The sequence below is a fragment of the Kitasatospora sp. NPDC127067 genome (genome assembly GCF_042724755.1).
Taxonomy (GTDB): domain Bacteria; phylum Actinomycetota; class Actinomycetes; order Streptomycetales; family Streptomycetaceae; genus Kitasatospora; species Kitasatospora lactacystinica.
In genome coordinates this window covers 1-57009 of record NZ_JBHXEM010000015.1, presented here as the reverse complement: position 1 = coordinate 57009, position 57009 = coordinate 1, and the positions used below count along the sequence as shown (strand labels likewise).

45 protein-coding genes (1 of these 45 only partly in view) are annotated in these 57009 nt (G+C 74.8%); 16 read left to right on the top strand and 29 right to left on the bottom strand.

Annotated elements, in window-relative coordinates:
* From ACFWJ4_RS09120 to ACFWJ4_RS09010, 23 genes are all read right to left on the bottom strand, one after another.
* Positions 1-1043, bottom strand: the start of a protein-coding gene (locus tag ACFWJ4_RS09120) for a putative baseplate assembly protein (RefSeq protein ID WP_380541109.1). The gene continues 2737 nt to the left of window position 1, outside the view; only the first 1043 of its 3780 coding nucleotides appear in the window; the start codon lies at positions 1041-1043; the stop codon falls past the left edge of the window.
* Positions 1040-4249, bottom strand: a complete 3210-nt coding sequence (locus ACFWJ4_RS09115) for a putative baseplate assembly protein (protein WP_380541106.1) — start codon at positions 4247-4249, stop codon at positions 1040-1042. The genes ACFWJ4_RS09120 and ACFWJ4_RS09115 overlap by 4 nt, the downstream gene beginning before the upstream one ends.
* Positions 4246-4602, bottom strand: a complete 357-nt coding sequence (locus ACFWJ4_RS09110) for a GPW/gp25 family protein (RefSeq protein WP_380541231.1) — start codon at positions 4600-4602, stop codon at positions 4246-4248. The genes ACFWJ4_RS09115 and ACFWJ4_RS09110 overlap by 4 nt, the downstream gene beginning before the upstream one ends.
* Before the next feature lie 80 nt (positions 4603-4682).
* Entirely contained in the window at positions 4683-5015 is a 333-nt protein-coding gene (locus ACFWJ4_RS09105; RefSeq protein ID WP_359900772.1) for a hypothetical protein, read from the bottom strand.
* A gap of 14 nt (positions 5016-5029) precedes the next feature.
* Entirely contained in the window at positions 5030-5539 is a 510-nt protein-coding gene (locus ACFWJ4_RS09100) for a phage baseplate assembly protein V (RefSeq protein ID WP_380541103.1), read from the bottom strand.
* Between the two features lie 22 nt (positions 5540-5561).
* Entirely contained in the window at positions 5562-6719 is a 1158-nt protein-coding gene (locus tag ACFWJ4_RS09095; protein ID WP_380541100.1) for a hypothetical protein, read from the bottom strand.
* Positions 6712-7071, bottom strand: a complete 360-nt coding sequence (locus ACFWJ4_RS09090) for a hypothetical protein (protein WP_380541097.1) — start codon at positions 7069-7071, stop codon at positions 6712-6714. Before ACFWJ4_RS09090 ends, ACFWJ4_RS09095 begins: the two co-directional genes overlap by 8 nt.
* On the bottom strand, positions 7071-7703 hold the full coding sequence (locus tag ACFWJ4_RS09085; RefSeq protein WP_380541228.1) for a hypothetical protein: 633 nt from the start codon (positions 7701-7703) through the stop codon (positions 7071-7073). The genes ACFWJ4_RS09090 and ACFWJ4_RS09085 overlap by 1 nt, the downstream gene beginning before the upstream one ends.
* 5 nt (positions 7704-7708) lie before the next feature.
* On the bottom strand, positions 7709-8293 hold the full coding sequence (locus ACFWJ4_RS09080) for a hypothetical protein (RefSeq protein ID WP_380541094.1): 585 nt from the start codon (positions 8291-8293) through the stop codon (positions 7709-7711).
* A gap of 20 nt (positions 8294-8313) precedes the next feature.
* Positions 8314-14550, bottom strand: a complete 6237-nt coding sequence (locus tag ACFWJ4_RS09075; protein ID WP_380541091.1) for a DUF4157 domain-containing protein — start codon at positions 14548-14550, stop codon at positions 8314-8316.
* Positions 14547-14927, bottom strand: a complete 381-nt coding sequence (locus ACFWJ4_RS09070) for a hypothetical protein (protein WP_380541089.1) — start codon at positions 14925-14927, stop codon at positions 14547-14549. The genes ACFWJ4_RS09075 and ACFWJ4_RS09070 overlap by 4 nt, the downstream gene beginning before the upstream one ends.
* The gene (locus tag ACFWJ4_RS09065; RefSeq protein ID WP_380541086.1) at positions 14918-16897 is read right to left on the bottom strand and encodes an ATP-binding protein; all 1980 of its coding nucleotides are present in this window, start codon (positions 16895-16897) and stop codon (positions 14918-14920) included. The genes ACFWJ4_RS09070 and ACFWJ4_RS09065 overlap by 10 nt, the downstream gene beginning before the upstream one ends.
* Before the next feature lie 20 nt (positions 16898-16917).
* Positions 16918-18186 (bottom strand): DUF4255 domain-containing protein, encoded by a 1269-nt coding sequence (locus ACFWJ4_RS09060; protein WP_380541083.1) that lies wholly within the window; start codon positions 18184-18186, stop codon positions 16918-16920.
* A 37-nt stretch (positions 18187-18223) separates the two neighbouring features.
* A complete protein-coding gene (locus tag ACFWJ4_RS09055; RefSeq protein WP_380541080.1) occupies positions 18224-18922 on the bottom strand; it encodes a hypothetical protein in 699 nt (232 codons plus the stop codon).
* A complete protein-coding gene (locus ACFWJ4_RS09050; protein ID WP_380541077.1) occupies positions 18915-19646 on the bottom strand; it encodes a hypothetical protein in 732 nt (243 codons plus the stop codon). The genes ACFWJ4_RS09055 and ACFWJ4_RS09050 overlap by 8 nt, the downstream gene beginning before the upstream one ends.
* Positions 19647-19657: 11 nt before the next feature.
* Positions 19658-20182, bottom strand: coding sequence for a phage tail protein (locus tag ACFWJ4_RS09045; protein WP_049649365.1), 525 nt, complete (start codon positions 20180-20182; stop codon positions 19658-19660).
* A gap of 7 nt (positions 20183-20189) precedes the next feature.
* Complete coding sequence (locus ACFWJ4_RS09040; protein ID WP_380541074.1) at positions 20190-22037, bottom strand: phage tail sheath family protein; 1848 nt, start codon at positions 22035-22037, stop codon at positions 20190-20192.
* Between the two features lie 186 nt (positions 22038-22223).
* Positions 22224-22700, bottom strand: a complete 477-nt coding sequence (locus ACFWJ4_RS09035; protein ID WP_380541071.1) for a hypothetical protein — start codon at positions 22698-22700, stop codon at positions 22224-22226.
* Between the two features lie 19 nt (positions 22701-22719).
* Positions 22720-24453, bottom strand: coding sequence for a peptidoglycan-binding protein (locus ACFWJ4_RS09030; protein ID WP_380541068.1), 1734 nt, complete (start codon positions 24451-24453; stop codon positions 22720-22722).
* Positions 24454-25075: 622 nt separating this feature from the next.
* Positions 25076-25471: a hypothetical protein gene (locus ACFWJ4_RS09025; RefSeq protein ID WP_380541065.1), complete on the bottom strand. Its 396-nt coding sequence runs from the start codon at positions 25469-25471 to the stop codon at positions 25076-25078.
* Between the two features lie 182 nt (positions 25472-25653).
* On the bottom strand, positions 25654-26559 hold the full coding sequence (locus ACFWJ4_RS09020) for a ketopantoate reductase family protein (RefSeq protein ID WP_380541062.1): 906 nt from the start codon (positions 26557-26559) through the stop codon (positions 25654-25656).
* Positions 26560-26624: 65 nt separating this feature from the next.
* Positions 26625-27353 carry a hypothetical protein gene (locus ACFWJ4_RS09015; protein ID WP_380541059.1) on the bottom strand — a complete coding sequence of 243 codons (729 nt, stop codon included), beginning with the start codon at positions 27351-27353 and terminating at the stop codon, positions 26625-26627.
* Positions 27350-27565, bottom strand: coding sequence for a hypothetical protein (locus ACFWJ4_RS09010; protein ID WP_380541056.1), 216 nt, complete (start codon positions 27563-27565; stop codon positions 27350-27352). The genes ACFWJ4_RS09015 and ACFWJ4_RS09010 overlap by 4 nt, the downstream gene beginning before the upstream one ends.
* Positions 27566-27739: 174 nt before the next feature.
* On the opposite strand from ACFWJ4_RS09010, the gene ACFWJ4_RS09005 reads away from it, so the two are divergent.
* The 3 genes from ACFWJ4_RS09005 (at position 27740) to ACFWJ4_RS08995 (ending at position 31353) form a co-directional block, all read left to right on the top strand.
* Positions 27740-28504, top strand: a complete 765-nt coding sequence (locus ACFWJ4_RS09005) for an ABC transporter ATP-binding protein (protein ID WP_380541225.1) — start codon at positions 27740-27742, stop codon at positions 28502-28504.
* Between the two features lie 5 nt (positions 28505-28509).
* Positions 28510-29901 carry an FtsX-like permease family protein gene (locus ACFWJ4_RS09000; RefSeq protein WP_380541053.1) on the top strand — a complete coding sequence of 464 codons (1392 nt, stop codon included), beginning with the start codon at positions 28510-28512 and terminating at the stop codon, positions 29899-29901.
* Positions 29902-30054: 153 nt separating this feature from the next.
* Complete coding sequence (locus ACFWJ4_RS08995) at positions 30055-31353, top strand: sensor histidine kinase (RefSeq protein WP_380541050.1); 1299 nt, start codon at positions 30055-30057, stop codon at positions 31351-31353.
* Between the two features lie 96 nt (positions 31354-31449).
* Here the strand turns inward: ACFWJ4_RS08995 and ACFWJ4_RS08990 are convergent, their stop codons facing one another.
* Positions 31450-32118, bottom strand: coding sequence for a response regulator transcription factor (locus ACFWJ4_RS08990; protein WP_359900828.1), 669 nt, complete (start codon positions 32116-32118; stop codon positions 31450-31452).
* 73 nt (positions 32119-32191) lie between these two features.
* Here ACFWJ4_RS08990 and ACFWJ4_RS08985 point away from each other — a divergent pair, with 73 nt between their 5' ends.
* On the top strand, positions 32192-32485 hold the full coding sequence (locus ACFWJ4_RS08985; protein WP_380541047.1) for a hypothetical protein: 294 nt from the start codon (positions 32192-32194) through the stop codon (positions 32483-32485).
* A gap of 7 nt (positions 32486-32492) precedes the next feature.
* Here the strand turns inward: ACFWJ4_RS08985 and ACFWJ4_RS08980 are convergent, their stop codons facing one another.
* A complete protein-coding gene (locus tag ACFWJ4_RS08980; protein WP_380541044.1) occupies positions 32493-33023 on the bottom strand; it encodes a DUF5959 family protein in 531 nt (176 codons plus the stop codon).
* Between the two features lie 292 nt (positions 33024-33315).
* Positions 33316-34314, bottom strand: coding sequence for a ScbA/BarX family gamma-butyrolactone biosynthesis protein (locus ACFWJ4_RS08975; RefSeq protein WP_380541041.1), 999 nt, complete (start codon positions 34312-34314; stop codon positions 33316-33318).
* A 451-nt stretch (positions 34315-34765) separates the two neighbouring features.
* Between ACFWJ4_RS08975 and ACFWJ4_RS08970 the strand changes: the two genes are divergently transcribed.
* Positions 34766-35494 (top strand): ScbR family autoregulator-binding transcription factor, encoded by a 729-nt coding sequence (locus ACFWJ4_RS08970; RefSeq protein WP_380541038.1) that lies wholly within the window; start codon positions 34766-34768, stop codon positions 35492-35494.
* Positions 35495-35775: 281 nt separating this feature from the next.
* Positions 35776-36630 carry a BTAD domain-containing putative transcriptional regulator gene (locus ACFWJ4_RS08965; protein WP_380541222.1) on the top strand — a complete coding sequence of 285 codons (855 nt, stop codon included), beginning with the start codon at positions 35776-35778 and terminating at the stop codon, positions 36628-36630.
* A 77-nt stretch (positions 36631-36707) separates the two neighbouring features.
* Here ACFWJ4_RS08965 and ACFWJ4_RS08960 read toward each other — a convergent pair whose 3' ends face one another.
* A complete protein-coding gene (locus ACFWJ4_RS08960; RefSeq protein WP_380541035.1) occupies positions 36708-37127 on the bottom strand; it encodes an SgcJ/EcaC family oxidoreductase in 420 nt (139 codons plus the stop codon).
* 34 nt (positions 37128-37161) lie between these two features.
* Positions 37162-37881: a TioE family transcriptional regulator gene (locus tag ACFWJ4_RS08955; protein ID WP_380541032.1), complete on the bottom strand. Its 720-nt coding sequence runs from the start codon at positions 37879-37881 to the stop codon at positions 37162-37164.
* A 178-nt stretch (positions 37882-38059) separates the two neighbouring features.
* Between ACFWJ4_RS08955 and ACFWJ4_RS08950 the strand changes: the two genes are divergently transcribed.
* Complete coding sequence (locus tag ACFWJ4_RS08950; RefSeq protein ID WP_380541029.1) at positions 38060-39214, top strand: erythromycin esterase family protein; 1155 nt, start codon at positions 38060-38062, stop codon at positions 39212-39214.
* Here ACFWJ4_RS08950 and ACFWJ4_RS08945 read toward each other — a convergent pair.
* Positions 39127-40302, bottom strand: a complete 1176-nt coding sequence (locus ACFWJ4_RS08945) for a LysR family transcriptional regulator (protein WP_380541026.1) — start codon at positions 40300-40302, stop codon at positions 39127-39129. The two genes, ACFWJ4_RS08950 and ACFWJ4_RS08945, sit on opposite strands and share 88 nt — an antisense overlap.
* Positions 40303-40373: 71 nt before the next feature.
* Here ACFWJ4_RS08945 and ACFWJ4_RS08940 point away from each other — a divergent pair, with 71 nt between their 5' ends.
* From ACFWJ4_RS08940 to ACFWJ4_RS08900, 9 genes are all read left to right on the top strand, one after another.
* Positions 40374-41039, top strand: a complete 666-nt coding sequence (locus ACFWJ4_RS08940) for a maleylpyruvate isomerase family mycothiol-dependent enzyme (protein ID WP_380541023.1) — start codon at positions 40374-40376, stop codon at positions 41037-41039.
* 208 nt (positions 41040-41247) lie between these two features.
* Complete coding sequence (locus tag ACFWJ4_RS08935) at positions 41248-42378, top strand: PP2C family protein-serine/threonine phosphatase (RefSeq protein WP_380541020.1); 1131 nt, start codon at positions 41248-41250, stop codon at positions 42376-42378.
* Positions 42379-42858: 480 nt separating this feature from the next.
* The gene (locus ACFWJ4_RS08930) at positions 42859-44184 is read left to right on the top strand and encodes an MFS transporter (RefSeq protein ID WP_380541017.1); all 1326 of its coding nucleotides are present in this window, start codon (positions 42859-42861) and stop codon (positions 44182-44184) included.
* A 184-nt stretch (positions 44185-44368) separates the two neighbouring features.
* The gene (locus ACFWJ4_RS08925) at positions 44369-45691 is read left to right on the top strand and encodes a non-ribosomal peptide synthetase (RefSeq protein ID WP_380541015.1); all 1323 of its coding nucleotides are present in this window, start codon (positions 44369-44371) and stop codon (positions 45689-45691) included.
* A 289-nt stretch (positions 45692-45980) separates the two neighbouring features.
* Entirely contained in the window at positions 45981-49067 is a 3087-nt protein-coding gene (locus ACFWJ4_RS08920) for an amino acid adenylation domain-containing protein (RefSeq protein ID WP_380541012.1), read from the top strand.
* Positions 49064-50239, top strand: a complete 1176-nt coding sequence (locus tag ACFWJ4_RS08915; protein ID WP_380541009.1) for an acyl-CoA dehydrogenase family protein — start codon at positions 49064-49066, stop codon at positions 50237-50239. Before ACFWJ4_RS08920 ends, ACFWJ4_RS08915 begins: the two co-directional genes overlap by 4 nt.
* A gap of 39 nt (positions 50240-50278) precedes the next feature.
* Entirely contained in the window at positions 50279-52153 is a 1875-nt protein-coding gene (locus ACFWJ4_RS08910) for an amino acid adenylation domain-containing protein (RefSeq protein WP_380541006.1), read from the top strand.
* 68 nt (positions 52154-52221) lie between these two features.
* On the top strand, positions 52222-54081 hold the full coding sequence (locus tag ACFWJ4_RS08905) for a non-ribosomal peptide synthetase (protein ID WP_380541004.1): 1860 nt from the start codon (positions 52222-52224) through the stop codon (positions 54079-54081).
* Positions 54078-56912, top strand: a complete 2835-nt coding sequence (locus tag ACFWJ4_RS08900; protein ID WP_380541001.1) for a condensation domain-containing protein — start codon at positions 54078-54080, stop codon at positions 56910-56912. Before ACFWJ4_RS08905 ends, ACFWJ4_RS08900 begins: the two co-directional genes overlap by 4 nt.
* The last annotated feature ends 97 nt before the right edge of the window (positions 56913-57009 follow it).

The following is a 57009-nucleotide window of genomic DNA, read 5'->3' as shown; positions in this document are numbered from 1 at the left end:
AGCTCCTCGCCGAGGCGTCCGAACCAGTCGGCCACCGGCTGCTGGGAGTGCGCCAGTTCGGCGGCCTCGGCCGCCCGGGCCATCACCGGGGTGAGCCGCTCGGCGAAGTCGGCCGGGGTGCTCAGCGGGCCGGACGGTCGGTCGAGGTCGGCGCGCAGCGGGGCCAGCACCTGGTCGTCGAAGTCCCGGATGATCCGGCTGTGCCCGGGCCTGGGGTTCGGGGCGCCCTCGGAGACGGTGATCCGGTCCGCCAGTTCGGCGCGCAGGTCCTTGAGGGTGCGCAGGTCCCGGGGCAGCCCGATCACCGTGACGTCGTTCTCGCGGTCGAGCCGCACCTCGGGCACCAGCCGCATCACCCGGTGGACCGGGTCGGCGGCCCTGTCGGCGCTGAAGACGAACAGCAGCCGGTCGCCGGGCTTGATGTTGTTGGCGGTCCCGGCGGCGAACAGCTCGGCCCGCCCGCCGGGGTTCAGCTGTCCGGGTGTCAGCTGGTACGGGCGGCGGCGCAGCACGGCCAACTCGTTCCAGGCCGAGCGGGCGGCGAGGTCCTCGGCGGTCTCGAAGGACTGCGGGTCCTCGCCGGGGCCGGGGACGCTCTGGCTGCGGGCGCCGCGCGGGACGACCACGGTCGGGTCCTCGGCGGCCCGCGGGTCGTGGTCGAGGGTGTAGGCGAGGTAGGTGTCGGCGGCCACGCCGGGCCGGGGCCGGTGCCCGACGAGGCGGCCGAGCAGGGTGAGCGACTCCTCCTCGACGGCGGTGCGCAGGTAGCCCTCGTTGGCGATCCGCTCCGAGTAGAAGGTGAGCACGTCGGCGAGCACGGCCCAGGAGTCCAGCAGCGCGATCGCCGGGTCGTCCGGGGTGCGGACGGTCAGGTCGCGCAGCGCCGGGTAGGCGGGGCCGGACAGCCGAGCGAGCAGGCTGTCGAGGAACTCCCCGTAGCGGCCGACCCGGTAGCCGATGGCGTCCAGCCCGGGCGGGTTGAACAGCGGGGCCGGGGTCGCGGTGGCGGTGCCCGAGCAGCCGCAGGTGCACTGGCCGTTCATCGGCCGCCTCCGATCACGATCGAGAGCCGGCCGTTCTCCGGCCGGTCGGGGTCGTTGTCGCAGCCGGCGATCTCCAGCGCGCCGAGCCGCAGCAGCCCGTCGGCCAGCTCGCCGTCGTCCCGCCCGAACTGCCGCCGCAGCCGGGTGACCCGGGCGCTGACCACGCCCGGCACGGCGGCGGCGACGGCTACCAGCCGGGAGACCCGGACCGGCTCGCCGAAGCCCAGCGCGTCCGGGTGGAAGAAGCCGAGCCGGCCGTCCGGCAGGGCGCGGCTGCCCAGCACCCGGCGCAACTCGGCCAGCACGTGGCCGCGTTGGTAACCGGGGGCGGCGCAGACCTGCAGTTCGAGGTCGAGCGGTACCACCAGGGCGGGGCGGACGACCAGGTCGTGGCCGATCCGGCGGTACGCCTCCAGGCCGTCGCCGACCGCCGCCAGCAGGGCGGTGTCGGCGGTGGCCTGCCCGTACGGCTCGACGGCGACGTGGACCTCCTGGACGCTGCCGGTCCAGCGGAGTTCGGCGGCGGCCCGCCGGACGCCCGGCAGGGCTGCGGCCAGCTCCGCGTAGTCGGCGGCGGTGACGGCGCGCAGCCGGGTTCGGCTCAGCGCGAGCGGGGCCGACTGCCGTACCTGGTCGAGGGGTTCGGGATCGGTGCCGCCGCTCGCGGGCATCGGGTTGCGGACCCGGAGCAGCGCGTCCTGCGGCGGTACGACGGTGCTGCGCCCCCTCGCGCGGGGCGGCTGGTCCCGGCAGACCACCAGGTGGTTGATGGCCTCCGCGCCGAGGTTGCCGGCCGTGCCGTTGCCGATCCGGTAGGCGACCCGCAACTCCGCGCCGGGCCGGGGCGGCTGACCGTGCCGCCCGTCGCCGAAGCGCAGCGCGAGGCGGCCGTCGTCCTCCGGCTCGCCGACGAAGTGCCGGTCGCGCGGGCCGTCCGGGAGCAGGTCCCGGCGGGGCGTCCACTCCTGGCCCCCTGCGGCGGCCAGGACGGCCGGCAGTGCGGCACGAGGGTCCTGGGCGGTGATCCCGGACGCCGGGCCGGCCGACGCGGGGGAGTCGGGGTCGAGCCCGGAGGCGTAGCGGCCGCCCCAGCTCTGGGTCACCTCCCAGACGCCGGGCCGCCGGAGCACCCCGCCGGCGCGGGCACGGGCGGTGAGCACGTCGAGGCGGCGCAGCTTGGCGGCGAGCAGGCGGGTGCGGCGGGCCAGGAGTTCGCGCAGTCCGGCGGCGGGCCGCTCCGCGAGGCGCAGCTCGTGCACCGGCTGGGACCCGAACAGCAGGGTCAGTTCGGCGAGTTCGGCACGGGAGAGGGGGTGGCCGCAGTCCGCCCGGTGCCACATCTCCTCCAGCCGCTGCCGGACCCGTTCGGGGATGCCGGCGAGCAGGACGGCCTGCCGGGCGCAGACGTGTGCCCGGTCCGGGTAGGCGGCCGCCTGGGTGACCGGCGCGTAGCGCAGCACCGGGCGGAAGGGCTGCGGCAGGACGGGGTAGCGGGTCTGGTCGAGCAGCGTCTCCAGCGTCGCCGCCTGGGCGTCGGCGGTGGGCGGTTCGACCGCGGCGCGCTGGCCGTCCTCGCCCTCCGCGCTCGCGCCCGGCGCGAGCTGGATGCTCAGCCCGGCTCGCCGGACCGCCGCCTCGCCGAGCAGCGCGTACAGCTCGCGGACCTGTCGTGGGCCGAGCTGGCGGCCGGTCCTGGTCCGGTCGAGCAGTTCGTGGATCGCCTCCGCCGCGGGGCTGCCCCCGACGCGGTCCGCGCAGCCGGACCCACCCGGACCGCAGGACGCCACCCGGACCGGCTCCGGCGGCACCGTGAAGGTCTCCGGGGCTCCGCCGCAGAAGGTGAGCGAGCGGCCGTGGTCGACCAGCACGACGTTGCCGCGGGCGACGCTCACGTCGGGGATCGGGCCGCAGTCGCTCCCGCCGCGCGCGGACAGGCAGACCGGGAAGGTGAGCGCGTCCTCCGGCGCCCACTCGACCTCGACCACGGGCTGCTCGTACAGCTCGTCGACCAGGTGGGTGACCGAGGTGAGCCGGACGGCCTGGCGGTGTGCGGGGTCGGCGTCGGCGGCGGCGCCGGTGCGCGGGCCGAGCACCTCCTCGACGATCAGCAGGTCGCCGGGGCGCAGCGCCAGGTGCCGGGTGCGGTCCTCCGGCCGGTCGGCCTCGTGCCAGTCGTCGCGCAGGGTGGCGGAGGTCGCGCCCTTCGGCAGGACGCAGTCCTGGTCGCCCCAGGTCCAGAACCGGATGGTGTTGTGCGCGGGGTGCAGCACCAGGTCCGTTCCGCCGAGCGGCTCGAACACCTCGACCGCCGCGGTCCGGGTGAGCGCGTCCAACTGCTCGTCGGGGATCACCGTGGACAGTTCCGGGCGTTCCTGCGGGCCGAGCCGGCTGACGTCGACGGCGGCGAAGCGGAAGGTGCCGGGGTGGAGGGTGAGCGGGCGGTCCGTCGCCAGGGTGACGAACGCCCGGGCGTTGCAGCCGTCGTGCACGGCGTAGTCGATCAGCCGGACGTGCCGGCGCACCGACACCCGGCGCCGGGCCGTGTCGAGGTACGCCTCGGTGGCCACCGCGTCCTGCTGGTAGGAGAGTTGGTCGGCGGTGTAGGCGAGCAGCTCGACCAGGGTGACGCCGAGGTCGGGCAGGTGCCGCTCGGTCCAGCCGGGGGTGGTCAGGCTCATCCGGTCCAGCACGAGCCGCCGCAGGCTCTCGTAGTCGCGGGCGGTGCAGTCGATGACCGGGGCCGGTCGGACGGCGGGCGGGCAGTCCTCCTCGGTGCGGCAGTCGTAGGGGGAGGGGCAGTCGGCGCCGAAGGAGAACCCGGTGCTCGCGTACCTCGGGTCGAAGCCCGGGTACGGGCGGGGGCCCGGCCGGCCGTAGGCGTCCGCCTCGACCACGGTCAGCCGGTAGCGGGAGGTGTCGCCGGCGCGGTCGAGGGTGACGTGCATCCGGTCGTCCAGCTCCGGGTCGTCCGCGCGCTCGATGTCGACCGCGACGGCGCGCAGGCCGGTGATCCGCCGACCGCCGTCGACGCGGATGTTCTCCGGGCCCAGCTCCTGCGGCGCCCGGCCGAGGAAGGTCACGCTCAGCGTGCGCCCGTCGTCCTCCAGCTCGGCGCCGTCCACGCCCAGCAGGTGCGCCGCGCGCACGTCGGCGCGCCGCAGTTCCGTCCCGCACCGCGCCGTCGGACGTTCGGATCGCCCGGTCATGCCGCCACCCCGCCCTCGAAGACGTCCTGCCGCTGGGTACCGGTCCGGCGCACGACGTACGCCAGCTCGACCCGCACCACGTTGTCCTCGCTCTCCACGTCGAGCGCGGCGACCTCGATGACGTCGCCGAGCCACCGCTGCAGCGCCGCCTGGACGGACAGTTGCAGGGTGGCCGCCAGCTCCGGGCTGTTCGGCGCGAAGACCAGGTCGAGCAGCCCGCAGCCGAAGTCCGGGTGCATGACCCGCTCGCCCGGGCTGGTGAACAGCAACTGCTCGATCAGGTCGCGCACGTGGTCGTCGTACGCCGCCTCGGCGGTGCGCCCGCGGCTGTCGATCCGGAACGGGAACGCCATGTCCGTCCGGGCCGGGCCGGGCAGCGGAGCCGTCGGCCGGGCGCCGGTCCCGTCGAGCTGTCCGGTGCTCGTCGGGGTGCTCATACCCCCACCGCCCGCTGCTGGACGACGGTCACGACCGGCGGCCCCTGCGGGACCTGCTCGGCGCTCTGGCACAGCCCGACGGCGGACTGCGGCAGCGCGGGGGAGCCGTTCACCCGGATCCGGGCGGACGGCACCACCCAGCGGATCGTGACGCAGGGCTGGGGCTTGCCGGCCACGGTGAACGGGCAGCCGGTCACGGTGTACAGGTCGGCCGTGCTGGTGACGGCCTGGCCGGCGACCAGCACCCGGGCCTGGGCGGGCAGGGCCGTCGCCTGGGCGCCGTGCGGGCAGGTCACCGTCGCATTGACGTGCAGCAGATTTCCGGGCACGAGTCTCTCCCCCGTCAGGTCACGCTCAGGGCGTCCTGGTTGATGGAAACGGTGGCGCCGACGAGCGAGATCGAGGCGCCCTGGCCGTTGCTGATCCGGATGCCCGAGTCGTTGATCACGATCGAGGCCCCGCTCGGTGTGCGGAGGGTGATCCCCGTGGTCGGGTCGTCGGACAGCACGATCACCCGCCGCCCGGGGGTCTCCAGCACCTGGTTCGGCACGCCCGGCGGGCCGGTCGTCGCCTCCACCGGCACCTCGGAGGCGGAGCCGTACCAGCAGCCCGTCCAGATCGGATAGCTCTGGTCGCCCTGCTCGAACTCCATCCACACGCCCGCCCCCACCGGCGGGACGGCGTAGTGCCCCATTCCCGGGCCGGTCACCGGGAAGCAGGGCATCGCCCAGGTCGACGCGACCTCGCCCAGCACGTCGGGCACCTGGGCCTGGATGCGGCCGATCCCGAGCGGGTCGACGTTGTTCACCACCGTCCCCCGGAACTTGCCGAGGTAGCGGGTCGGTTCGGCCATGTGGGCAACTCCTGCTGCAGCGTCAGGGGATGACGGTCGGCTGGAGGGCGATCAGGCCCTCGCGGGTCAGTGTGAAGTTCTGGGTGTACGAGCCGCGCTTGAGGTTGTGGGTGACGCTCTTGACGAAGTACAGGCCGTCGTAGGTGAGTCCGGCGCCGCGGACGCCGACCAGCTCGCGCGGCCGCAGCACGTGGCCGTACCGGACGACGTCGAGCTGGCCGGAGCCCGAGACGGCGTCCGCCGACTGCATCGCCTTGGCGATGGTCTCGGCGACGGCCTGGGAGCTGTCCTTCTTGGCGGTGTCGGCGATGACCTTCTTCTTCAGCGCCGGCGCGGGCCTGAGCGCGAGCGGCGGACGCAGGATGCTGACCTCCGGCACCGGCAGGACGGCGGACACCTTGGTCGCCGGGAACTGGACGCGGGCCTCCGGCTCCTCGCGGGCGGTCCCGTCGAAGGCGAAGGTGAGCTGGTCGACGTTCGACAGCGCGTCCATGTTCACGTTCAGCGCGTGCTGCGGCACACCGAGCCGGATCTCCGGTCCCCAGTAGCCGCGGCTCATCCCGGGGGCCGGGCCGGGGTCGAGGTAGAACACGTAACCGTTGGCCTTCGCCAGCTCGTTGACGTACCCGAGGTCGGTGCCCTTCTGGAAGTCGATCCGCCGGGTCGGCATCGGCGTCTGCGGCACCAGCTCGGGGATGACCAGCGGCACGATGCCGTACTGCCCGTACTTGGCGATGATCGCGGCCACCCGGGCCGCCGGGGACATCGCGGGGAACGGCACGCCGGCCTGCTCCTCCAGGTCCATCAGCACCGTCAGGTCCTCGCCGGTGACGGTGAGCGTGGACTGGCCGGGCTGGTTGCTGATGCCGACCTCCTGGCGGATGATCACACCGTCCATCAGCACGGTCGGGGTGCCCGTGACGGTCACCATCAGCACGACCCTGATCTTCGGGTCGAAGAAGCCGCCCGGCAGCAGCGCGGTGTTGATCAGACCGTGCTTCGACAGGTCGAAGGCCAGCTGGAACCCGCTGCGCTGCCCGGAGGCCACCGTGACCTGCGCCGACAGCAGCGCGTCGGTCACCGGCTGCGGCACCGGCACCGGGAGCTGCGGGCCCATCAGCAGACTCAGGTGGATCGACCCGATCGGCCCGCCCCCCGTGACGGCCGAGGCGTCAGCCATTCCCCACCCCCGGCCCGGGCACCGCGCCGGGTAGCGCGATGGTGATCCGCCGGCCCGGGGTCGCGGTCAGCTCCCGCGGATCGAGGACCGGATTGGCGTCGGCGATCCGCCACCACTGGTCGGCGCTGCCGAGGTAGCGGTAGGCCAGCAGGTCGGTGCGCTCGCCGGCGCTGACGGTGTGCTCGGCGAGCGGGGTCAGGCCGTCCGCACTGGGCAACAACCGCCGCTTGAGGAAAGGGACTTGCCGCCCGCTCGGCTCGGTGTGCAAGGCGACCGGGACGCCGTGGTACCGGCTGGTCAGCGGGTACGGCGAGGGCGCGGGCAGCGCGTTCAGCGGGTCGTTGACGGTCATCAGAACCCCCCTCCGAGGCCGAGCGCGCCCAGCCGGCCACCGGCCGCCGTGCCGACCAGCCGCTCCTTCTGCGCCAGGTGTGCGAGGTACAGCTCCGCCCCGCGGTGCCCGGTCGGCAGATCACTGACGGTCAGGACGCGCAGGCCGATCGCGACGGCGGCCCTGATCGGATTCAGCTCGATGTCGAACGCCTCCTCGGTGATGGTCAGTTCGGTCAGCCGCACCGGCAGGATCCGCTTCCCACCCCAGGTGAAGAGGGTCAGCGGGGCCTCGATCGGGGTGATCTCCAGCGTCCCGAGCGCGGCCAGCGCCTGATTGCTCCGCAGCTGCGCACTGGCCGGCTGCACCAGCAACTCCAAGGTGGCCAACTGCGGATGGATCCCGTTCGGCGCCGGCACCTCCAACTGGTCGGTGGCGTCCAGCTCCGCCGTGAACTTCCACGTCTCCACGGCCGGACCCTTCAGCCGCAACGCCTCCGTCCGGTCCCCGCTCCCGTCGGCTCCTGCCACCTGCGGGGCGAGCGACCGCTCCAGGCTGTCGGGGTTGAACTGCAGCACGACGATCCGCTGCGGCGTCCCCCGCTGCGGATCGACGATGACCAGCCCGGCCCTGATGGGCTTGGGGGCGTCCATGTACGTCACGTCGCTGCCATCTCCTCAAGCACGGACCGGGCGATGTCGGCCACCTCCTCGTCCTGCTCCTCGTCCAGCAGTTCCTCCAACAACGGCGCGTAGGCGGGCCACGGCTCGTACGTGATCGCCCACACCGCGTTCTTCCGGACCTCCGGCTGATCGCTCCGTAGAGCGCGGCGGACGCTCCGGAAGAATTCCTCGTCGAATTCCACCGGTGCTCCCAGCCCCAGACGCAGGACCTCCGCCGCGTAGGTGTCCGGATCCGCCTCGGGGTCGGCACTTCGGACGAGTTCGGGGAGCCGCCAGGTGTTCAGCGTGGACTCCGCGAGTTCCACCGTGCTCCGGATGACCTTCTCGTCCGAACCGGTGATCATCACATAGAAGAAACCGGAGAGGAGATCCTCGCAGTAGGTGAGGGCGATGGCCGGGCCGACGTACCAGGAGATCTGGCGGGGCGTCCATTCCTCGGGGTCCGCGGGAATGTCGATGCGCCGCGGCCAGCCGATCAGCGCGGCCAGTTCCTCCACGGCGGATTCGTCGGCGTCGTCCCGCAGGACCAGCCGTCGGCTTCGGTCGAAAATCTCAGTCATCGGTCGATCACCTCGGGGAGCTACTTCAGTCCGTACAAGTGGAAAAGCTTTTCGCGGATCCGGCCCTTGAGTTGTTCGAGAGTGGTGATCTCGCTTCCTTTCTCGGTCTTGATGTCAAGGGACTTGATCCACATCTGGATCACCAGGATTTCACGGTTGGCCAGCCCCTGGACATTCTTTCCGTTGAAGGCCTTCTCGCTCGTGTCCGCACCCGATTCACGCTCCTTCGCGCGCTGCCGGTCGAGCGTCCTGGCCTGCTCCATGGCACCTCCCCCCTCCATCGGGAGGTACTTCAGCGCCTCGGCGACGGGCATCGCCTCGCCTCGGTGGACCCGGAGGCCGGGGAGGCTGGTCTTCGGGTCGGCGGTCGGGGCGACCCCGGAGACCCGGCTGCCCTCGGCGGCCATCTGCAGCAGCATCCCCGAGTGGATGATCGACCGCTCGTTACGGTGGACCTCCTTGCCCATGATCAGGCTGCCGAGGAACGCGGCGTCGCGCCCCACCTGGCCGTCGACCCGGCCGCCGGCGGCCATCGTCCGGACCCCCTCGACCACCTCGCGGTTGTGGTCGGGGTCGTTGAGGATCCGTTCGGCGATGCCCTCCTTGAACGTGCCGGCACGGTTCTTGCGGCCCCGGTAGCGCAGATGCTCCTCGGCCTGGCCGTTCTCGTGCTGCCGCTTGATCACGGCTCGCTGGAGGCGCTGGGCGCTCTCGACCGCCCGGAGGCTCTCCTGCTCCTCCTTGTCGGCACCGGCCGCGATCCGCTTCTGCTGGGCGTTGCGCATCTTGTTGGTCTCGCGCAGCACGGTGTGCGTGACGGCGGCCGGGGTCCGGTCGGGCCCGTCCTCGAACTCGAACACGTCGTGTGCGCTCTCGTTCGTGTACTCGAAGCCCGCCATGCTCGGGCCCTGATGGTTCATGAACCGGGCCATCGAGGCGAAGCCGACTCCCTGGGGGACTCCGAACCGCCGTTGGTCCGCCGCCGAATCGTCGTCCTTCCGGTGTATCCGATTCGCACCGCTGACGGTCCGGGAGTGGTTCAGGATCTCGGCGGACAGCTCGTCGAGCATCGCCAGCAGGTCCCGTTCGTCCAGGGTGAGCGCGTCGGTGAGCTTCACCTGCGGATTGAGGGTGGCCGTGACGGCGAAGTTCCTGTCGCCCTCGATGCCCAGGCTCGACAGCCGGTACCACATGCGCATCGCGGCGAGCAGCGCCCGCAGCACCGGGCCCCGGACGCCTCGGTGGAGCAGGCGCTGGATCCGTGGCCGGATGCGGGCGGCGATCAGGTCGAGGCGGTTCTGCTTCGCCTCCGGCGAGTTCTCGTGGGCGCGGCGCTGGGCGCGTTGCTGCTGGCGCTTCCGGTGCCAGGCACGCAGGCGGTCGCGCTGCTTGCGGTAGGCGTCGCGGAGCCTGTGCGCGCCGTTGGTGAGGGCGCGGCCCAACTTGCTGTTGAGGAGCTTGCGGCCGAGGGTGCGGGCGGCCGTCCGCACCCGGTTGAGGGCGGCCTTGACGGTCTGGCGGGAGGCGTTGAGGGCGCGGCCGACGGGGGAGACGGGGTGGCGGCGGGAGGCGGGCTTCGGGCGGGTGACCTCGCGGCGGGGGCGTCCGGAGGTGGTCGACGGGTGGCGATCCGCGTGGCGGACGGTCTGCCGGGCGGGGCCCGTTCGCGCGGGGCGGGTGCGGCCGGGGGAGGGCCGCTTGCGCAGGGACCCGGTGGCCCGGCGCAGGCTCGCCCGGGCCTTGTTGACGGCCCGGCCGGCTGCCTTGCGGGCGCCACGGCCGGCCCTCGCCAGGCCCTTGAGGATCTTCTGCGCGATCCCCTTGAGCTTGGTCCCGACCGCCTTGCCGGCTCCCTTGAGCTTGCTGAGCAGGAAGTTGGAGATGAAGTCCAGCAGCGCGACCACGCCCGCCGCGACCGCGTCGGCGAACAGGCAGGCGGCCGAACCGGACTTGACCGCCTTGAGGAAGGTGACGAACTTCCCGATCGCGGCGACGATCTTGCTGATGGTGTTCCACGCCGCCACCAGCCCCTGGATGATCGCCATGATCGCGCCCGCCGCCGGCACGATCAGCGACACCAGCTTCTCGATCACGATCGAGACGATCATCCCGGGCAGCGAGGCGACGATCGCCTGCCAGGCCATCCGCCCGATCTGGGCCATCGAGATGCAGCCCTTGACCAGCACGTTGACGATGGTGGAGGTCAGGCCGACCACCGACTCGACCTTCTCGTTGAACCACTGCTTGACCGCGCTCTTGATCGCACCCCACAGGTAGTGCTGGATGCCGTCGATCGCGGCGCTGCCGAGCTTCTTCAGCCAGCCGCCCGGGTCGGAGGCGATGTCGCCGATCAGGACCGCGAACTCGCCGAAGACCGCGATCGCCTTCTGCACGAAGTCGATGGCGTCCATGACGGTCTTGCGGACCGCCTCGATCGCGGCCTTGAGTCCCGCCTCCAGCGCGTTGAGCAGCGCGTTCAGCCCGGCCGCCAGCAGGTCGAGCAGCTTGTTGACGGCGTTCTTGAGCCTGTCCGCCCACTCGTTGACCTTGGCGACGGCCTTGTCGCGCCACTCCTCGATCTTCTTGCGGAACCTGTCCCGCAGTTCGGGGAAGGCCGCCAGCAGCACGTCGCAGATCTTGATCAGCGCGTCCGCGAGCTTGTCGATCAGGTCGACGGCGAACTTCCGCGCCTGGTCGATCGCCCAGTTCGCGAACTTCCGGAAGCCGTCGATGATGTCGTTGATCAGGCCGCGGAAGAAGTCGAAGACCTTGGTGACCGCCTCGACCAGCGCGTCGAAGGCCGCCTTGACCTTGGACTTGACCCAGCCCCACCAGCCCTCGGACTCCTCCTTCTTGCGGTCCTTCTCCTTCTGGGCCTTCTCCTCGGCCTCCTTCCGCTTGTCCTGGATCTTCTGGTTGTCCTGCTGCTGACGGTCCTGGACGTCCTTGTCGGCCTCGGTGCGCTTCCTGCCGATCTGTTCGGTCTTGTCCTGGTGCTCCGCGGCGGAGTCCTGGTCCGCGGTGGAGACCTTCCGGTCCTGCTCGGTGCGCCACTGCTCGCGCTCGGCCCGGACCCTCTCCGCGGCCTCGCCCCGCTCGCCGGCCTGGGCCTCGGCGTTGTCGGCCACCGCCTGGTCGATCTCGGCCTGGTTCTGCCGCCGTGCCTCGGCCTCGCCCTGCTTCTGCTCGGCCTGGGCGGAGCCCAGTCGACCCTGCCCCTGGCCGACCGCGGCCTGGATCTGCGGGCCGCGTTCCTGCTGGGTGACGATGCCGATGCCCGGCTTGGTGTCGGTCGCGCCGCGCGCACCGGCGCCCCCGCGCCCGCGGCCGCCCCCGGGGACGGAGGCGGTGAGGGTCTCCTTCGGCACGTCCGGGTAGATCCGGTCCTCGCCCATCGGCTTGGCGGCGTCCTCCCGGCCGACGCCGAGGATCCTGGTCGAGCTCTCCTTGAGCTTCGTGGTCTGCCGGTCGGTGCGCGCCGGGTCGCTCTCCCCGGTCAGCTCGACCTTGGGCGCCGGGCCGACGGTGGTGTTCAGCGCCGGGTCGGACGAGGGCACACCGTCGACCGCGACCTGGGCCTGTTGGACCTCCTGCGGCGAGACCTGGTTGCCCGGGTCGTCGGCGACGTGCGGCGGGGCGACCCGGTCGCCGGGGTTGCGGCCCTCGACCTTCTTCTCCTCGGCCCGCTGCTGCTCGCCGTCCGCGCCCGGCGGGCCGACCCGCTCCAGCCGCTCCGTCACCGCCTCGGCGGGCGGCGCGGCCTCGGGCGTGCCGGACCGGGTCTGCGGGGCTCCGGACGGGCGCCGGACGGTCGGCGGGGCGGCCTGCAGCCGGGCCTGCTGCTCGCCGACCGTACGGTCCACCGAACCGTCCACGCCGTCCAGGGTGGTGACCATCCGATCGGGCGGCAGGCTCGCGGCGGTGGCGAGCGCGCTCTGCGGGTCCTGGCCGGAGACGTCGGGCGGGACGGGCTTCTGCTCCTGCTGGCCCGGGGCGCCCGCTGCGCCGCCCCCCGCTGCGCAGCCACCGGCTCCGGCACCGTCCGGTTCCGCCTCGGTGGTGGGCTGCTGCGGGCCCGCGCAGGCGCCGCCGCCGGACTCCAGGGAGGCGTCCGGGGCGGGCCGGCCGGCGAGTCCGGCGGGCGCGTCGGCCTGCTCGGCCGCCGGACCGGGGGCGGTCTCGGCGGCGGTCCCGGGGGAGTCCGCGCCGGGTGCCGCTTCGGGCCCGCCGGTGTCCGGACCGGCGCCGTCACCGCCCGGGCCGTCCCCGCCGACCGGGCCTGCCGTGGTGGGCGCGGCCGTGCGCTCCGCGCCGCCCGGCTCGGGCGAGCCGGCCGGTTCGGGGGCCGGTTCGGCCTCGCGCGCCTCCTCGGCGGGGGTGTCGGGCCGGTGCGGTTCCACCGGGGCGGGCTCGGCGGCGGCCGGCGCCGGGGCGGCCGGGTTCGCGGTGGGTTCGGGGCCGATCTCCTGCTCGACCGGCTGTTCCGGCTGGAGGTCGCGGGCGCTGCGGTCCTCGGCCTCGGGGGCGGGGGCCGGTTCGGGGGCGGCCGGCGGTGCCGCCCCGGGCTGCGCCTGTTCCGGCGGTGCCGCCGCAGGCTCCGCGTCCTCCTCCGGCCGGCCGTCCCGCTCGGCCTGCACCTGGTCGGCCTTGGTCGCGGGCGGTTCCGGGAACTCCGGGGCCTCGGCGTTCCCGGCCGGAGTGCCGTCCGGTGACAGGCTGATCCGATCGGCTGTCGGGACGGCCGACACGTCGAGGTCGGATGAGGGTAGGAAGTCCCCGGGCGAGATCTCCGGCCCGGCGTCGGCTGACACCGGCTGCCGGTCCTGCTCCTTGCCCGGTCCGTCCTGGACCTCGGACTCCGCGTCGGGCTCCATGCCCAACGGCCGTTCCTCGTCCGGGGTTTCGGCCTTCTCGTGGTCTCCCGCCAGCAGCCCGTGCCGAGCCGGCGGACCGTCCTCGGCCCGGGCGACCGCGTCCAGGCGCTCGGGCTTGACCGGCGCGGGCTGCGGCAGCGGACGGGCGGCGGGGTCCTGCGGCTTCGTGCCGGCCGAGGGCTGGACGGCGGGGTCCGGCTGCCCGGCGTCCGGCTGCCCGGCTTCGGGAGGGCCCGGTACGACGGCGGCCACGGGCTGGGCGGCGGCCTCCTCGGCCGGCGCGGGCGACTGCTCCGGGCCCGCCTCCGGGGCCGCCTCGACGGTCGACGGCTGCGCCTGCCCAGGAGGCCGGGCCTGATCGGCCCGCGGCTGCGCGGCCTCGGCCTCCGTGGGTGGTGCCTGCCGTTCGTCCTGCTGCTCGCCCCGCTCCTCCGGGTGTTCCGCGTCACCGTGACCCTTGCGGCGCCTGCGCCGCCCCTTCGGGTCGTCCGACTGCCGTGCCTCCTCGTCGAGTTGCCGCTGCCGGTCCTGCTCGCCGCAGTCCTTCCGGTCGGTCCGCTCGCGGTCGTCGGTGGTCCGGTCGGCGGCATCGGTGACCGGTTCGGGCGTCTGCGCGCCGTCCGGGTCGGCCGGGCGGTGCTCGGCGGCCTCGACCAGCTCCAGCACCCGGGTGTAGTCCGAGGAGGGCAGCCGGATCTCCAGGCGCTCCAGCACGGAGGCCTGCAACTCGGGGGCGAAGCGCGCGAGTTGCCAGCGGACCCGGCCGGCGGAGTCGGTCGGGTCGCCGCGCAGTGAGCGCAGGATGCCGGCCGCCAGCCGGTCGACCAGGGTGGCCGGGTCGAGCCGCTCGGCGCGGAACCGGTCGGCGTCGACGGTCGCGTAGCGCAGCCACCCCGGCGTGGCACCCGGCGTCGCCGCCGTCGGCCGGTCGTCGCGCGCGCCGTGCTCCGCCTCCCGCTCGATCGCGTCCTGCGGCAGGCTGACCGCGCCCAGGTCGCGGCCGGCCCGCAGCGCGCCGAGCGGGTTCGGGACCTGGACGGTGTGCAGCAGCTCGTGGGTGAGCAGCCGCCGGCCGTCCTCGGCGGCGGGCCGGTACTTGCCCTCGCCGAAGAAGAGGTCCGGGCCGACGGCGACGGCGTCCGCGCCGATCAGCTCGGTCAGCGCGGCGGAGTCCCGGTCGGTGTGCACCCGGACCCGGCTGAGGTCGTGCCCGAGCCGCGCCTCCAGCTCCCGGCGCACGCCCGGGTCGAGCGGCTGGCCGGCGCCGGAGACGATCTCCTTGGGCTCGGGCGTACGGGCCTTCGGCGCCCGGGTCCTGCGCCGGGCCGTGCCCCGCTCGGTGTCCGGTGCGGAGTCCTTGGTCGCGAGGGCGGGTCGAGTCATGTCCGCCCCCGTCCCGGCGGCCGGCCACCGCCGGACAGCCCGGTGTGCACGGCGCGGGCGAGCGCCTCGCCGAGCCGCTGCGGTGAGGCGCCGGCCGGGAGCGGCGGCAGCCCGGAGAGCAGGTCCAGCGTCCGGTCGCCGCCGACCGCGAGCGGCACGCCGCGCGCCTCGACCAGGCGGGTCAGTTCGCTCCGGAACGCCGCCGTCAGCCGGTCGTGGTCGACGTGTGCGAAGCCGTCGAGTACCAGCTCGCCGATCTCGACCTCGATCCGCCCGGCGCCCCCGTGCCCGGGCTCGGCCCGTTCGGCGCCACCGGGCTCGGCCCCGTTCCGCCCGGCGCCGTCCCTCCCCGTCGCAGCCCCCTCGGTCAGATCCATCCGCCGACCTCCGAGGGCGTCAGCGAGCGCTCCAGCTTCAGGTACTCGGTGCGCGCGGCGGCCAGCAGGTGCCGCATCTGCATCGGGCAGTCCTCGTCGGCGGCCAGGAAGGCGGCGGACAGCGCGATGTTGCGGATGGAGCCGCCGGCCACGGTGAGCTGGGCGAGCCGCTCCGGGTCGAGGCCCTGGCTGGGGGTCTCCCTGGGGATGACCCGGCGCCAGATCTCGGCGCGCTCCGGCACCCCGGGGAACGGGAAGTCGACCACGAACCTGATCCGCCGCATGAACGCCGGGTCCAGCGCCTTCTTCATGTTGGTGGTGAGCACGGCCAGGCCCCGGTAGGCCTCCATCCGCATCAGCAGGTAGCTGACCTCCAGGTTGGCGTAGCGGTCGTGGCTGTCCTTGATCTCGCTGCGCTTGCCGAACAGCGCGTCGGCCTCGTCGAACAGCAGCAGTGCGCCGCCGCGTTCGGCCGCGTCGAAGACCCGTCGGAGGTTCTTCTCGGTCTCGCCGATGTACTTGCTGACGACCTGCGAGAGGTCGATGACGAACAGGTCCACGCCGAGCTGCCCGGCGACGACCTCGGCCGCCAGCGTCTTCCCGGTGCCCGAACCGCCGGCGAACAGCGCGGTGACGCCGAGGCCGCGGCGCAGCACCGACTCGAAGCCCCACTCCTGGTAGACCGTGCCGCGCCGGCGGACGTGGGCGACGATCTCGCGCAGGATCGAGCGCTGGCGCTCCTCCAGCACCAGGTCCTCCCAGCCGGCCCGCGGCTCGATCCGCCGGCCCAGCTCCTCCAGGGACATCCGGGCCTCCGTCAGACCGGCGTGCCAGGCCAGCGGGCCGATGTCCCGGCCGTCCTCGGCCGCCCGCCGCGCCGTCGCCGCGGCCGCGCGGATCACATGGCCGGGCAGCGAGAACTGCGCGGCCAGCGCGCGGAGTTCGCCCTCGGTGACCCCCGGCGCACCGTCCAGTTCCGCGGCCCAGATCGCCAGCTGCTCCTCGGGGCCGAGCGCGGGCACGGTCAGCCTGGCCCGGTCCGAGGCCCCCTCCGCCGGGAGTTCGTCGCCGGAGACGACCAGCGGCACCGCCAGGCTCGCGAGGAAGGCCTCCGTGCCGTTCGGGGACCGCGGGTGCTGTCGGCCCGGCTCGCCGCCCTCCACCAGCAGCGCGGCCGGGAGCAGGATCGCCTCCCGCTGCCACAGCCGGGCGAGCTGCTCGCGCTCGGCGGGCTCGGTGGGCAGGTCCTCGCGGTGCGCGGCGTAGAGGCCGAGCCCGGCGCGGTGGGCCGCCGCCGCCGCGATCTCCCAGCGGGTACGGCGGTCGGCGCCGGTCAGTTCGGTGTGCGGCGGGCCGGTCAGCCCGGCCGCGGTCCACCCCAGGGCCAGCTCGGCCGCGCACCGCTCGTGGGGCTCGGGCAGCTCGCCGGGCGGCCCGACCCGGGTGAGCAGGCCGTGCAGCCGCACATCCAGGTACGGCACGCCGACCAGGAAGTGCAGCACCCGCTCGTCGATCCGCAGCCGGGAGGCGGTGATCGCGGTCTCGTCGTCCAGCTCGACCAGCCGGAAGCGGCGCAGCGGGCCGACCGGGGTGAGGGCGCTCCAGTGCGGCTGGCCCAGGGCGGCGAGGGCGAGCGAGAAGGTCGGGTGAGCGCGCCCGGGGTCGCCGCCGGCCGCGGCGCACCGGGCGGCGGCGGTGGGGTCGATCACGGGAGCGGCGGCCAGCACGAGGACGTCGCGCTCGAACGGGGTGAGCCCGAAGGAGGCGCTGAGCGCGTCCAGGGCGGTGGTGGGCTGCCGCCGTCCGCCCCGGCGGCCGGTGGGCTTGTCGGACGACGCGGGGTCACCCGCGTCGCGGCCGGCCGCGTGCGCGTCGACGCGGTCGAGCACGGCGGCGACCGCGGCCGACAGCGCCTGCCGGTGCGGCTCGTCCGCCGGGCCGTCGCGGCCCTGCCTTCGACTCGTGCTCATCCGGGTCCCCCGTCCTGCGGTCAGTGCGTCAGGTCCACGACGGGACCGTTGAACGATCCGTCGCTCGACACCGTCAACTCGCTGGGCACGCCGTCCACCTGGACCCGGGCCAGGTACGCGGTCGGGCGCACGCCGACGACCGGCACCCGGACCTCGTACGGGTCGGTGCGCGGTTGCGGCGGCGCGGGCGCGCGGAACTGGTGGCTCGCCCCGCGCCGCCCGGCGGGCGGGTGCAACTCGTCCAGCAGCAGCAGGACCTGCTGGTCGTCCCGGAGCGGCAGGTCCAGCCGGACGTCCAGCCGGGCCGAGACCCCGGAGGGTCCGTCGCCGCGGTCCGCCGTGCCGATCGGCCCGACGATCCGCGGCTGCCGGGCGAAGGTCTGCGCGTTGGACTCCAGCGCGAGGTGGTCGGCGGCGGGCCTGCCGTCCAGGGCCAGTCCGTGCAGTACCTGCACCTGGTACACGCCGGGCGGCAGGTCCTCCGGGACGGCGACCACCAGCCGGTCGTCCCGGACGCCGCCCGGGTCGACCGGCACCCGCCGCTCGCCCAGCCGGGCCACGACCAGGTCGGCGCGCAGGCCGGTGCCCTCCAGCACCAGTTCCCGGTCCTTGGTCACCGGCCCTTCCTCGGGAGCACCGGGGGACCCGGCGGGCCGGGACAGCACTCGCTCCACGACCGGCCCGCGGGACGGCACGGCCCGCACGGTACGGCGCAGCACCGGCTTGCCGGCCACCGGATCGACCCTGCCCTCCACGAGGACGGCGGCGGCCTGGTAGGTCACGGACAGCGCGTACGGCGTCTGGAGCAGCGTGCTCCACAGCTTGGACAGCTCCTCGACGTCCATCGTCGTGGGCGTGAAGCGCACCCGCTGCGGCGAGGCGGCCAGGTCCGTCCCCAGCAGGTACGGCTGGGCGGCTGCCTCCTCGATCAACTGCCGGGACAGCAGCGGCTGTTCGGTCAGTGCCCGGACCACGCAGCCGAGCAGCCGCTGGCCGACCAGCTGGGACTCCTCGCCGTAACAGCTGATCAGGTAGTGCAGGTCCAGGGCGGCGGCCGGCCGGGCCAGCACCGTGCCGTCCGTCGCGCGGGTGGGCGCGTCGCGGTTGCGCAGCGAGGCGTTGGCCGTGACCTGGTAGAGGAAGACGGTGATGGTCGGGTCGGCGGGCGGCTCGGTCGGCGGCTTGCGGGCGCCGACCTCGACCGCGAACGGGATGTCGGGCGAGAGCGCTCGGGTGATGAGCAGCCGCAGCGCCTCGCTCACGGTGGCGATCGCGAGGTGGTTGCTCACGGGTTCGTCCCCTCGGTCATGTGCCGCACCCGCCCGCTCATGAGGTCCCCCGGTCGAGGTACTTGTCCAGGTCGAGGGCCGGGCCCGGGCGGGCGGCCGCCGGCTTGGGCGGTCCGGCCGGGGTGCTCCGGGCGGCCTTGACCTCGACCCGCCCGATCCGGACCCGTACCACCCGCTCGACCGGCCGCTGCCGGCGCCGGGCCCCGGTCCCGTGCGCCTGGCCCGGAGCAGCTGCCCCGGCGGCCCGCCGTACGGACGCCGGTGCGGCGGCCGGCCGGGCCGGTACGGGCGGTGCCGCGGTCGGCGGCTCGGGGGCGGCCGCCAGGTGCCGTGCGGTGACGGGCGTCGGTACGGCTGCCGGGCGGCCGGCCTCCCTCCGCACCGCCGGCTCGACGGCCGGTGCGGCAGCGGGGGTGACCGGCGGCGCGATCAGCAGCGGGGTGCGCGGCAGCGGAAGGACGGGTGCGACAGCCGGCCTGTCCTCACCGACCACCGCCCGCAGCGCTCTTTCGACCGGCGCCGCGGGCGGTGCCGCCGGTGGCCGGGGGAGTGGCACGGGAACGGGTCGTCCGCCCGAGCGGCCCGGCCCGAACGACTCCTCGTCCACGACTGGCGGCGCCGGAGCGAGCGCGTCGAGCCGTTCGAACGGCCCCGGCAGGCGCGGGCGCACCCGTACCCCGCTCCGGTCCCTGCCCGGGCCGCCCTTCGCCACCAGGCGGTCGAAGTGGTCAGGCATCTGCACACAGCTCCAGGTAGTAGCGGCGCCGCAGTGGGCTGAGCGCCAGGATCTCCGCCTCGCTCCAGCCGTAGGCGGTGGCCAGGAGGTGGACATGGAGCAGGGTCGCCCGGGCCCAGTCGTCCAGCTCCTCCCAGAGGTAGGAGGCGATGTCCAGCTCGGCGAGGGCCTGCTCGCCGCACTCGGGGCAGCCGAGGTGCAGCCGGACGTCGGCGCAGGGGTCGGCTGCGGCGGCGGCCTCGGCCATGCGCCGCTGGACCGGTTCGGGGAGCTGCCGGGCGGCGACCGGCTCCCCGCCGTGCTCGGCGATCAGCACGCACCGCTCCAGCACCACGGCCCTGGCCCGGTCCGCGGGGGCCTGTTCGGCGGCGGCCAGATCGCCGGGGGTGGGCAGCCGGAAGCCGACCTGCCAGCCGTCCAGCTCCACCCGCAGCGGGCCGTCCGCCGGCCGCGCGGCACCGGCCACCTCCCCGGAGTCGAAGGCGAACTCCATCTCCTCCGCGCAACTCGGGCAGCTGACCCGCACATTGAGCCGTTCGCCGAACAACTCGGCGCGCAGGCCGTACAGTTCGGCGTCCCGATGGCCGAGCGGAACGGCCAGCAGCTCCTCCGTCCCGGCGCCCGGACGGGCGACGGCGTGCAGCAGCAGGGCCCGCCCGGTGCGGCCGGCCGCCAGCCCGGTCTCCCAGGCGGCCAACAGGGCGGCCTCGCCGGCGAGTTCCATCGGTCGGCCGCTCAGGCCGGCTGCTGGAACGAGGGCTCTTCCGGTTCGGGCGTCTCCTCGTCCCGCTCCCAGCCCTCCACTTCCAGCTTGAGGCTCTGGATCGCCACCGCGTTGGCGTTGGCGTCCAGTTCGCCGAGCACCTGGTACTCACTCGGCCAGGCGCGGTACAGCTTGTGGGCGACCGCCACCTGACCGGCCTCGTTGAGCACCTGGATCACCAGGTCCTTGCGGAAGTCCCGCAACGAGACCTCCGCCCCGCGGCCCGCGCCGACCATCCAGACCTTGTTGGCCCAGCGGTCGAACTCCGGGTCGTGAGTGACCCCGCGTTCCAGGGTGACCGCCTCGAAGTCGGTGCGCCCCGGCGACTTGCGCGGCGCGCTCGGATCGCCCCCGCTGCGGTGCTTCACCACCTCGGTGGTGCGCTTGAGCGGGCTGATCTTGCTGATTCCGGCGACGACCCGACCGTCCCAGACGACCAGGAACTTGAAATTCTTGTACGGATCGAACCGGTGCGGATTGACGGTGAACTCGACCATGGAGATCCTAAACCTCGAACTGTCCGGCGAGCTGCTCGATCTTGACGATCACGAATTCCGCGGGCTTGAGTGGCGCGAATCCGACCACGACGTTCACCACACCGCGATTGATGTCGTCCTGCGTGGTGGTGTCCTTGTCGCACTTGACGAAATAGGCCGAGCGCGCCGACGTGCCCTGGAACGCGCCCTGCTGGAACAGCGAGTGCAGGAACCCGCCCACGTTCAGCCGGATCTGCGCCCACAGCCGCTCGTCGTTGGGCTCGAACACGACCCATTTGGTGCCGCGGTAGAGGCTCTCCTCCAGCATCAGCGCCAGGCGCCGCACCGGGACGTACTTCCACTGCGAGCTGAGCGCGTCGGCGCCCGCCATGGTCCGCGCGCCCCAGGCCACCGGGCCCACCACCGGGAACGTCCGAAGGCAGTTCACCGCGAGCGGGTTCAGCAGGCCGTTCTCCCGGTCCGTCAGCGGGACGGTCAACGCGCGCACCCCGGGCAGTCCGGCCTCGGTGCCCGCGGGTGCCTTCCACACGCCCCGCTGGCCGTCGGTGCGCGCCATCACGCCGGCGATGGTGCCCGACGGCGGGAAGCTGCGCAGCCGGCCGGTGAGCGGGTCGACCAGCTCCAGGTGCGGGAAGTACAGCGCGGCGTGGTCGCTGCGGACCGAGTCGAAGGCGGACAGGCCCGCCCGGGCGGCGTCCAGTGTCGTCCACGCCTGCGGCGAGTCGACGATCAGGAACATCCGCTGCTCCACGCAGAGTGCCTGGGCGGCCGAGACGACCGTGACGGCGTCGTCCACGCTGGCGTAGCCGGCCAGTTCCGGCAGCACCAGCAGGTTGACGTCCGGCACGTCGCGCAGGGCCTGGATGCCGGTCTTGCCGGCCTCGCTGCCGATCAGGTCGGTCATGCCGGGGGCTGCGCCGTCCTGGCCGCCGGCGAGGGCGAGGACCGGCGGGTTGACCGAGCCCTCCAGTCCGAGGTTGTTGGCGGCCTCACCGAGGAAGCGCACCACGTCGGCCGGGTCGGTGGAGCCGGCGACGACCTGGAGCTGCCGCCCGAACACGCTCACCCGGGTGCCCGCGAAGGCCCGCTTGCCCGGGGAGTCGGGCAGGGCCCGCAGCTTGCGCTCCAGCAGCAGGGCGAGTTCGGGGACGGTGGTCGGCGCGGTGCCGTCCGCGGCCGGGTCGTAGATCTTGACGGTCCGCGAGACGTCGGCGATCTTCACCTGGATCTCGTGGGTGAGGTCCGGCAGCGTGGCCGCGAAGGGCTTGGAGACGGTGCCCACCGGGTCCGGCCGGCTCTCCGCGAGCACCTTGACCCGGACGACGCCCGAGCCGCTGTTCACCACCGTCTCGGCGAACCGGGGGCTGGCGGCCCGGACCGACAGGTCCGCGAAGGACTCCCGCACGGCGCCGGAGGTGTCGAAGACCTGGAGGTTGAAGGTCTCGGCCGGGGTCGGAGTCCGGTAGTCCACGGCGACCCGCAGCCCCCCGCCCCAGAGTCCCGGCTCGACGGCCGTGACCTCCAGGGCCGGGGTGGCGGTGGAGGACTGCGTCGAGTTGAGCGTGACGCCCGCGGCGGCGCCGGTGCCGGCCGCCGCGACCCGGACCACGACCCCGACCGAGCCCCCGTTGAGGAAGAACTGCTGGACGGCGTAGCTGACCGGGCTCTGATCCGCGAGTCCGCCGAAACGGCGTTCGAAGTCCGCGAAGCTGGTGATGGTGACCGGCTGGTCGAGCGGGCCGCGCCGGGTGGCCCCGACGAAGGCGGTCACCGAGGTGCTCACCGCGGTGATGGTACGGACGCCGCTGGGAAGCTCTTCGATGTAGACGCCCGGGTAGGTCGGTGTCGTCGGCAATTCCCCCTCCGTTCACTTCGTGCATCAAGAGGCCGTTGAATGGGATCCGGATGCATTGGTGGCAGGCTCAGTCTCAGATTCAGGTGACAATTCGTCAAGGCCTGAACGTAAAAGGCTAATTGTATTACTGGGCCTGATTTCGGGGTTGCGGAATATGGTGGTCCGCAACCCTTGTGCGGGTGCCCGTCAGCCGCCTTCGGGCAGGTTCCGGTAGTCGGGTCGGGCCGGCGTGGGGTCCGGCGGCGTCGCTGCGGGCGTGGGCGTGGGCGTGGGCGTCGCTGCGGGCGCGGGCGTGGGCGTGGGTGCGGGCGTGGGCGCGGGCGCGGGCTCCGGCGCCGGTGCGGGCGTGGGTGCGGACGGCGCAGGCGCAGGTGCGGCGGGTGCGGGTGCGGCGGGTGCGGGCGCGGGTGCGGGCGCGGGCGCGGGGACCGGCGGCTGGTAGGACGGCGGCCGGGCGGCCCCCAGGAACCAGCCCCAGCTCGCGCCGAACCGGTGCTCCAGGAACCGGAACGCGGCGTAGTAGACCGTACCGAAGCCGGTGACCAGGGCGGAGGTGACGGAGGCGTTGTCCAGGTGGATGCCGAGCCGCGCGGCCTGCACCACGAGGAACGCGACGATGTAGGGCACGCACGTGCGCCACAGGGACAGGGCGAGTTGGTACATCTGTCCTCCTCGGCCGGTGTCAGCCGACGACGGTGAAGCCGTACGCCTGGCCGAGCCGGGTCAGCGAGTTGATGCCGGGTATGCCGTCCGCCTGCTGCCCGCCGTACCCGTACCGGCGCTGCAACTCGGCGTAGGCGTCGACGGTCTTCGTGCCGAACGAGCCGTCGGCCCACTGCCGGTCGAGCAGCCCCTCGGCGACGAGCGCCCGCTCCACCGTGTACACGTCGTCCGGGTACGTGGTGGCGCCCTGGGTCGCGTCCGGGTCCTGGCGGGCCGCCGCGACCACCCTCGACTTCGACACCTCGGCGAGCGGGACGGCCCCGCCGAGCAGCCGGCGCAGCGAGGCCTCGCCGGGCACGCCGTCCGCGTCCCCGCCGGAGTAGCCCAGACTGCGCTGGAAGTCGGCGTAGTTGAGGGTGTCGGCGTCGGTCCAGTCCGGGCCGGGGCCCTGGTTGTAGTGCGAGCCGAAGTTCGCCGCCACCAGCGCCTCGCCGACGAGGGTGACCTGCGGACCGTGCGCGCCGTAGCCGTACGGCAGGCCGCCGACGCTGTTCCGGTACCGGGCCGGGGTCGGGTCCGGCTGGGGCGCGGGCTGTTGGGGCGGGGTGACCACCGTGCCGGAGGGGCGCGGCGCACCCGACGTCACCCAGGCGTAAAGCGCCGGGCCGGGGCAGTCGGTCGAGTAGCCGTCCTGGTGCCCCTTGATCTCCGGGCCCGCCGGGCCCTGCTGCTCGCAGTACTCGATCGCGTCCCGCAGCCCGTTGAGCTGGTCCGGGGTGGGCACGGTCGAACCGGAGGCGCCGACCAGCCCGCACACCGCGTAGTGCGCCTCGTTGAGCGGGACGTCGCCGTTGGCGCTGTTGCGCCGGTTCAGCCCGCGGCCCTCGAACACGTGGCCGTGCTCGCAGACCACGAAGCTGTAGCCGATGTCCGACCAGCCGTCGTCGTCCATGTGCGAGGCCTGGAGGCGCCGTACGTAGGCCGGGCAGGTGTCGTGGCTGTCGAAGGTGTACGCCGTGCCGAGATAGTGCACCTTCACTCCGGCGCGCGGACCGGCGTACGGGATCGAACCGTTGGGCTCGCGCCAGGGCTGCGCGCCCCACTGGTCCCGGGGCACCAGCTGGAGCCCCGGCCAGTCGGGCGGCTGCGGCCCCGGGGTCGGGGTCGGCGCGGGAGGTTCGGGGGCCGGGGTCCGGTCGGCGCCGGCCCACGCCCGCAACTCGTCCAGCGAGCCGTTGAACACGTCCGCGTCGAGCGGGTCGTCGCTGTACTGGTGGAAGCGCCAGGACGCCTGGATCCGCGGCGAACCCGCGGGCACGTAGTCCGCTATCCACAGGAAGTCACCGGCATTGTCGTCCGTCCGGAACCAGTAGTCCCGGTTGGTGTAGAGCCCGACCAGGCGGTCCGGGTAGCGCTGCTTGACCGCCGCCAGCCACCGGTTCTTCGCCTCGGTCGCGTCGCCGTCGCTGACCGACTGGCCGTACGGCTCGAAGTCCAGCACCAGCAGCTCGCCCGCGGGCACTTGCCCCACGACCCGGCAGAAGTGCTCCACTTCACCGTCGACCGGGTTCTCCGCGTGCAGGAAGTGGTAGTGCCCGACCACCAGCCCGCGCCCCCGGGCGTCCGCGAGCTTGTCGGTGTACCCCGACTGGCCGGTGTGGCCGCCTTCGGTGGCCTTGATGAAGACGAATTCCGCGTCCCCCGGGATGCCCGACTGGAAGTCGGAGACGTCATAACCCTTCGCGTATGCCATCAGGATGCTCCCCCTTTGCGCCGATGGCAGCCACGGCCGACCGGCCCCATCCCTCGGGGCGCCGACGCCGGCCAGAGCGTCATGTTCACTCCACATGACAACTGACTGAGCGTCAACTCTCTTGATTTGAAGGTGTTCTGTTGATTCTGCGGGCCTCCTGCGAGTGGCCCGTTCGGCAGACCTGTGCCACTGGCACATTTGCCGGACGACACGCCGACGCGAGGGTGTTCAGGGGGGCTGTCCGGTGGTCAGGGGGGCGTGGTCGGGCCGGCCGGGGGTGCCCCGGATGGGTAGCGCCGAGCGGATGTGCTCCGGCGCCGGGGCGTCGGTCGGCGCGGCCGGGGTCGCGGCGGGCGGCCTGCCGCAGGTCGAGGACGCGGTAGGGCGGGCCGGGGTGGGAGCGGGTGCAGGGCGGTCCTGGCCGCCCTGTCCCGTCAACGGGTGAGCCCTGCGCATGCCGTGGCAGCGGCGCGGGTGGCCGGCGCTCGTGAACGATGCGGCAGGGTCCGTGACGGCCTGCCAGCCCATCGCGCTCCCGGCCGGGCTGTGTGCCGGGCCGGGAGCCGGTGGAGCGGGCGGCGGGCGTGCGGGCGGTGCGGGAACCGGGAAGCGCGCCGGCGTGTCAGGAGTCGGCGCAGGCCTTCCCGATGTCGCCGGCGGCGTCGGTGATCGGCTTGAAGTCGGGCTGTTTGCCCTTGGAGACCCGGTCGATCGCGTCGTTGACGGCCTTGGCCAGCCGGTCGGCCGCGGGGTCGATCTTGTCCCCGCCGTCCTGGCGGATCTTCTTGGCGTCGTCGGCGACCTTCCGCAAGGCCTCGACGGTGTGGTTGCGGCGGTTCTCGTCGGTGATCTGCCCCACGTTGATCGCCGAATCGGCGAGGTCCTGGACGTCGCCGGTGAGGCTGATCGCCCGCTTTCCGCAGTCCAGGGCCTTGTCGGCGTCGCACGCGGTGAACAGTGGGGCCGCGAGGAGCAGCGCGAGCGTGGTGGCGGCCAATCGGTACGGCTTCCTTGTCATGTCTCTATCCCTCCCGCCGTATCAACGCCGTTCCGCCGTGCGGAGGTTCCGGAAGACCGGGTGAACCGTTGGGAAAGTCTTTGCCCGTCACGGAAGGTGAGGTTCAGTCATGTGAGGGAAGAGGTGTGGGCGTGGCGTTCACCCCACGGGCGCCGTGCGTGGGGTGAACACCTCTCCCGTCCCTACCGGTTGGCGGACCCGGACAGCTCGCGCACCAGGCGGGCGATGGTCGGGGCGGCCACGGCGTGGGCGTCGGCCGCCCGCAGCACGGCGCCGCCGATGGCGTCCAGCTCGGTCGCCCGGCCGGCCTCCACGTCGCGCTGCATCGAGGACTTCATCGCCGCGGGGAGGCGGTCGAAGGAGGCGAGCAGCGCCTGCGCGTCCGCCGGCGCGCCGACCGCCCGGGTGACGGCGGTGATCTCGTCCAGCACCGCGAGGAGTTCGGCCCGGTGCTCGGTGCGCACGGCGCCGATCCCGCTCGCGTGGCGGGTGGTGAGCAGGGCGAACGGAGCGAGGAAGGAGAGCTTGCCCCACAGCATCGCCGTCTCGTCCTCGCGCAGCGTCACGTCCAGCCCGGTGTGGCGCAGCCGTTCGGCGAACCCGGCCACGGGGGAGGCCGGTTCGGCGGTCGGGCCGAGCTCGACGGCGGCGAACGGACTGGTGTGCTCGATCCTCCCGGGCGCCGTCCGGGTGGCCTCGACCCGGATCGTGCCGGCCACCACGTGCCCGGCCGGGTAGCGTTCGCGCAGCAGCGCCATGTGGTCCAGGCCGTTCAGCAGCGGCACCACGATCCCGGTGCCGAGCACCTCCGGGGGCATCCGGTCGAGGGCGGCGGCCAGCGCCGTCTCCTTGACCGTCACGAAGGCCGCGTCGACCGGCTCGCGCAGCTCGGTCGCGGCCTCGACCCGGGCGGTGAACTCGCCGAACCGGCCGCTGCGGACGTGCAGTCCGTCCCGCCGGACGGCGGCCGCGGTCTCCTCGCCGGCCAGGCAGACGACCCGGTGGCCGTCGCGGGCGAGCAGCCCGCCGATCAGTCCGCCGACGCCGCCCGGCCCGAGGACGGCGACGGTCAGAGGGGTGGTGGTCATGGTGACTCCCGTGGGTGGGGGTGGGTGGGTGAGGGAGGGAGGGGGAGGCGGAGGGGCGGGCCCGGCTACGACCCCTCCCAGAAGAACCGACCCTCCAGGCCGTCCGGGCTGAGGAAGCCGAAGCCGTTGCCGTAACCGAAGTTGAGGAAGTACGGATCGCCCTCGTCCGGGGCGTCCGCGAGGGCGAAGAGGTACTGCCAGGGCGCCGGGACCCGGGCCCGGCCGTTCGCGTAGGACGGGTCTCCGCCGAGATGGTCGTACACGTGGTCGCCGTCCGGGAAGGGCACCTCGGGGCCTTCGTCGCGCAGGTGCCGCTGGAAGGCGGCCCGCTGGTCCATCGCCCGGTCGACGTCGTCCGACAGCGGCACCACGTCCAGGTGGTACTCGACCGGCGTCCGCTCGCCGTCGGCTTCGCAGCGCCAGAGCGTACGGCCCCGGGTACCGGGCGGGCCGATCACGGCGAACGGCGGGATGCGCCCGCCCGGCTGGACGAGCAGCAGGCCGTCGCCCCGCTCCGGGTCGAGGCCGCCCATGATCTCGCCCTCCTCCTCCAGGAAGAGGTAAGCCAGCCGGCCGGGCTCGCCAGGGACGGGGAACTGCCCGATGAACACCAGCGGTTCGCCGGTGGTCGGGGCGAGCGGCCAGGTGGGCTCGGCCAGCCAGCACGGCTCGCCGCCGAGCTTGGGGACCGGTGCGGTGATCGCTCGCTCGGCCGGGCGCGGGGACAGCCGGCGGCGGGGCAGGTAGGCGGCGTCGTGCGGACCGGTGGCGGTGCCGGTCGGGAGGGGGATCATGCGGCGGCCTCGGTGGGTGCGTCGTGTTCGGTCGGTGCGCAGTGCTTGGTCGGTGCGTTGTGCTCGGTCGGTGCGCAGTGCTTGGTCGGTGCGTCGTGCTCTGCGGGGGCGGAGCGGGGGAGGGGGCCTGAGGAGAACGGCTCCTTTCGGTGCGGCTCGCGGCCCGGGGCGGGCAGCCGGAGGCCGCGGCCGGGCAGCAGGTCGATGGTCACCGGATCATGATTCCCCGTCGGGCGGATTCGACGGGAGGCGGGGTGGGGACGGGCGGAAGAGGCCCGAGGGGGCGTAGCACCACCTGCGGGGTTCGGTTTTCCGAACCCCGGATTCGGGTGCCAGCACAATCGATCTCCCGGCCCCGGACGCCCACGATGGAGGGCATGAACGGGATGACGACAGCCGCCACCACGGCGGCGAACGACGGGATGACGGGCGCGGCCCTGAGCGCGGTCGGACTGCACCGGGAGTACGGGCGCGGCGCGGCGGCCGTGCGGGCGCTGCGCGGGGTGTCGGTGGGCTTCGCGCCGGGGACGTTCACGGCGGTGATGGGGCCGTCGGGATCCGGCAAGACCACCCTGCTGCACTGCCTGGCCGGGATGGACCGCCCGACCAGGGGCACCGTGCGGTGGGGCGACACCGAGGTGTCCGGGCTGCCCGAACGGCGGCTCGCGGAGCTGCGCCGCACCCGGGTGGGGTTCGTGTTCCAGGCCTTCAACCTGATGCCCGCGATGACGGTCGCGCAGAACGTCGAGCTGCCAGGGCGGCTGGCCGGGCGGCCGCCGGAGCGGGGCGGGGTGCGGGAGGCGCTGGCCCGGGTCGGGCTGGCCGGGCGCGAGCGGCACCGGCCCGGGCAGCTGTCGGGCGGTCAGCAGCAGCGGGTGGCGATAGCCCGGGCCCTGGTCTCCCGGCCGGAGGTGCTGTTCGCCGACGAGCCGACCGGCGCACTGGACCGTGCCACCGGGCTGGAGGTCCTCGGCCTGCTGCGCGCGGGCGTCGACGTCGACGGACAGACCTGTGTGATGGTCACCCACGACCCGGTCGCCGCCGGGTACGCGGACCGGGTGCTGCTGCTCGCCGACGGCCTGCTGGTGGACGAGCTGATCAGGCCGACGGCCGCGCAGGTCGGCGAGCGGCTGAGCCGGTTGGGCGGGTGAGTGCCGTGAGCAGTCCCGTGCTGAGCCTCTCGGCGGGGCAGATCCGCCGCCGCCCGGCCTCCTTCGCCGGGCTGGGAACGGCGCTGTTCCTGGCGGTGGCGGCGGTGACGCTGTTCGGGTCGCTGGTCGCCGCGCAGGTCACGGCACCGGCCGCGGTGTCGCGGACGACGGTGTCCGGGCCGGGCCTGGTGCTGATCGCCGGCGCGTTCGGCGAGATCGCCGTCCTGGTCGCGCTGTTCGTCGTGGTCAACGCGCTCGGCTTCACGCTGCGCCAGCAGCACCGGGAGCTGGCGCTGCTGCGCACCGTCGCGGCTACGCCCCGTCAGGCCCGCCGGGTGGTGCGCGCGCAGGTGGTGGCGACGGCCCTGCTGGTGGCCGTGCCGGGCGGCCTGGCGGGCTTCCTCGCGGCCCGGGTCTTCCTCGCCGCGCTCCAGCGGCGCGGCATGGCGGCACCCGGGCTCCGCGTACCCGGGGCGCCGGTGCCGGCGCTGGTCGGGCTCGGGGTGGCCCTGCTGGTCGGCCTGGCGGCCACCGCGGTCGCGGCCCGCCGGATCACCCGGCCCGCCCCGGCCGTCGCGCTGACCGAGGGCGCGGGCGGGCCGCGGCGGACGGGCGCGCTGCGGGTGCTCGCCGGGGTGGCGGTGCTCGCCGGCGGCGGGTTGCTGCTGCGACTGGCCGCGAGCCGGCCGGCCGGAGAGCTGGACAAGGCGGGGCAGGCCGCGCTGCTCGGCTCGCTGGTGCTGCTGATCGCGGTCGGACTGCTGGGGCCGGTGGCGGCGAGGGGCCTGGCGGCCGTGCTCGGCGCCCCGGCGCGGGCGCTCGTGCCCAGGGCCGGCTGGCTGGCGGACGCCAACCTCCGCGGCTACGCGGCCCGGCTCTCCTCGGCCGTGGTGCCGGTCGCGCTGCTGGTCGGGCTCTGTGGCACCATGCTGACCCTGACCAGCACCGCGGAGCACGTGGCCCGGGCGACGGGAGCCGCGACCAGCGTCACCAAGGAGAGCGACATCTGGCTGCGCGAGATGGAGCTCGGACTGCTGGTCTGCTTCGCGGCGGTCTCCACGGTCAACACCCTGGTGGCGCTGACCGCCGAGCGGCGCCGGGAGTTCGCGCTGCTGCGCCTGGTCGGGGCGACGCGGCGCCAGCTGTTGCGGATGCTCTCCGTGGAGGCGGTCCTGACCACGGCGATCGGGGTGCTGCTCGGTGCGGCGGTGGCGGCCGCGGCCTCGGGGGCGTTCAGCCTGGCGGTGACGGGCTCGGTGGTCCCGGTGGTGCCGGGCGCGGCCTGCGCCCGGGTGGTGCTGGGCGCGGCGGTGCTCACGGTACCGGGGATCGTGGGCACGGGGCTGTGGGCGGTCGGCGGCTCGGCGGTGGCGTCGACGGGCGGGGAACGGCGGTGAGACGAGGGAGGCCGAGGCGGGCGTCGACGGTGGGCGGGCCGCCGGGACGTGGTGGTCCGCGGGCCGCCCGGACGGAGGGGCAGGTGGGTGCGGTGGCTCCGGATACCTGGTGGATGCTGGAGGCCGGTCGGAGGGTGGACGGTGAGGTGGACGGTGGCTGAGCGGCGGCGGTACCGGTCGGTGAGCGGCGGCGAACTGGCCTTCGCGGTGCTCGGGTTGCCGCTCGGGGTGCTCGGCGGGGTGTACGCCGTCGCGGTCCTCTACGCCGGGGCGCTGCTTTCGCTCACCGTGCTGGGCCTGCCGTTCGTGGCTGCCGCGCTGCTCGGGGCGAGGCGGCTCGGCGGGCTGCACCGGTGGCTGGTCGGGCGGCTGCTCCGGGAGGAGGTGCCCGCGCCGCCGCCGTTGCCGCGCCCGTCCGGGGTGTTCGCCCGGGGCCGGGCGATGCTGACCGACCCGGTGGCCTGGCGAACGCTGCTCTACCTCCTGCTGCGGCTGCCGCTGGGCGTGCTCGGGTTCCTCGCCGTGTTCGTGCTGCCGCTCGGCAGCGTCTGGCTGGTGGGCTTCCCGCTCTGGGTGCGGATGATGGAGCCGGGCCCGCGGTCGATCGGCCTGCTGGACCTGGGAGCGGTCCCGATCGGCCTCGCGGTGCTGGCCGTCGTCCCCGCCGCGGTGCGCTCCCTCGGGGAAGCGGACCGCACGCTCGCCCGCGCCCTGCTCGGGCCGGTGCGCTCGCAGCAGCGGGTGCGTCAGCTGGAGAACGCCCGGGCCACCCTGCTGGCCGAGAACACCGACCGGCTGCGGCGCCTGGAACGCGACCTGCACGACGGCACCCAGGCGCAGCTGGTCGCGCTCGCCATCACCCTGTCACTCGCCGACGACGTCCTGGCGGAGGGCGTTCCCTCGGGGGGCGGACCGGCCGGGGGTGTTCCCACCGGGGGTGTTTCCTCCACGGGCGGACCGGCCGGTTCGGGCGGGCCCGACCTCGGGCGGCTGCGCACCCTGGTCGACCGGGCCCGTGCGCAGACCGACGACACCATCGCCGGCCTGCGCCGGCTGACCCGGGGCATCCACCCGGTGGCACTGGACGGCGGGTTGGCCCAGGCCCTACCGGGGCTGACCGCCACCTCTCCGGTGCCGGTCGACGTCCGGCTGGACCTGCGGGAGCGTCCGGAGGAGGTGATCGAGCGGGCCGTCTACTTCTGCGCGGCCGAGCTGTTGACCAACGTGGCCAAGCACAGCGACGCGCGGTCGGCGGAGCTGACCGTGACCGCGGCCGACGGGAGGGTCCGGCTGACCGTCCGCGACGACGGGCGCGGCGGCGCCGCGATCGGCGCGGGCACCGGCCTGGCCGGCCTGGCCGAGCGGCTCGCGGCGGTGGACGGGACGCTGCGGGTGGACAGCCCGCCCGGTGGGCCGACGGTGGTCGGTGCCGAGCTGCCCGGCCGGCTCTGACGGGGGCACGGGCATTGCCTTCGGGGCCATTGCCCTCCGGGGCCGCCGGTCTCGGGGCTGCAGGTCTCGGGGCGTCGTCGTTCCGGGTCCGTCGACTCAGGAGGCGCCGCTCTCCGCGAGGTAGGCGAGCACGGCCTTGACCCGCCGGTTGTCGGCGTCGGTCGCGGGCAGGTCGAACTTGCCGAACACGGCGGCCACGTGCTTCTCCACCGCCCGCTCCGAGACCGTCAGCAGCGTGGCGATCGAGCGGTTGGAGTGCCCCTGCGCCATCAGCTCCAGCACCTCCCGCTCGCGCGGGGTGAGCGCGTCCACCCGGCTGCGCCGCCCGCCGTGCATCAGGCCGTTGACGATCTCCGGGTCGAGGGCCGTGCCGCCCGCGGCGACCCGGTGCAGGGCGTCCACGAACTCGGAGGTCCGGGCCACCCGCTCCTTGAGCAGGTACCCGATGCCCGCTGCGCCGGCCGCCAGCAGCCGGGCCGCCCAGACGGTCTCGACGTGCTGGGAGAAGACCAGGATGCCGACCTCGGGCAGGGCGGCCCGGATCTCCACCGCGGCCCGGATGCCCTCGTCGGTGTGGGTGGGCGGCATCCGGATGTCCACCACGGCCACGTCGGGCCGGTGCTCGGTGACGGCGGCCACCAGCTCGGGCGCCGTACCGGCGGTGGCGACCACCGCGCACCCACGGGCGGTGAGGAGTTCGACCATGCCGTCCCGGAGGATCACCGAATCCTCGGCGAGGACGACGCGGAGCTGATTGTCGATCATGCCGTCATTATCCGGCCCGCCGTTCCCGGGAAATCCTTCAGTCCAGACTGGACAGTCCAGACTCGCGGTCGGTGTGCTGGCGGGCGTCTCGCAGGGGCTGATCGGGCTCGGCACCCAGACCGCCCTCTACCACCAGGCGGACCCGGCCGCCATCGCCTCGGCGGCCGGGCTGCTGCGCACCTTCATGTACCTCGGCGCGATGGCGGCCTCGGCCGCGAACGCCGCCTTCTTCCCGCACGGTGCCACCACGGGCGGGCTGCACCGCCTCGCGCTGTTCATGCTCGGCGGCGCGGCCCTGCTCTTCCTCCTCACCGTGCCCGACCGTTCGCTCGGCCGGCTGGGACGTCCTGTGCGGACTCGGGGATGACGGATGATCAGCTCTCCTCCGCCGGGGTTCCGCGCCAGGCATGGAGGCCCGGGGCGAGCTCGACCACCTCGACCGGATAGGCTTCCCGGACGAGCTTGAGCAGCGCGCGCTGCTCGTCCAGCCAGTCCGGAGCGGGGGAGAGGACGACCCGGAGCGTGACGCCCGATTCCTCCGCGTCCGAGACGGTCACCCAGAGCCCGCCCGGCCGCGCGGGCTCGATCCGCAGTTCCGGGCCGTGCTCCTCGTCCAGCCAGCGGACCGCGGCGCCGCGCCCGAGCCGCTCCAAAGCCGTTTCCCACTGGGTGAGATGGCGGTCGGTCACCAGCGTGACGAACTGCCCGCGCACCGAGTCGGCGGTGACGGTGATCTCGCAGTCCAGCCAGTCGTGTCCGAGCAGGGAGCCCGGTGCGTGCCGTCCGAGCACCCGTACCCGGACGTTCCGGCCGCCGGTCCGCCCGTCGCGGCCGGGGGCGTCGTCGGTTCCGGGACGGTCGGTCAGTCTTATCAACTCGTTCTGCTGCGAAGCGACTTCGCTCACGGCGTGCTCCTGTTGGCAGCGGATCAGGGGCTGACATCCTTGCGCAGGTGTTCGCCCCGGTGCCAGCCCGGAATCGGGATGTTCCGGTCGTCGCCGACGGGCAGGAAACGCCCTGTGCCAGGGGGCGCCGCCCCGGCAAGCGTCGTCGGCACGCGGACGGCCTCCTGGACGCGTACTGCCTGCCGCCGGCGAACGGTCCGCGTGGCGGGGGTGCGTCCAGTGGTGCGGCGGGTGCGGACCGCTGCTCGGGCCGCACCGGCTGCCCGGTCGGCGCGGCGGCGCGGCCGTCGGGTCAGCGGTGGTCCGGGTGGCCGGTGAGCACGGTGGTGAAGATCGGTTCGCCGTGCTGATGGCCGGTCACGGTGGTGGTGAGGCTGTCCGGCTCCTTGCCGGGGGTGTGCCGGGCGGTGATCGTGGTGGGCGCGTCGTGCTCGGCGTACCGGTGGAAGGTGGTGGCCGCGGCGGCCGGGGTGACGGTGACCGGGCTGCTCAGGGCGTTGGCCGCCTGCCGGGCCGCCTCCAGCAGCACCATGCCGGGGATGTGGTCGTTGGCGTGGTCGAAGAGGATCGGGTGCCGGAAGTCGGGAGTGAGGTGCCAGCTGTCGGGGGCGTCGGCCGGGGTCAGGACGACGTCGCTCGGGCGGAGTCGGCCGACCCGGGCCGGCGGGAGCGGCTCGGCGGTCACGGTCGGCGCCGAGGGGTGCTCGGCGTCCTGGCGCCCCCGGCGCAGCCGCTGGTAGGTGGAGTCCGGGACGGTGGTGAACCGGGCGTACCCGGTGGCGGCGAGCTGGGCGCCCCGTCGGACGACGGTTTCCAGCGTGAAGTCGACCGTGGTGCCGGAGCGGCGCGGCTGGGCGAGGAGCTGGATCTCCAAGGTGAGGTCGGTCGGTGCCGCTCCGATCGGCAACTGCCGCGGCTGAGTGGTGTAGTCGAGGTTCCACATCATGAACTTGTGGTCGAGCGGTACGCCGAACCGGGTGTGGGCAAGGTAGAGGCCGGCCTGGCGGATCGTTTCAGCTGCTTGCATCGGGTCGTGCCGGGTGCCGTCCGGCGTGCAGAAGAAGGTGTGCGCCCGCGGCCACTGCGCGGTGACGGCGAAGGCGGTGTCGGTCAGCTGTTCGCTGCCGGTGATGAAGACCTCGGCGTGGCAGGCCCGGTGCACGTACTCCTTGGCGACGGTGCTGGTCAGGCGAGGCGCCGGGGCCGCCGCTGCGGCCGGGCCGGGGATCGTCCGGGAGTCCGGGCCGGTGGCGAGGGCGGAGGCGGGCGTGCGGAAGGCAAGCAGAGTCATGGGGAGCGCTCCGAAAGGCCGTGATGGGCGGGGTGGGCTGCTCAGGGCTCGTAAGATACGTACCTACCGGTTTGGTTTTCAAGGAGCCAGAACAAAGGTTCGTCGGCGGCCGAGCGTGTTCGGTCGGGCACGGTGGGTGTGTGCCGGTCGCCGCCCCGAGATCAGGTTCACCGAATGGGCCTGCTTGACCTGTGGGAATGTCGATGGCCAAAGTTGTCAGGTGCATTGCTATGACTGGATCGTTCGTCGTCCCCTCGGGCACAAGTGGGAGCTGTTGCTCCGGATATGGGGGCTGGCGGCGAGATGTCGGCCATCTGTTCGTCCCATACCGTCCACGCGGTTTTAGTCCGCTTGAGGACGGCCCTATGTGACCTGGGATGCAGGGACCCCGTCGACCGCGGCGGGTAAGATACGGGGTGTTTGGTTTTGTTTGCCGAGCGTTTCGGGTGGGGTGGTTGCGGTGGTGCGACAGGAGCGAGCGGTCCGGACGCGTCGGTTGATCCTGGAGGCGGCGGCGTCGGTCTTCGACGAGTACGGGTACGAGGGGGCGACGATCGGCGAGGTCGTGGCCCGCGCCGGGGTGACCCGCGGCGCGGTGTACTTCCACTTCGCCTCCAAGCGGGAGCTCGCCCAGGGGGTCGTGGAGGAGCAGTTCGGCCGGGACGAGATCCCCGAACGGCAGTGCAAGCTCCAGGAGTTCGTGGACCTCGGGATGGTGGTCGCCCACCTCATGCCGCGCGACCCGGTCCTGAGCGCGGGCGCGCGGCTCTCCCTCGGCCAGGACGTGTTCGGAGACTTCAGCGGCGGTGCGGCGCCCGGCTGGATCCAGCGGGCCGAGAGCGTGCTGGAAACGGCGGGCCGGCGCGGTGAGCTGCTGCCCCAGGTGGTGCCCGCCGAGACGGCGTGGCTGGTCACCGGGGCCTGGACGGGGGTGCAGATCCAGTCCCAGAAGATGTCCGGCCGGGCGGATCTGGAGCGCCGGATCTCCGCGCTGTACCAGCATGTGATGCCCAGTATCGCGGTGCCCGGGGTGCTGGCCACGCTCGACCTCGCGGTGGACCGGGGCGCCCGGGTGGTCGCGGAGCTCGCGGCGGCCCGGGTGGCGGAGTCCGGCCCGGCCGGGGCGGACCGGGCGGATGGTCCGGACGGGGCGGGTGCGGCCGGCGTCGGACCGGCCTGAGTCGGGGTGCTCGGGGCGGCCCGGGTGGTCCGTGCGGGCCTCGTCCGAAGCGGTTCGAGGTCGGACGGGCGGTCCGGCGTCCGGTTCCAGTGGGGATTGCTCCGCCCAAAAACAAACAGCGCGTTCGGTTTTGTATTGACAAACCGTCTGTCCTGTTTTTGGATGGGCGTCGGGTGCTCGACCGACCTTCCAGCGGACCTGCGTGGACGGTGAGCAGCGGAGCACCCGCCCGGCCGGCGGCCGTCGGGGCCGCCGATCCGTCTGGATATGGGGTGGTCGTCGTGGAGATCCGGGTGCTGGGGTCCTTGGGGGTCCGACTGTGCGGGGCGTCGGTGGTGCCGTCGGCGCCGAAGCCGCGGCAGGTGCTCGCCCTGCTGGCGTTACGGGCCGATCAGGTCGTGCCGGCGGGAGTCCTCGCCGAAGAGTTGTGGTCCGGCCGCCCGCCACGCAGTGCCCGTACCACCGTGCAGACCTATGTGCTCCAACTGCGCGACCTCATCGACCGGGCGCTCGCCCAGGGCGACGGCGGCCCGGGGGCCTCCTGCGCGAAGGACGTCCTGGTCACCTCGGCCGGCGGCTACATGCTGAACAGCGGCGGTGGACTGGTCGACCTCCAGGAGTTCGACCGCCTCGCCGGGCACGGCTACCGCGCCATGGACGGGGGCGACTTCCCGCTCGCCGCCCGCCAGTTGGCCGACGCGCTCGCGCTGTGGCGCGGCCCGGCCTTCGCGGACGTCCCGGTCGGCGGCCAACTTGCCGTCGAGACCAGACGGTTGGAGGAGATCAGGCTCTGCGCACTGGACCAGCGGATCGAGGCCGACCTGCGACTCGGCCGGCACCGGGTGCTGCTCGCCGAACTCACCGTCCTGATCGACCGTTACCGCACCCACGAGAGCCTGCACGGCCAGTACATGATCGCGTTGCACCGCTCCGGTCGGCGGGGCGAGGCGCTTGAGGCCTACCAGCGCCTGCGGAACACCCTGGTAAGGGAGTTGGGCATGGAGCCGTCCGCGGCGCTGCGGCGGCTCCAGCGCTCCATCCTGCTCGCCGGCCCCGAACGCGCGGACCAGGAGCAGCCGGGCGCGCTCGCGGACGGCGCCGGCGCCCGCACCGCCCGGCTCACCCGGGTCGGCTGAGCCGGGCCGGCCGACCCGGGGCGCGGCGCCGGCGTCCGGCGGGGGCGGGCAGGGGCGGACCGCGACGGGCCCGGTGGCTATTCGGCGAGCACGCCGGTGTTCTGGCAGGCGTGCAGCAGCCACCGACCGTCGTCCTGCCTGGTCATGACGTACAGCGGTGCGCCCTCCGAGTCCCCCTCCGGCGACCGGTAGACCTGGCGGACCTTGACGGCGGCCACGTCGGGGCGAAGGAACTGGATGTGCACCGGCTCGTACGTGACGTCGCCGTCCCAGGTCGCGGCGGGCAGCACGGCACGGGTGAACTCGGCGATCGCGTCCAGGCCGAGGAGGACCTTGCCGTGCGCGGTGGTCCAGATCGCCTCGGGGTGGAACAGTGCGAGGAACGCGTCCGGGTCCTTGGCGCGCTGGGCGCGTTCGACGGCGGCCACGACCCGTTCGATGGCCTGGATGTCCGCCTCGGGGGCGGCCTGCGCGTTAACTGCTGCTTCGGTGTTCATGTGGATCACTCTGGCACCTCAAGTGGCCTTGAGGTCAAGCCGGTCGGGGAGTTCCGGTGCGCAGCCCCAGGTAGTCGTCGAGGCGGGCGGAGGCGGTGAGCATCGCCAGGCCCCGGGTGGTGAGGCGCTGCTGCCAGCCGTCCAGGGCACCGGCGAGCTCGCCGGTGCCGCCCGCGGTACGGATCTGCCGCAGCACGGTGGCGATGTGGTCCAGCAGGTAGCCGCCCCGGCGGAGCAGGTGGGCGAGTTCGGCGTCCCGGACGTCGGCGGGGAGATAGCGGCGGTGGCCGGCGGTGCGGTCCCGGGCCGGGGTGAGGATGCCGGCGGCCTCCCAGGCCCGCAGGGTCGCGGGGGTGACGCCGAGTCGGTGTGCGACCTCGCCGACGGAGCGGGGGCCGGGCACTGCGGGGAGCCCGGTTCCGGCGGCGGCGCCGCCGGTCAGGTGGCCGACGGCCTCGCGGACGGCGGCGAGGGTCTCCCGGTCGCGCAGCAACTGGGCGTGGCCCCGGTCGAGTTCGGTGAGGGCTTCGCCGATCCGGTCGGCGTGGACGGCGGTCATGACCGAGCCCGCGGTCGCGTACCCGTACGCCGGGACGAGGGCGAGATAGGCGCGCAGGGCGGCGGCGTGCAGCTCGGTGTAGATCCGGTATCCGGTGGGCGTGCGTTCGGCGGGCGGGAGGCAACCGTCGCGCTCGTAGTTGCGGATCGCCTGGGTCGAGATGCCGTGCTCGCGCGCGAGGTCGGAGGGTCGCATGGTCGTCCGGTCGTCTCCCGTTCCGGGTCGGGTGGGGTGGGTGGGGTGGGGCGGGGCCGGGTGATGCGGGGTGTGCGAAGCCGATCGACCGTTCGGGCTGTTTGAGGCTTTCGTCGGCGGCCGGGCGGCAGAAGCGGGAAAAGTCTCAACCGTTCCTTCAAGGATACGCTTGAGGTCCATGAACCAGGACGTGTATGACTTCATCACCCCAGCGTGCGAGCTTCTGGGGCTGGGCGAGCCGACGCACCAGGAGCCGGCGTTCGGGCTGGTCCGCAACGAGCTGTTCGCCGGGCTGGTCGACCGGGGCTTCCGGTCGATCGCCCTGGAGACCGACCGGGTGGCCGCCCTCGCCGTGGACGCCTACGTCCGGGAGGGTGTCGGCACTCTCGAATCGGCGATGCGGAGGGGCTTCACGCACGGCTTCGGGGAACTCGCCCCCAACCGCCGACTCGTCGCCTGGATGCGGGAGTTCAACCGGCAGCGGCCGTCCGGGGAGCGGCTGGCCCTCCACGGCTTCGACATCCCGACCGAGAACACCAGCGCCCCCAGCCCGCGCCGCTACCTCGAACACGCCCGCGACTACCTGGGGCTCGACCTCGACATCGCCGGTGCGGCGGGTGAGGACGAGCGCTGGAGCCGTACGGAGGCGGTGACGGACCCGGCCCAGTCGCCGGGCGACACCGCCGACGCCGCCCGGCTGCGCTGTCTCGCCGACGACCTTCTCCTCCAACTCCACATGCGGGCACCGGAATTGATCGGATCGACCTCGCCGGCCGAGTGGTACGAGGCCCGCGCCCGGCTGGCCGCCGGGATCGGACTGCTGCGCTACCACGCCCAGTCGGCGGTCCGGGGTCGCACCCCGAGCGCCCGGATCAGCGCCCTGCTCGGCGTGCGGGACGCGCTGATGGCGCAGAACCTCCTCGACATCCGCGAGATCGAGGCCCGGCGCGGACCGACCCTGCTCTTCGCCCACAACCGGCACGTGCAGCGGAACCCGAGCGCCTGGGCGCTGGGCGAGCTGGACTGCCGGTGGACCGGCGCGGGCCACACCGTCGGCACGCTGCTGGGCGAGCGCTACGCCTTCGTCGCCGGGAGCCTGGGGCGCAGCGAGGCGATCGGACTGGCCGAGCCGGCGCCGGGGACGTACGAGGCCCACCTGCGGGGACGCGGTGCTGCCTGGGAGTTGACGGACACCGCGCTGCCGGCCGACGCCCGTACCCGCACCGACACCGTCCCGCGACAGGGCTACTTCCCGCTCGACCGGGAGGTGCTCGACGGCGCGGCCGCGCTGCTGCACATCGCCGACGGCGCGGCGGTGACGGCCGGAGCCTGAGCGGCCGCCGGCCCGGGGTAGGCCTGCCGCAGGTGGGCCACCAGGGCGGCGGTCGGCGGCGAGGAGGGCTGTCCGGTCGGCCAGGCGAGCGCGATCCGGACCCGGGGGACGGGGTCGGTCAGCGGACGTACCCGCAGACCGGGCAGCGGGCCCGGGTCCGGCAGCACGGCCACGCCCAGGCCGTGCGCGGCGAGCTCGGCCAACTGCGGTGGCGCGGCCGCCTCGACGCCGACCGTCGCCTCGACGCCGGCCTCGGCCAGGGCAAGCTCCAGCGCCGTGCGCAGGCCGGTGCCGCGCGGGGTGCTCACCAGGGGGTGTCCGGCGAGCGCCGCGACCGGCAGCGCGTCCCGGCCGGGTGCGGCAACACCGGCCCCACTTCCCGAGCCCCCGGCGGAGCCCGCGCCCGTGCCCGCGCCTGGGACCGGGACCGTGCCTGAGCCGTGGGCGGAGCCCATGCCCGATCCCGCGCCCGAGGCGGGTCCCGCGCCCGAGGCGTCCGCGAGCGGATGGTCCACCGGGCAGGCCGCGACCAGCGGGACCTCCAGCACCGTGTGCAGCGCCAGCCCGCTCAGCGACGACCCGCCGTCGTCGCCCTCCCGCCCGTTCCCCGGGGTGGGCAGGCCGACGACGGCGAGGTCCAGCCGGCCGTCGCGCAGCGCGGAGAGCATCCGGGTGGTGGTGTCCTCGGTGAGCGAGAAGTCGATGCCGGGGTGTTCCTGGCGGAACGCCGCGAGCGTGGTGGCGAGCCCGGGGAAGGTCCCCAGCTCGGACGGCGGGGTCAGGGCCGCCCCGGCGACCATGCCCAGGCGCACGTGTCCGCGCCGCAGCCCGCCGAATTCCTGGGCCGCTAGGCGGGCCGCGGCCGCGGAGGCGAGCGCGGCCCGGGCGTGCGGCAGCACCGCCTCGCCGACCGGGGTGAGCCGTACGGTGCGGCCCGAGCGGTCGAGCAGCGGGTGGCCCAGCTCCCGTTCCAGCTGCCGGATCTGGGAGCTCACCCCGGGCTGGGTGAGGTGCAGCAGCCGCGCGGCCCGGGTGAAGCTGCCGTGCTGGGCGACGGTGACGAAGTACTGGAGCTGCCGCAGTTCCATTACTCCCGATCATAAGTGCCAGAACTTCCCGGTCTTGGACGGGTGTACGGTTCCGGCCGCAGGCTGGGCGCATGGAAACCGTGCCGCAGAACCAGGACACCGGGCAGATCCACTGGATCCGCGAGCAGATCGCGGCCGAGCGCCGCGAGCTCGCCCGGGTGTTCGCCGACCTCGCCCCGGAGCAGTGGAACTCGCCCTCGCTGTGCGGTGGGTGGCGGATCCGCGAGGTGGCCGCGCACATGAGCACCGGCTTCCGGCACTCGACGGCGCGCACGCTCCTCGAACTCGCCCGCTCCGGCGGCAACGTCCACCGGATGGCCGACCGGATCGCCCGCCGCGACGCGGCCGCCATGACCGAGCGCGAACTCGCCGCGGCCATGGCCGACCACGCCGACCACCCCTGGCGCCCACCGGTCGGCGGCCCGATCGCGGCCCTCGCCCACGACGTCGTCCACGGCCTCGACATCACGGTGGCGCTCGGTCTGCCCGCCCGGCTGCCGGTGGCGCGGACGAAGGCCCTGCTGGCCGGTGTCTCACCCCGCACCCTGCGGTTCTTCGGGGCCCGGCTGGACGGCGTCCGGTTGGTGGCGACGGACACCGCCTGGGCGTACGGCGACGGGTCGCTCACCGTGACGGGGCGGGCGGAGCACCTGCTGCTGCTCGGGTACGGGCGCCGGGTGCCGGAAGGCCTGCTGGCGGGGCCCGGCGCGGGACGCTTCACGGCGGACGCCGCGTAGCGGCGGATTGGCGTACAGGCGTACGGGAGAGGCCAGCCGCCCTCAGGTTCGGGAGCGTCGCCGAACCGGACGTCCGGGTGGGCAGTGGTTGGGGATCACGCCGAGTTCCAGCCAGCGCCCGGGCGGCCGTCGTGCGGGTTCCGGGGGCCCGTGACTACGATCGGAAGAAGTCCTTCCGGATGGTGGTGAGACGGAAGCCAGGTCGCCGATGGCCCCGAGGTCCGTGCAGTGGCCCCCGTACGTGCGGGTCGCGCCGTGGTTGCTGACCGCCGGCGGGCTGGTGTGGAACGCGCTGGACCCGACCGACTACTGGGGCGATCCGCTGCTGGCGGCGGCCGCCGTGCTGGCGGGCGCGCTGCTGGCGCTGCGGGACACCGTCGCGGTGGGGGCGGCCAATGTCCTCGGCATCCTGCTGCTGTCCACCCAGGACGGGTCGATCGGGACCGGGGCCGGCTTCCTGGAGCTGGCGAACACGGCGTTCGCGGCGCTGCTCGGGATCGGGGTGAACCGGGTGGTGGCCCGGCACGGGCGCCGGCTGGCAAGGGTGCGGTCGGTGGCCGAGGCGGCGCAGCGGGCGGTGCTGCCGGAGCCCCCCGCGGAGGTGGGGCGGCTGTCGGTCGCGGCCTGCTACCGGGCCGCCCAGGACGAGGCGCTGATCGGGGGCGACGCGTACGCGCTGCAGGTCACCCCGTACGGCGTGCGCGGGCTGATCGCCGACGTGCGGGGCAAGGGGCTGCACGCGGTCGGGGCGGTCTCGGTGCTGCTGGGCGCCTTCCGCGAGGACTCCCGCCGGCTGCCGGACCTGGCCGCGCTCGCGGACGCGCTGGAGGACTCGCTGCTGCGGGAGAGCGAGCGGATGAGCGAGGAACTGCGGCTGGAGGGGTTCATCACCGCGCTGCTGGTGGAGTTCCCGCCGGGGGAGGAGAGCGTGCGCACGCTCGACTGCGGGCACCCCGGCCCGTACCTGCTGAACCCGTACCCGCGGGGCGCGGGCGAGCCCCCGGTGCGCCGGTTGGACGCGGCGGATCCGGGGCTGCCGCTGGGGATGGGCGGACTGGGCGTGGCGCGCCCGGTGCCGGAGAGCCGGCCGTTCCCGGCCGGGTGGACGCTGCTGCTGGTGACCGACGGGGTCACCGAGGCCCGGGACACGGCGGGGGAGTTCTACGACCCGGTGCTCGGGCTGGCCCCGCTGGGGCCGTTCGCCGGGCCCGGTGAGGTGCTGGACGCGCTGGTGGCGGACGTCGCGCGGTGGACCGGTGGGCCCAGGGACGACGACATGGCGGTGCTGGCGATCACCCGCCGGGCGGAGACGGAGGCGGAGGCGGAGTCGAGCGGCTGACGGGCGGCCGGCGGTCGGCGGAGCAGTCGGTGGAACGGGCGGCGGAACGGGGGCGGCGAACCGGTCGGCGGAACAGGGGCGGGACGGGTGGCGGACCGGGTCGGGCACGGGTGGTCCGTGACCGTCCGGTCACCTTGTCTACGGCTCGCTACGGTCACGCCGGTATCACGATGAGGTGACGGCCTGGCCTTACTCCATGGAATCCAGCCAAGTTGAGCCTCTCCGTCCGGTGGCTGGAAAGGTGGCGTCCGAATACCGGACAAGGAAATGGACGGACGGGCCCGGAGCCGGTCGGAGTGCCCGCCGGCCGGTGCCGCCTAGGCCGACGGACGCCGCGGGCGGCGTGACGGCAGGAGAAGCGGCCATAAGGAGCGCGCAAGGGCGGGCCGGGGGAGTGGCGGGATTCGGCCGACCTGCGTTCCGTCCGGAAACGGACCTGGTGCTTGCCCCGTGTCGAAGGGGTGACCGAGAGTCGCACCGATGAACGAGAAGCCCAGCCCCCGCCAGGCCCGTCTGCTCGGCCACCGCGACTTCCGGCTCCTGCTGACCGGAGCCGCGGCGGCCCAGACGGGCAGTCAGGTCACCCTGGTCGCCCTTCCCTTGGTGGCCGTGATGGTGCTCGACGCCACGCCGTTCGAGGTCGGTCTGCTGACCGCCGCCGAGACCGCCGCCTTCCTGCTCGTCGGCCTCCCCGCCGGCGCCTGGCTGGACCGGATGCGCAAGCTTCCGGTGCTGATCCGGGCCGACGTGGTGCGCTGCCTGGCCGTCGGGTCGATCCCGCCGGCCGCCGCCTTCGGGGTGCTGACCATGTCGCAGCTCTACCTGGTGGCGCTGGTCACCGGGGTGGCGACGGTCTTCTTCGACGTCGCCCACCAGTCCTTCCTGCCCGCCGTCCTGCCGCGCGAGCAACTGGTCGGCGGCAACGGCGCCCTGGAGACGGTCCGTTCCTCGGCGCAGATCGCCGGGCCGGGCCTCGGCGGCGGGCTGGTCCAGCTGCTCGGGGCGCCGCTCGCCATCGTGGCCGACGCCTGCGGCTACCTCGCCTCCGCCCTGCTGCTCGTCCGGATCAAGGTCGACGAGCCGCAGCCGGAGCCCGAGCCGGGGCGCTCGCTGCGCGCCGAGGTCGGGGAGGGCGTGCGGTTCGTGCTCGGCCACCCGCTGCTGCGGGCGATCGCGACCGCCACTGCCACGTCCAACCTGTTCTCCGCCGTGCTGACCGCCGTGCAGACGGTGTTCTGGGTGCGGGTGCTCGACCTGTCGCCGGGAGCCATCGGCGTGCTGCTGTCGGTCTCCGCCGTCGGCGGACTGGCCGGCGCGCTGTGCGCCGGGCAGCTCGCCCGGTGGATCGGACAGGCCCGGCTGATCTGGCTGTCCACGGTGGTGACGGCGCCGTTCGCGCTGCTGTGGCCGCTGTCCGGAGGCGGTGCGGGCGTGGTGCTGTTCGGCCTGGCCTCCGGGGTGGTGCTGTTCGGCGCGGTGGCCTACAACGTCGCCCAGGTGAGCTTCCGGCAGAGCATCTGCCCGCCGGAGCTGCTCGGCCGGATGAACGCCACCATGCGGTTCCTGGTGTGGGGCACCCTGCCGATCGGCGCCCTGATCGGCGGCGTGGTCGCCGAGGCGGCCGGGCCGCGCACCGCGCTCTGGCTCTGCGCCGCCGGCTTCCTGCTGGTGCCGCTGCCACTGCTGCTCTCCCCGCTGCGGCGGATGCGCGAGCTGCCGGGCCCCGACCGTACGGCCGGGCAGGACGCGGACGCAGAGGCGGACGCCACCGACCAGGAGAGCGCGGTGAGCCCCGGCACGTCCTGACCGGCCGCCCCACCCGCGCCTTCCGCACCCGAACCCCTCCTGCCGACCGAACCCGATCCCTTCTGCCGACCGAACCTGATCCCCGCACGTCCCGGACCCGAGCAGGGCACCGGCCGATCCCCCCTCGACCGATCCCCGACCGATCCCCGACCCGAGCCGCGACCGGAAACCGGAGACCGTTCCCGTGCACGCCAGCATCACCGCCGCCTACCTCGCCCGGTACCGCTCCGCCGCCGCCGAATCCCCGGTGGAGCTGCTCCCGCTGACCGGCGCCCAGCGGCGCTTCCTGATCACCCGCCGACTCGCTCCGCAGAGCCGCACCGACGTCGTCCCGCTGTTCTTCGCCTACCCGCGCGGCACCCTCGACCTGGGCCGACTGGCCCGCGCCGCGGCCGCCGTGGCCGCCCACCACCCGGCGCTGTGCGGCGGATTCGCGACCGTGCGCGGCACACCCGTGCTGCGCACCGGCGGCCCCTCGGCCGAGGCCGCCCGGATCGCCGTCGCCCCCGGCGGCACCGCCCGTGCGGCGCTGCGGGAGGCCCTGTCGGACTGGCCCGCCGATGGACCCGCGCTGCGCCTGCTGGTGGCCGCGGACCCGGACGGGGACGAGGAACTGCTCGCCCTCGCACTGGACCACGCCGCCTGCGACGAGCAGTCGCTCGGCCTGCTCACCGCCGAACTCGGCGCCGCGTACGAGCGGGACGAGCCACCGGCGGACGGGCCCGACCCCCGGGCGCTGGCCGATTACCGGCAGGCCGTCGAACTGCAGCTCGCCGCCGAGGACGCCGCCGGCGGCCCCGCCGCCCAGGCCCACTGGGGCCGCCGGCTGGGCAGTCTGACCGGGGCGGGCGGCGGCGCGGCGACGTCCACCGGCATGCTCACCGAGCGGCTGCCCACCGCCGGGGGCGCCGCCCGCGGCGCCGTCTTCCCGGCCCTGCTGGACGCGGTCGGCTCGGCCCTGCACCGGCTGCACGGGGCGGACGGGGCGGACGGGGCGGCCCGGCCGGAGACCGGGGGAGGGCCGCTCGCCCTCGGCTACCCGTGGGGCGGACGACCGGCGGGCGCACCCGCCGCGCTCGGCTGCTTCCTCAACACCCTGGTGCACCCGGCGACTTCGGGTCCGGTCGCGGACCTGGACGCCCTCGCGGACGCCTGGTGGGACGACCTCGACCAGGCCGGCACCCCCTTCGACGAGGTGGTCCGTGCCGCCCGCACCGCCGGGGCCCCGTGGTCGGGCGCCTTGGACGGCCTGCTCACCATGGAGGACCTGCACCGCCGTCCACCGCTGGTGCTCGGCGGCACCCCCGGCCGGGAGACCCACCTGGACGGGCGCCCGCTCGCCGCACCGCTGGCCGTCTCCGCCTCGCACGGCGACGACCTGCTGATCCGGCTGGCCTGGGACCGCGACCGCTTCCCCGAGGCCGACGCCCGGGCCGCCTTCGGCGAACTCCTCGCCGTGCTGCGGCACCACCTGCACGCCCGGCCGGTTCCGGTCCCGCAGGCCTGACGCGCCCACCCGCCCGCGTCGCCCTCCCGCCCGCACGAGCCTGACCGCAGGCATCCGACCGCACGCCCCTCCCCGCGGGCCCCGAACTCTCGCGACGGACCCACGACGGGTCCGCCACGAACCCACCACGCCCGTCCGCGCGCGTCCGACACGCCGCCGGACGGGACCCCGGGCCCAGGGCCGCACCTCACCCCGGTACGCCCCTGGGCCGCCGGCCGGCACGGGAACACCCCACGTCCGCGTCCGGCCACCGCAGTGCCGACAAGCCCACCACACAAGGGAATCGACCATGTTCGCACTCTCTCCCTCGCAGGAGATCGTCTGGCTGCACGAGCAGATGCTGCCGGGCAGCCGCGCCTACAACTTCACCGCCGTCCTCGACCTGTGGGGCACCCTCGACCGGGACGCGCTGCACTCCGGCCTGGCCGCCGTGCTGGCCCACCACCCCGGTCTGCGGCTGGAGTTGGTGCCCAGGCCGGAGGGGCTGCCCGGCCAGCGGGTCGCCGACGTCTGCGAACCGGAGCTGCGCCACAGCGACTTCGCAGCCGAGCAGGACCCGGAGGCCGCCTTCCGTCGGCTGCTCGCCGCCGAGGCCGAGGAGCCGCTGGACACCGAGCGGGCGCCGGTGCTGCGCTGGCACCTGGTCCGGCTCGGCGACGACCACCACCGGCTGATCCACGTCGAGCACCACCTCGTCCACGACGGCCACTCCTTCGCGATCCTGCTGCGCGACCTGTTCACCGTCTACCGCGCCACCGTCCTCGGCGAGCCGTACGAGCTGCCCACCGCGCCCTCCTACGAGGACCACGCCCGCGCCGCCGCCGACCTCCCCCGGGACCGCGGACTCGACTTCTGGACCAAGGAGCTGACCGACGCGCCGCGCGAGATCACCCTCCCCGGGCTGGCCCGGCCGGGCGCCGAACGGCGCCACCGCGGCGGCCAGCTGCGCCAGTCGATCGGCGCCGACCTGGCCGAGCGGCTGCGCGAGCGCAGCAAGGCCGACGGCCACACCCCGTTCAGTACCCTGCTCGCCCTGTTCGCCGAGCTGCTGCGCCGGCACAGCGGCCACCGCGAGGTGGTGATCGGCACCGCCGTCGGCAACCGCCCGGAGGGCTTCGAGGGCACCGTCGGCATGTTCGTCAACACCGTCCCGCTGCGTCTGCGGCTCGACCCGGCGGTCCCCGGCACCGACGCCGTGGACGAGGTGACCGACGTCCTGCTGCGCGCCCTGCCGTACCAGGACCTGCCGGTCCAGGAGCTGACCCGCCGGCTCGGTCTGCACACCACCGGCGCCGACAACCCGCTGTTCAACGTGATGTTCAGCGCGCACGACGCGGCACTGCCCGACGTCCAGGCGCCCGGGCTGGAGGTCTCGCTGTACGAGGGCTTCAACACCGGCACCACCCGCTTCGACCTCGACCTGGTGCTGCTGCCCGACGACCGCCGGGTGGTCGGCGAGAAGCACGGCGCCGCCGGGATGACCCTGGTCTGGGACTACGACGCCGACCTGTTCCGCGAGTCCGAGGCGGTGCTGCTGTCCGAGCGGCTGCTGGAGCTGCTGCGCTGCTACCTGGACCGCCCGCAGGCGCCGATCGCCGGGCTGGCCCCCGCGCCCGAGGCCGAACCGGCCGCCCCGGTCACCCCGGCCGCACTCGACCCGGCCGCCGCCCACGACCCGACCTCGCTCGCCCTGCTGGCCGGCACCGAGCGGATCAGCTACGGCGAACTCGACCGCAGGGTCACCGAGTTGGTCGAGCGGCTGCGCGCCGCCGGAGTCACCCCCGGCCAGCCGGTGGCCACCGTGCTGCCGCGCGGCGCCGACAGCGTGGTCGCCCTGCTCGCCTGCCTGCGGTACGGCGCCGTGTACGCGCCGCTGTCCACCGAGGACCCGGCCGCCCGGCTCGGGCTGCTGCTGGAGCGGCTCGGCCCGGCGCTCGTCCTCGCCACCCGGCAGAGCGCGCTGGCACTGCCCGCCGAGGGCGTCACCCCGGCCCTGCTGGACGGCCCCGCCTTCCCGAAGGCCGAGCCCGCCGCCGCGCTGGACGGCGCCGCCTACGTGATCCACACCTCCGGCTCCACCGGCGTGCCCAAGCCCGTCCTGGTCGGCCGCGAGGCCCTCGCCGGGTACGTCGCCGCGATCGCCGACCGCTACCGGCTCACGTCCGCCGACCGGGTGCTGCTGTTCGCCCGGCCGTCCTTCGACGTGGCCCTGGAGGAGGTGCTGCCCGCCCTCACGGCCGGCGCCGCCCTCGTCGTGCCGCAGCGCGAGGTGCCCACCGGGCCCGAGCTGGTGGCCGTGCTGGCCGCCCGCGGCGTCACCGTCGCCAACCTGCCCACCAGCTACCTGCTCGCCGTCCGCGAGGACCTGCGCGAGGCGCTGCGCGACGGCCGCTGGGCGCCCCGCCTGCTGGTGCTCGGCGGCGAGCGGCTGCCCGCCCGGGCGCTGGCCGGCCTGACCGGGGCCACCACCGTGCTGAACGCCTACGGCGTCACCGAGGCCACCGTCACCTCCACCGTGTACGAGGTCACCGACGCCGACGTCGCCGAGGACGGCGAGATCCCGCTCGGCGCCGAACTCGACGGTGTGCGCATCCACGTCCTGGACGACACGCTGCGGCCGCTCGCCCCCGGCTGCGTCGGCGAACTCGTCGTCGGAGGACCCCTGTTGGCCGAGGGTTACCTGGGGCTGCCGGAGCCCACCGCGGCCCGTTTCACGACCGTCCCCGCGCTCGACGACGCCCGCGTCTACCGCACCGGCGACCGCGGCTACCGCGACCTGGACGGGCGGCTGCGCTTCCTCGGCCGCGCCGACAACCAGGTCAAGCTGCGTGGCCACCGGATCGAGCTGGAGGAGATCGAGGCCGCGGCCTCCGCCGAACTCGGCGGCCGCTCCTGCGCGGTGCTGCTGCACACCGACCCGCAGACCGGCCCCCGCCTGCTCGGCTTCCTGGAGGGCACCGACCGCCCCGACCAGGCCGCGCTGCACGAGGCGCTCGCCCGCCGGCTGCCCGGCGGACTCGTCCCGGCGAGCTGGACGGCCGTCGCCGCGATGCCGACCCTGCCCGGCGGCAAGCCCGACCGCGCCGCCCTCGCCCGCCTGGCGGACGAGGCCCCGGAGGCGGAGGAGGTCGAGCCGAGCGAGTTCACCGACCCCGGCCAGCAGCTGATCGCCGCCGCCTGGCGCGAGGTGCTCGGCCACGACCGCTTCGCCGCGGACTCGCACTTCTTCGAGGTCGGCGGCCACTCGCTGCTCGCCGCCCAGCTCGCCGCGTACCTGGAGCCGCACCTCGGCAGCCGGCCGCCGCTGCGCACCCTGTTCCGACACGCCGTCCTGGCCGACCAGGCCAAGGCCCTCACCACCGGTGGTGCCAAGTGACTTCGCCCTCCGCCGTCCTGGAAGCCGGCCACCGCGAGCTCGTCGAGGCCTTCGAGAGCTTCGTGCGCCGCGAGCTCGTTCCGCTGGCCGCCGAGCTGCCCGAGACCGCCGACCAGGTCCCGGCCGACCTGCGGACCTACGTCCGCAAGCGCTCCGCCGCCCTCGGCTTCTACGCGGGCGACTACCCCGAGGAGCTCGGCGGCGCCGACATGCCGTTCACCGCCGTCGTCCTGCTGCACCACGCCGCCGGGCGCAGCGGCTGCGTGCTCGCCCCGTACGCGCTGGCCGGCTCCGACGGGCCCAGCCCGCTGCTGCGGCACGGCACCCCCGAGCAGGTCGAGCGCCACCTGGTCCCGCTGGTGCGCGGCGAGCAGACCCGCTGCCTCGCCCTCACCGAGCCGCATGCCGGCTCCGACGCGTTCCACCTCACCACCACCGCCGTGCGCACCGGCGCGGGCTGGGTGCTGAACGGCCGCAAGACCTTCGTCAGCAACGCCGAGCACGCGGGGATCGCGCTGGTCGTCGCCGCCACCGACCTCGGCGACGGGGCCGGCCCCACGGCCGGCGCCACCGCCTTCGTGCTGCCGATGGACCAGCCCGGGCTGCGGATCGGCCAGCGCTACGAGGGCATGTCCGGCGAGCCGCTGTTCGAGCTGCTGCTGGACGGGGTCACCGCCGGCCCGGAGGCCGTGATCGGCGGCGAGGAGGGCGTCGGCGCGGCCACCGCCCTCGCCATCGACAGCCTCTCGCGCGGCCGCCTGGTGGTCGCCGCGATGTGCAACGGCATCGCCGAGCACGCGCTGCGGATCGGCGTCGAGTACGCCAAGGACCGGCGGGCCTTCGGCCGGGTGATCGGCGAGTACCAGCACATCCAGGAGCACCTGGTCGCCACCCGGGCCGAGGTCGAGGCCTCCAAGCTGCTCACCCTCGCCTGCGCCCGGCTGGTCGACGAGGGCACCGAGTCCCCCGAGAACGCGGCGCTCGCCAAGCTCACCGCCTCCGAGACCGCCGTGCGCGCGGTGGACCGCTCGCTCCAGGTACACGGGGCCACCGGCTGGGTGCGCGGGCACCCGCTGGAGTTCCTGTACCGCTACGTCCGGATGACCACGATCATCGAGGGGACCTCGGAGGTCCAGAAGGTGATCATCGCCCGTTCCATGGGCCTGAACTGACGAAGCGTCACCTTCGTACGCGACTTCCTGGAGATGATGATGGAACACCTTGACACGAAGGTCCCGAACGCGGACGCCCCGAGCGTCGACGCCGCGAACACCGGGACTCCGAACACCGGGACCCCGAACACCGACGCCCCGAGCATCGGTTACGGCCGTCCGCACCAGGACGGCGCGGTGCTCGACCTCTTCACCACCTGGGCGCACCGCACCCCCGACGCCCCCGCCCTGATCGACGGCGAGCAGGTCTACAGCTACGCCGAACTCGACCGCCTCGCCGACACCGTGGCCGAGGCCCTGCGCGGCAAGGTCGGCCCGGGCGATCTGCTCGGCGTCTGCCTCGCCCACTCGGTCTCGCTGGTCGCCGTCACCCTGGCCGCCGCCAAGCTCGGCGCCGTCCACCTGCCGCTCGGCCCGCGCCCCGGCGAGCACCGGCTGCGCGCCGTCGCCGAGCAACTGCGCCCGGCCTGCCTGGTCGGCGAGCCGGACCTGCTGCCGCCCGGCGGCGAGCGGCTGCCGCTGGACCTGCCCACCGCCGGCGTGGTGGCCGCCCTGAACCCGGGCGAGCAGGTGCGCGTCCCGGCCGGCACCCACTACGCGGTGCTCACCTCCGGCTCCACCGGCACCCCGAAGGCCGTCGCCGTCACCGAGCCCGCGCTCGGCGCGCTGCTGCAGTGGTACCGCGGACTGACCGGCCTCGGCCCCGGGGAGCGGCACAGCCTGCTGATCGGCGTCGCCTTCGACCCGCACATGCAGGAGCTGTGGGCCGGCCTCACCTCCGGCGCGGCCCTGGTGGTCGCCCCCGAGGCGGTCCGCTGGGACACCGGTGCGCTCACCGACTGGTGGCGCGAGGCCGGCGTCACCGTGTCCATCCTGCCCACCCCGCTGGCCGAGCCCCTCCTCGGCCGGCCCTGGCCCGCCGAGTCGCCGCTGCGCCACCTGGTGATCGGCGGCGACCGGCTGCGCCGCGCCCCCGGGCCCGACGTCACCGCGACCGTCCACAACGCGTACGGCCCCGCCGAGGCCACCGTCACCACCACCGTGCACACCATGGCCCCCGGCGGCGACCACGGTGCCGGCGCCCCGCCGATCGGCCTGCCGATCGACGGCGCCGTCCTCCTGGTCACCGACGAGGACGGCCGCCCGGTGCCGCGCGGCACGGCCGGCGAGCTGCGGATCGGCGGCCGAGGCCTGGCCGCCGGGTACCTCGACCCCGAGCTGACCGCCCGCCGTTTCGTCGGCGCACCCGCCGGCGTGGTCGGCACGGACCGGGTCTACCGCACCGGCGACCGGGTGGTCATGCGCCCGGACGGCGTGCTGGAGTTCCACGGCCGCCTCGACGACCAGGTCAAGGTCAGCGGCGTGCGGATCGAACCCGCCGAGGTCGAGGCCGCCTTCGAACGCGACCCGAAGGTGCGCCGGGCGGTGGTCGCCGCCGAGCAGGCGCCGACCGGTGGCGTCCGGCTGCTCGCCTTCGTCCAGGCCGAGGACGGCGCCGACCCCGCGGCGCTGCTCGACGCCGTCCGCCCGTGGCTGCCCGAGCAGGCCGTGCCCTCCGCCGTCCGGCTGGTGGAGCGCTTCCCGCTGGACGCCAACGGCAAGGTGGACCGCCCGGCCCTGCTGGCCGACGCGCCGGCCCCGGACGAGGAGGCCCCGGCGGACGAGGCCGGCACCCCGGTCGAGCGCACCGTACTGAAGCTCTGTCGCGGGCTGATCGGCCGTGCCGACCTCGGGCCCGAGGACAACTTCCTCGCGTCGGGCGGCAATTCGCTCGCCGCGGCAAGACTGCTGGAGGCCCTGGAGAACGAGTACGGCGTACGGCTGCGCGCCCCCCTGGTGCTGCGCCAGCCCGACCTGCGGGCCGTCGCCCGGCTGGTCGAGGAGCGGGTGGCCGATCTGGCCGCGACCGCCTGACCCCGCCCGAACCTCCTCAGCGGGGCGCCCCGGCCCACCCGGCCGGGGCGCCCGGAAGGGAACCACCCATGACCACCAGGACCACCGCGCACCGCGCGCACCCCGCGACCTCCGCGCACCCCGCGACCCCCGTCGACCGGGCCACCGAAGCCTTGCCCGCCCGGCCCACCCCGCTGCCCGCCCTGGTCGCCCGGCAGGCCGAGCAGCGGCCCGACGCGCTCGCCGTGACCGACGGCTCCACCGTCCTGACCTACCGCGAACTCGTCGACGCCGCCGGCCGGTTGGCCGCCGTCCTGGCCGATCGGGGGATCGGCCCCGGCAGCGCCGTCGCCCTGCTGTGCGCCCGCTCGACCCGATTCGTCGTCGCCCAGCTCGCCGTCTGGCGGGCCGGCGCACTGGTCGTCCCGCTCGACCCGGCCTACCCGCGCCCGCGGATCGCCGAAATGATCGCCGACGCGGACGTCCGGCTCGTCCTCGGCGACAAGGGACTGCTCGCCGAGGCCGGGCTCCCCGAGGACCGCACCCTGGTGCTGACCGAGCGCGGCACCGAGGCCGCCGACGGCACGGCGCCCGACGCCGCCGACCCGGCCGCGCCCGCCCTGCTCTACTACACCTCCGGCTCCACCGGCCGCCCCAAGGGCGTCCTCGTCCCGCACAGCGCCGTCGCCGACCTGGCCACCGCCGAGGACTCGATCGGCCTCGGCCCCCGCGACCGGGTGCTCTTCCACTCCACCGTCTCCTTCGACGCCACCACCTTCGAACTGTGGGCGCCGCTCGCCCGGGGCGCCGCCGTGGCCGTCTCCCCGAGCGAGCGGCCCAGCGCCGAGGACCTGGTCCGCGACGTCGAGAGCTTCGGCGTCACCACCGTCTTCCTCACCACCGCGCTCTTCCACCACCTGGCTGCCCGGCGGTCCCGGGTCTTCGGCGTGCTGCGCACCCTGGTCGTCGGCGGCGAGGCACTCTCCTCCGAGTACGCGGGCGCGGTGCTGCAGGCCTTCCCGTGGCTCGAACTGATCAACGCGTACGGGCCGACCGAGGCCACCACCTTCACCACCCTGCACCGGGTCACCCGGGCCGACTGCGCCGGATCCGTCCCGATCGGCCGGGCCTTCGGCGGCACCCGGGCGTACGTCCTGGACGAGCGGCTCGCGCCGGTGGCGCCGGGCGGCGTCGGCGAACTGTGGATCGCCGGCGACCGGCTGGCCCTCGGCTACCTCGACCGGCCGGAGCTGACCGCCGAGCGCTTCCGCGAACTGCCCGGCATCGGACGCGCCTACCGCAGCGGCGACCGGGTCGCCGAACGGCCGGACGGCTCCCTGGAGTACCACGGGCGCACCGACGACCAGGTCAAGGTGCGCGGCTTCCGGATCGAACCCGGCGAGGTCGAGCACGCGCTGCTCCAGCTGCCCGAGGTCGCCGAGGCGGCGGTCGTGGTCCGCCGCGCCGGGCAGGTCGACGCCGCGCTCACCGCCTGCCTGGTCCTCGCCGAGGGCTCCCGCCCGGCCGTCGAGGCACTGCGGGCCGCTCTGGCCGAGCGGCTGCCCGCCCACCTGGTGCCCACCGCCTGGACGGTGCTCGCCGCGCTGCCGCTGACCGGCAGCGGAAAGGTGGACCGGCGGGCGCTGGCCGCCGACGAACCGGACGGGGCACAGCCGTCCGCCGCCGCCGAACTCGGCCCGATCGAACAGGTCGTCGCCGAGGCGTGGAGCCGCGCCCTGGAACGCCCGATCACCGACCCGTCCGCCGACTTCCTCGCCGAGGGCGGGCACTCGCTGCTCGCCATGTGGGTGGTGGACGACCTGCGCGAGGACCTCGGGGTCGAGCTGTCGCTCGCCGACTTCCTCGGCCACCCGACCGTCGCCGCCCAGGCCGAGCTGCTGGAGCGCGCCCTGCGGGCCGCCGACGACACCCCCGGAGCCGACCGATGACCACCGTCGACCAGAGCGACCTGCTGCGCCGCGCCCGCAACCGCCGCGCCGCCACCCCCGTCGCCTCCGCACCGCAGACCGGCCCCGCCGAATCGAACGGCCCCGCCCCGCTCTCGCACGCCCAGCAGCGGATGTGGCTGATGGACCACCTCGGCCAGGGCGGCGCTCTCTACAACGTGCCGGTCGCCACCCGGCTGCGCGGCCCGCTCGACCGGGCGGCCCTCGCCACCGCGATCACCGGCCTGACCGAGCGGCACGCCGTCCTGCGCACCCGCTACCCGCGCCGGGGCGACGAGCCGTACCAGCAGATCGACCCGGTCGTCCCGGTGCCGCTGCCGGTCCTGGACGCCGCCGGCCCGGAGCAGCTCGCTGCCGAGGCCGCCCGGCCGTTCGACCTCGCCACCGGCCCGGTGCTGCGGGCCCTGCTCCTGCGGCACGGCCCCGACGACCACACGCTGCTGCTGACCATCCATCACATCGCGGTGGACGGCGGCACGTTGCGCCTCCTCACCTCGGACCTCGCCGAGCTGTACCGCGCCGCGCGCGACGGCGAGCCGAACCGGCTCCCGCCGCCGGCCCCCTCGTACGCCGACTACGCCCGCCAGGAACGCGCCCGCGAGGCCGAGCTGACGGCCGCCGCCGGCGTCCTCGCGGCCGGGCTGTCCGGCGCCCGGCCGCTGCCCCTGCTGCGGCCCGTCCCGCCCGGTGCCCGGGAGCGCCGCGCCGCGCTGCACGCCGCCCCGCTGGAGCGCGCCGTGGTGGAACAGCTGCGCCTCCTCGGCGCGCGGCACGGCGCCACGCTGTACACCGTCGTGCTGGCCGCCGCGTTCGCCGCGCTGGGCGTCGCCTCCGGGCAGGACGACCTCGTCCTCGGCTGCGCCAGCGGCCACCGGGCGCGGCCCGAGTTCCGCCGGACCGTCGGGCTCGCGGTCAACACCCTCGCCGTGCGGGCGAATCCGTCCGGGGACCCGTCGTTCACCGAGCTGCTCGCCCTGGTCCGCACCGCCCTGCTCGACGCCCAGCAGCACCACGAGGTGCCCCTCGACCTGGTGGTCGAGCGGCTCGGCGCGGCCGCGCGCGGCGCGGACGGCACGCCGTTGCTCTCGGTCAGCTGCGACCTCGTCCAGACCGTCGACCCGCTGGCGCTGCCGGGCCTCGACACCGAGAACGTGGAACTCGACCTGGGTCTGGCCAAGTTCGGCCTCACCCTGCTGCTGGAGGACGGCCCGGAGCCGCGCTGCCTGCTGCAGCACGACCGGGACGCGCTGGACCCGGACACCGCCGCCCGGCTGCTCGGCGCCTTCGCCGAACTGCTCACCGCCGTGGCCGCCGACCCGGAACGGCGGCTGTCCGAACTGCCCGGAGAGCGGTTGACGGCCGCCGAACACCCGGTCGTGGAAGCCCTGTCGGCCGATCCGGCGGTGGTCGAGGCGGCCGTGGTCGAGAACCCGGACGGCCCGCCGCTCGCCTACGCGGTGGTCCGCGGTCCGGTCGCGCCGAGCGGCAGTGCCCTGCGGGCCGCCCTGCGCGGGCGCCTGCCGGCCGCCGAACTGCCGCTCGCGGTCACCCTCGTGGACCGGCTGCCCCGCCACCCCGACGGCACCCCCGACCGCGATCGGCTGCCCGGCGCCACCGTTTTGCCCGGCGCCACCGCGCCGGCGGAGGGCCCGCTGGAGGCAGGCCCGCTGGACCTCGTACGACAGGCCTTCGGCGAACTCCTCGGCATGACCCCGCCCGCCGACGGCGACTTCTTCGCCCTCGGCGGCCACTCCCTGGTCGCCGTCCAGCTCGCCGAACGCCTGCGCACCCGCACCGGGCTGCCGCTCACCGGCCTCGACATCCTGGAGCAGCGCACCCCGCGCGCCCTCGCCGCCCTGCTCGCCACCCGCACGGACGAGCGCCGCGCGGCCCTCGCCCGGGCCGGTGCCCGTTCGCGGACCACCGGCGCCCGCACCGGCACCGTCCTGCTCACCGGCGCCACCGGCGGGGTCGGCGCGGCCGTGCTCCAGGAGCTGATGGCCCAGGGCCGGCCGGTCCGGGTCCTGGTCCGGCCGGAGTCCGCGCACCTGCCCGCGCTGAACGGCGCCGAGGTGGCGGAGGGCGACCTCGGCGACCTCGACAGCCTGCGCCGGGCCGTCGACGGCGTCGACGCCGTCATCCACTCCGCCTGCACCTTCACCGACCACGCCACCGACCTCGCCGCCATGCGCGCCCTGGTCGACGGCTGGCGGGGCGGCCCGTTCGTCTTCGTCAGCAGCATCGACGCGTACGGCCGCCCGGCCGGCACCGAGGTCCCCGAGGGCGGCCCCAGCAGCGCACCCGTCACCCCGTACGGGCAGGCCAAGCTGGACTGCGAGCGGATCCTCTTCGAGGCCGCCGCGACCGGCCGGGGCCAGGCCGTGGCCGTCCGCTCCCCGATCGTCTGGGGCCCGCACCACCGCCTGCGCGACCAGCTCCGCTGGGGCGCCACCGGCCCCCTCTACCAGGCGGCCCTGGCCGGCCGGCCGATCGGCCTGCCGGACGCCGAGGAGTGGCACGGAGCCTCCTGGGTGCACTCCGCCGCCCTGGCCCGTGCCCTCGGCGCCTGCCTCACCCCGGACCACCCCGCCGCCGGCCGGGTCGTCAACGCGGTGAGCGGGCACCTCTCCTGGGCCGACTTCACCGCCGAACTGGTCCGCCTGCTCGGCTCCGACAGCCCGATCGCCGCCACCCCCGACGCCGACGGGGAACTCCGCCGCCCCTGGCACTACCGGGCGGACACCCTGGCCGGCCCGCTCGCCCCCGAGCCCGGCGAGGACTGGCGCAGCGTCCTGGCGGCCATGGTCCGCTGACCCTCTCCGGTCGCGGGGGGGGGGGGGCGGCCCCCCCCCCCCCCCGGCCGCGACCACCAGCCGCAGCCCCCCCGCCCCCGGCCCCCCCCCAAAGCAC

What these genes read in the sequence shown, in the direction of transcription:
- ACFWJ4_RS09005 (WP_380541225.1), top strand. Translation starts at nt 27,740, where the DNA reads ATGACGACAGCCGCCACCACGGCGGCGAACGACGGGATGACGGGCGCG.
- ACFWJ4_RS08920 (WP_380541012.1), top strand. Translation starts at nt 45,981, where the DNA reads ATGTTCGCACTCTCTCCCTCGCAGGAGATCGTCTGGCTGCACGAGCAG.
- ACFWJ4_RS08930 (WP_380541017.1), top strand. Translation starts at nt 42,859, where the DNA reads ATGAACGAGAAGCCCAGCCCCCGCCAGGCCCGTCTGCTCGGCCACCGC.
- ACFWJ4_RS08940 (WP_380541023.1), top strand. Translation starts at nt 40,374, where the DNA reads ATGGAAACCGTGCCGCAGAACCAGGACACCGGGCAGATCCACTGGATC.
- ACFWJ4_RS09020 (WP_380541062.1), bottom strand. Translation starts at nt 26,559, where the DNA reads ATGACCACCACCCCTCTGACCGTCGCCGTCCTCGGGCCGGGCGGCGTC.
- ACFWJ4_RS09070 (WP_380541089.1), bottom strand. Translation starts at nt 14,927, where the DNA reads ATGGATCTGACCGAGGGGGCTGCGACGGGGAGGGACGGCGCCGGGCGG.
- ACFWJ4_RS09045 (WP_049649365.1), bottom strand. Translation starts at nt 20,182, where the DNA reads ATGGTCGAGTTCACCGTCAATCCGCACCGGTTCGATCCGTACAAGAAT.
- ACFWJ4_RS09035 (WP_380541071.1), bottom strand. Translation starts at nt 22,700, where the DNA reads ATGTACCAACTCGCCCTGTCCCTGTGGCGCACGTGCGTGCCCTACATC.
- ACFWJ4_RS09030 (WP_380541068.1), bottom strand. Translation starts at nt 24,453, where the DNA reads ATGGCATACGCGAAGGGTTATGACGTCTCCGACTTCCAGTCGGGCATC.
- ACFWJ4_RS08960 (WP_380541035.1), bottom strand. Translation starts at nt 37,127, where the DNA reads ATGAACACCGAAGCAGCAGTTAACGCGCAGGCCGCCCCCGAGGCGGAC.
- ACFWJ4_RS09050 (WP_380541077.1), bottom strand. Translation starts at nt 19,646, where the DNA reads ATGGAACTCGCCGGCGAGGCCGCCCTGTTGGCCGCCTGGGAGACCGGG.
- ACFWJ4_RS09025 (WP_380541065.1), bottom strand. Translation starts at nt 25,471, where the DNA reads ATGACAAGGAAGCCGTACCGATTGGCCGCCACCACGCTCGCGCTGCTC.
- ACFWJ4_RS08905 (WP_380541004.1), top strand. Translation starts at nt 52,222, where the DNA reads ATGACCACCAGGACCACCGCGCACCGCGCGCACCCCGCGACCTCCGCG.
- ACFWJ4_RS09015 (WP_380541059.1), bottom strand. Translation starts at nt 27,353, where the DNA reads ATGATCCCCCTCCCGACCGGCACCGCCACCGGTCCGCACGACGCCGCC.
- ACFWJ4_RS08945 (WP_380541026.1), bottom strand. Translation starts at nt 40,302, where the DNA reads ATGGAACTGCGGCAGCTCCAGTACTTCGTCACCGTCGCCCAGCACGGC.
- ACFWJ4_RS08910 (WP_380541006.1), top strand. Translation starts at nt 50,279, where the DNA reads ATGGAACACCTTGACACGAAGGTCCCGAACGCGGACGCCCCGAGCGTC.
- ACFWJ4_RS09095 (WP_380541100.1), bottom strand. Translation starts at nt 6,719, where the DNA reads ATGGCTGACGCCTCGGCCGTCACGGGGGGCGGGCCGATCGGGTCGATC.
- ACFWJ4_RS09110 (WP_380541231.1), bottom strand. Translation starts at nt 4,602, where the DNA reads ATGGCGTTCCCGTTCCGGATCGACAGCCGCGGGCGCACCGCCGAGGCG.
- ACFWJ4_RS09100 (WP_380541103.1), bottom strand. Translation starts at nt 5,539, where the DNA reads ATGGCCGAACCGACCCGCTACCTCGGCAAGTTCCGGGGGACGGTGGTG.
- ACFWJ4_RS09075 (WP_380541091.1), bottom strand. Translation starts at nt 14,550, where the DNA reads ATGACTCGACCCGCCCTCGCGACCAAGGACTCCGCACCGGACACCGAG.
- ACFWJ4_RS08990 (WP_359900828.1), bottom strand. Translation starts at nt 32,118, where the DNA reads ATGATCGACAATCAGCTCCGCGTCGTCCTCGCCGAGGATTCGGTGATC.
- ACFWJ4_RS09065 (WP_380541086.1), bottom strand. Translation starts at nt 16,897, where the DNA reads ATGAGCACGAGTCGAAGGCAGGGCCGCGACGGCCCGGCGGACGAGCCG.
- ACFWJ4_RS09055 (WP_380541080.1), bottom strand. Translation starts at nt 18,922, where the DNA reads ATGCCTGACCACTTCGACCGCCTGGTGGCGAAGGGCGGCCCGGGCAGG.
- ACFWJ4_RS09085 (WP_380541228.1), bottom strand. Translation starts at nt 7,703, where the DNA reads ATGGACGCCCCCAAGCCCATCAGGGCCGGGCTGGTCATCGTCGATCCG.
- ACFWJ4_RS08900 (WP_380541001.1), top strand. Translation starts at nt 54,078, where the DNA reads ATGACCACCGTCGACCAGAGCGACCTGCTGCGCCGCGCCCGCAACCGC.
- ACFWJ4_RS08955 (WP_380541032.1), bottom strand. Translation starts at nt 37,881, where the DNA reads ATGCGACCCTCCGACCTCGCGCGCGAGCACGGCATCTCGACCCAGGCG.
- ACFWJ4_RS08935 (WP_380541020.1), top strand. Translation starts at nt 41,248, where the DNA reads ATGGCCCCGAGGTCCGTGCAGTGGCCCCCGTACGTGCGGGTCGCGCCG.
- ACFWJ4_RS09080 (WP_380541094.1), bottom strand. Translation starts at nt 8,293, where the DNA reads ATGACTGAGATTTTCGACCGAAGCCGACGGCTGGTCCTGCGGGACGAC.
- ACFWJ4_RS09090 (WP_380541097.1), bottom strand. Translation starts at nt 7,071, where the DNA reads ATGACCGTCAACGACCCGCTGAACGCGCTGCCCGCGCCCTCGCCGTAC.
- ACFWJ4_RS08950 (WP_380541029.1), top strand. Translation starts at nt 38,060, where the DNA reads ATGAACCAGGACGTGTATGACTTCATCACCCCAGCGTGCGAGCTTCTG.
- ACFWJ4_RS08975 (WP_380541041.1), bottom strand. Translation starts at nt 34,314, where the DNA reads ATGACTCTGCTTGCCTTCCGCACGCCCGCCTCCGCCCTCGCCACCGGC.
- ACFWJ4_RS09115 (WP_380541106.1), bottom strand. Translation starts at nt 4,249, where the DNA reads ATGACCGGGCGATCCGAACGTCCGACGGCGCGGTGCGGGACGGAACTG.